Source organism: Paenibacillus sp. MAHUQ-45, assembly GCF_058133325.1.
The window spans coordinates 56,991-114,661 of the sequence record NZ_JBYUPV010000006.1; the positions used below are offsets into that span (position 1 = coordinate 56,991).

A 57,671-nucleotide genomic window follows, 5' to 3' on the forward strand; every position below is an offset into this window, starting at 1 on the left:
ATTTTCGCTGGGAACAAAGTCAGCCTTATGCATGAGGACCCAGCAGGCAACCGATATTTTGTCTCTGGACAACCGATAACAAAAGGCGGCAGCATTACCTCCGCGCTTTATGTGATGAGCTCAACGGAGCAAATGGAGCAGTCACTGTCAGCGGTGCGGAAGCTGCTGCTGCTCTCCGGCATGGGAGCGTTCCTGCTTGCACTCGGGATTACATGGATTGTCGCGCAAGTGCTCTCCCGTCCGCTTCTGCAAATGCAGAAGGCCACACGCAAGATTGCTGTTGGCGAGCTGGAGACGCGGCTGGACATCAGGAGCAAGGATGAGATCGGCAGCCTGGCGGGAGCCATAAATGATCTGGCGGTGGATCTCCAGCGGTACAGGGACACCCGGCAGGAGCTTTTTTCGAATATATCCCATGAACTGCGGACACCAATCACCTATCTGGAGGGCTATACGAAGGTCATCAAGGATGAGTTGTATGAGACGGAGGAAGAAAAAAACCTGTATCTCGATATCATTTTCCAGGAGGCAGTACGACTTCAGCATCTGGTAGATGATGTATTTGACCTCGCCAAGATGGAGGAAGGACAAATTGTTCTGGACTTGCAGTGGCTTGATATATCGGAGCTGTTGGAACAGGTGGTTAGCAAGGTGAGGCTGAAAGCCAGAGATAAGGGACTGGAGTTAACCGTCTCTTACTCGGGGCATGCTGTGCCGGTCCAAGCAGACGGGAAAAGAATGGAGCAGATCATTCTGAATCTGCTGGAGAATGCTGTCCGCTATACAGAGCGGGGCGGGGTGAAGATACAGCTGCTGTATGAGGCTGACAGGGTGACCCTTGTAGTGAAAGATACCGGGATAGGGATTCCGGAGGAAGAACTGCCCTATATCTTCGAGCGCTTTTACAGGGTGGAGAAGTCCCGTTCCCGTGAATATGGGGGTACTGGCTTAGGACTGTCCATTGTGAAGAAGCTGATCGAGCTGCAGAATGGAAAAATTACTGTTACCAGTAAAGCAGGCACAGGGTCCCGTTTTGAAATCCAGCTTCCACTGCGACCAGAGAGCGGGGAGGCACATCGTGAAGAAAAGTGAATGGCTGTTGGCGCTCTTCCTGATGGGCATGGGTATGCTATGTATGACACTGTCGGCAGTCTCCTTCCGTAGTGCCTCACTGTGGCGGCTGGGGAGTTATGTACGGATGTTCCTGCTTTGTGCAGTCATTCCTGGCGTTATTTTGTTTCTGGTCGTTAGATGGATACGCAGCGGGCGTGGGCATTAATCCTCTATTCAAAAAAAGACTTCGAACCCGTTCGAAGTCTTTTTTGCTGCTATATAAGTCTTTATAACTAGGAATGATTTCCTATAAAAGTAACGTTTATTATGGTAAAGTTAGGATTATATATGATTTCCTGTGATGGAATATTATTCAGGATGTAGATTATTAATCATCAAGAAAATGGAGTGAGATAAGGTGAAATTTAGGAAAACTATACAACTGGTTATGGCTATTATCCTGCTGTTCGGAAGTTTGAGTCTTTGGGCCGGTGGTGCTAAGGCTAAGGCGAACGATATTATTTCAGAATTTAGAAAAGGATACGAAATTATCAATATTCTGAAGGATGGGGACGGGCAAACCCGTGAGTTCACGTATACAACGTATAATAAATTAACGGGTGATAATACGGAGATAAGGTTGTACCGCAACCAGGTAGAAATTGATCCTCAAAAGTATACTGTGGATTATGATCGTAATACCTTTACGTTTGATAAAGCCCCAGACGCGGGCGCTGAGCTTCATTTTACCTATAGCATCCATCCGACCTTTGAATGGGAAGAGGGGCTCTCTGGCTCAAACTACATTGGGAATGCTTTAGATGGAGCGGACGGATCAACGAAGGTTTTTAAATTAACCACAAATTATATCCTTAATTCCAATAAGAAAGTTAGCTTATACATAGACAGTACTAAGGTGCCGACCTCGGAATTTACTTTCAATCTAGAAACTCAACGGATTACCCTTTCGGAGAAGCGTACGGCACCTAGTGCCAAGTCCAAGGTTTATTTTTATTTTCCTGTCACATCTATTGCGGGAACCAAGACGTCAAGCGGTGTTGCACAGGCCAATCCTTCGCTACCGCCAAATGGAATTGAATCACCAATTGAAACGGAGGCACCAGTTGTATGGGTTGAACCAGAATTCCATATCCCTAGCGGGGAGAGTTATCCGGGGCAAGTTATTCTGGGGAGTAACGGTAAAATTACTATAAATGTAACAACGGTGGTCATTCAACCAACATATACGACTTATCTTATCGTCAAAAATACGAGTAATGAGCTTGTTAGACAAGTTCGGGTGACTCCAGGAAAAACGACGACGTATACGCTTAACAAGCAGCTAGGTCTTACTACGGGCGGATATTATATTTATCTCAAAACCGTGAATCAATCTGGCGGTTTGGCGACATCGGTGCCGCAGTTTGTACCGATAAATCTTGAGTCGAAGATTCAGGTGTTCGTTGAAGGAAAAATGCAAGCTTATACGCAAGCGCCTGTAAATGTAAACGGAAATGTACTGGTACCTTTTCGGGCGATTTTCGAATCCCTAGGTGCCACGGTAAAATGGGATAGTGCTACTCAGACTGTCACGGCAACTAAAGAAGGAAAGACGATTGTTCTTAAGATCGGATCCACTACCGCATATGTAAATGGAGTACCCGTGACACTTAGTGCAGCTCCGCAGTTAATCAACGGCAGCACGATGGTGCCGATCCGATTCGTGAGCGAGGCGCTTGGCGGATTAGTAGAGTGGAGCAATAGCTCCAGCTCCGTGGTTGTTTTTCAGAATCCACCGTCTATTCCTACAACCGCCGAGAGCGAGAAGCCTGCCCAATCGGCAGCTACTAGTACATCACCAATCTTGCAAAAAATATCTCAAGGCATTACCGCACCTACGGATATTGTGTTCGTTATGGATGTGACAGGCAGCATGGGTGAAGTGATTGATTATGTCAAAGAGACGGTGAAGAAATTCGCTGATTCCGTTCCATCCGGTTCGAATTTCTCCATCGTAGCTTATCGGGACATTAATTATAGAAGCAAATATAAAGATTTGGAGTTCTTCCCGTTCACTAATAATAAGGATGTTCTAAAGACGAACCTTAGCAAGCTGGTAGCGGCTGGCGGAGGGGATGAGAACGAATCGGGACTGGAAGCCATCCATATGGCAACTCAGCAGCTGGCAGGACGTAAGAATGCAAAAAGGATTATTTTTATTACAGATGCCCCTGTGCATGATAAAAGCACTTCAACGGGAAAAACAAGCCTCTCTCTTAGTCAGATTGTAAATGAACTGAAGACGAACAAGATTACCTTAGATGCAATTGCTCCAACGAGCGGATTAGCCTATAAGCAAATTAGTCAGCTTGTAAATGCAGGCAAAGGAAAGAATTATGATATCAAGAAGGCTTCGGTAACCTTGTTGGAAAAATAAAATGAGTTAATGAAATGGGCGCAGGAAAGAGCCGCAGAAATGATCTGCGGCTCTTTTCTTCTATTACGGTCATATGTAGTCACAGGAATGGAAGAACATTGAAAATTTTATATTGAAATCGATTTCAATGATAATTATAATGGATTTAATAACCAATGAAAGCGTGATCATGTGAAAGACAGCAAAATCATAGATGTAGCGCAAAAAGCGAAAGTATCGCCCGCTACAGTATCCAGAGTGCTGAACGGAAGTTCGCTCGTGACGGAGAAGACGCAGAAAAGAGTACTTCAAGCCATCCAGGAATTGAACTACACGCCGAATGCGATGGGAAAACAGCTTCGGTCGCGCAGGACGATGACTCTGGGCGTAGTGGTGAGAGATATCAGGGTTTCCTATAATGCGGAAATTATTAAGGGCATCGAGAATATGGCGAATACTTTGGGATATAAGATCCTGATCTGTGACTCACAGAATGAGAAGGAGAAAGAGATAGAACTGCTGTCCTTATTGCAGAACCGCACAGTGGACGGCTTAATTCTTGTGACACCGCAGCTAAGTGACGAGGAGATAACCTCCCTTGCGGATGATGATTATACGATTGGATTAATTGGCCGCCGACTTGAGCATCCCGATATTCCTTGCTCTTTTACCGATAACAGGAGAATTGGCAGGGAGGTTGTAGAGCATCTGCTGGAAGCCGGACACCGCCGGATTGCGTTTCTCTGCGGGTATGCTGATGCGACGGACAGTATCGAACGGCTGGAGGGCTATAAGGAAGGACTTGCTGAGGCGGGATTGGCTTTCCTGCCTGAATGGGTAGACAATGGGAATTTCTCTGAGGATGCCGGGTATGACGCGTTTAAGCGGCTGTGGGCCAGAGGCGGGGATTTTACAGCTGTTTTCGCTGCCAACGACGAGATGGCGCTTGGCGTATACAAGGCATGTGCTGAGCTGGGAATTTCCATTCCAGAACGCATGGCTGTAGTCGGGGTAGACAATATTCGGATTACGAATTATGTGGAGCCGAGGCTTAGCTCTGTAGAGCAGCCCTTATATGAGATGGGGGCTGTGCTTGCAGAGAAGCTGATCGGGCAGATCAAGAGCGATGAAGGAACTGGGCTGCAGCTTATGCAAATTCGTTCAACACTGGTGATCAAAGGATCTTCGGGACAAGGGGGCTAGGTGGTGCTTAAGATGCTTCGCGGGAAGGACACAAGGTATTACGGAAAATTCTTTTCCGTGATGACGGTGACGATCTTTCTGACAATTTCTATTCTGTCGGGAATTCTGTATTTGAATTTTGAACGGATCGCATTGAATCAATCCTATGAGCAGACAATGGATAGCCTGGACCAGACTACGCAAGAGGTCTCAGTGATGACTTTGACCGCTTCGACCTTTGCGAAGCAGATACACAATGACCAGAATATATCTGCCTTGCTGAATTTCCCTAATGTGAGCGCCATGGAAATCTCCGATGCGGTCAAGCAAATGAACAATTACAGAGAAACCTCGCCCTTTATTGACTCCATTTATATTTATAATGCGGTGGCCCACACCTTCTATGTTAGCTCAGACATGAGTGTCCCTTCAGTCTTCAGTGAGGAAGAATTTTACGACCAGGATATGAAGGACATGCTGAAGCGCATTGGAGACTACGGGACGATGACACCGATTCCCCGCAAGCTGCGGATTGAGGGGCTGACCGGGAATATCGCCGAGAAAGAGCGCGATACGTATACCTTTTTACTGTATGACACGCTCGCCAAGCAGACTCCCCGCAATGCTGTAGTTGTCAATATCAAGGAAACCCAACTACACAAGCATATCGACGGTTCATTGACCAATGACGCCGCGAACACGTTCCTCATCGACAAACATGGCCTGATGGTCTCCAACAGTTGGACTACACCGATGCTGACCGATATGAAAGGCACACCTTATATTGACCGCATCCTGAACAGCGGCGAGCCTTCGGGTTATTTTCCCATGACGGTCGGCGGTATAAAATCGCTAGTGACCTATAGCGAGCCCGATAACCTAGGTTGGCGATACATCCGCATTGTGCCCTATACGTTGATTAGTGAGCGGATCGATAATATGCGCACCAAGACCTTCTATACAGCGGGCCTCATTCTGCTCGCCGGGCTAGCTCTTTCCTTTGTAGTATCAAAGCGTCTATTCGCGGGAATTAACAAGAAGCTATCCCGTCTTGTGAACCTTGAATCGGAACAGCGGGAGAGTCAGCAAGCGATGCGCTCTGAATATATGCGAGGCTTGCTAAATGGGTGTACTCCCAGTGATCCCCTGCGGGTCAAAGAAATGTTCTTGCGCTACGGGATCGGACTGGACCCGGAACACTCCTTGCGTGTGTTCTTGATTACAATAGATGATTATAGAGCTTTGGTAGATCAGTATCAGCCGGAGGACCGCAAGCTGCTGCGCTATGGCATCCTTAATATTGCGCATGAACTGCTGATTGGCGCCGGACTCTCGGCAGCAACTGCTGACCTGGGGGATAATCGTGCAGTGATCATCATTCAGCCGCTGGATGCCGAGGTCGATGATACGGAGACTTACAGGCGTTATGCGGGACTTATCCAAGAGGCCGTGACCCAGTATTTGAAGCTGTCTATCACAATATCGTCGAGCCTTAACGGAAGGGGTACCCAGTCCCTGTATACCTTGTTTGAGCAGGCGGTCGAAGCTTCCTTTAGCCGGGTCTTCAGTGGTTCGGGGAGTTATATCGATGCGGAGACGGTCGAGATGAACAAGACCCGGAGCTATGAATATCCGATTCACAAGGAAAAGCAGCTGATCGATGAATTAATGCTAGGCCGGATTCCAGAGGTTAAACGGCTGTTCGCCGACATCATCGGCGACACTGCCAACTATTCCTACATCTCATACCAACTGGCGATCTCCCATCTGACCTATGCGCTTCAGAATGCGATCCGCACAATACGGCAGCATTCTGCCGCTTCGGAAGAGCTTGCCGTTCCGTCGCTGGATCTCTACAATCACACACGGGTGGATACGATGGCAGAGCTTATGGAGCGGTATATGTCATTGTTCGATTTGCTGGAGAAGCATATGGACGAGAAGCGGAAGAACAGGCAGGATGATCTGCCGGGGCGCATCAAACGGATGATTAACGAACGCTATGGTGATCAGAATCTGTCGCTGGAGATGCTGGCAGATGAAATGGGCATGTCAGCCACTTATATCGGTCGTGTATTTAAGCAGCATACCTTCCAGACCATTCTTAGCTATATCCAGGAAGTGCGAATGAACAAAATCCGCGAGCTGCTGACACATAGCGATGATTGCATTGGCGATATCGCCGAATCAGCCGGTTTTACCAATAATCCGTATTTCTATAAAGCCTTTAAGAAGCACAACGGCGTAACACCAGCCGAATACCGGAGGAATAGCAGACAACAGAAGGAGGAAGAGGGTGGGGAGGGCGCGATTCTCGCATGAACCACTTCAGCAGCGCACTTAAGGAAGGCTCGGGCAGGTACCCGGCCTTCCTTTTTTATAGGGGCCTAAAAGTCTCAAACCCTTGATACGACTGGGGTGTAGCAGAAAAAAAGAGTGAGTTCGGAAAAGAGTAGTGCCCCTTTTTGCCGAAAAGTGAGTTACATCGGGTATGGTTAGTTGCTGCTTCCCCCGCAGTCTAATAGTATTGGCATTGCAGCCGGAGAACAGCACCGGACAGCGCAATATCTGATAAAGAAGGTTGAGGGAGGCTATACAATTATGTCTGGAAAAGGCGGATTGATCCGGGAGCTTAATCGAAACAAAGTATTGTTTCTGATGGTAGCTCCAACATTGCTGTTTTTCATCATCTTCAGTTACATTCCTATGGTTGGTGTGTATTACGCCTTTACGAAATTTGATTTTGACGGGGGACTATTTGGAAGCGAATTCATTGGACTCAAAAATTTCGAGTTTCTGTTCAAGTCAGGCATCCTTTGGGATTTGACGAAGAATACAGTGCTCTACAATCTGGCATTTATTATTCTCGGCAACATCATGCAGATCATCTGTGCGATATTTTTGGCTCAGTTGACCAGCAAGTGGTTCAAGAAGACCGCGCAATCGCTGATGTTTCTTCCATACTTTCTGTCATGGGTGCTCGTTGGGGCGTTCGTGTTCAACCTCTTCTCTGATCTTGGGGTGGTCAACGGCGTACTAACCCGGCTGGGTCTGCAAACCTACGATTTCTACCTTCAGACAGCTCCATGGAAATACATTATCGTGTTCTTCAACATCTGGAAGGGGCTCGGCTATGGCACAGTCATTTACTTGGCGGCGATTATGAGCATCAGTGAGGACTATTATGAAGCGGCCAAAATTGACGGGGCCAACATTTTTCAACAGATTCGGCGGATTACGCTTCCGCTGCTCATGCCGACCTTTATCCTGCTGATTATGTTCAGTCTCGGCGGTATTTTGAAAGGACAGTTTGACCTCTTCTATCAAATTATCGGCAACAACGGCATGCTGTACGAAGCAACGGATATTATCGATACGTATGTCTTCCGGTCTCTGACGATCAACTTCGATATCGGAATGGGGACGGCTGCGGGTCTGTATCAATCCTTCTTCGGTTTCGTTCTCATTATGACGGTGAACTACATTATCAAAAAGACGCACGAAGAATACGCGTTGTTCTAAGGGGGGAAAGACATGGGTACTGAAGTAGAAAAGCTGCCGGGAGTGCGCAGAAGAAAAACCGGCTCCAAGATCAAGCAAGACAAAGCAACAATTGCCTTCAATATTATCGGGTATACGATGCTGGCCCTGATTTCCATCATCTGTCTGGTGCCCTTTTGGTTAATCGTCGCCGGTTCGTTCACGGATGAGCTGGAGATTATCTCGGAAGGCTTCAAACTGTTCCCGAGCACAATCTCATTCGAAGCTTACCGCTCGGTGTTCAGTACACCGGAACAAATCTACCGTGCATACGGGGTGACGATTGGTGTGACAGTAGCGGGTTCGCTGCTGGGATTGTTCCTGACCTCAATGGCGGGTTACGCACTTTCCCGCAAAGATTTTCTCTACCGCAACAGCCTGTCTTTCTTCATTTACTTCACAACTCTGTTCAGCGGTGGATTGATTCCATGGTACATCATGATGACCAAATACCTGGGTCTTAAAGACAGCTACTGGGCGCTGATCCTGCCGCCATTGCTTAGTGCTTGGAACATCATTCTGATGCGAAGCTTCATGAAGTCCATCCCGGAATCCATTGTGGAATCTGCCAAAATCGACGGAGCAGGGGATTTTCTAATTTACCGGAAGCTCATTCTGCCGCTCTCGACGCCGGGCCTTGCGACCATCGGATTATTCCTGGCTCTCGGTTACTGGAACGATTGGTTCAACGCCAACATGTTCATCACAACCGGCGATAAGTATCCGCTGCAATTCCTGTTATACAAAATTCTGTCCAGTGCCGCGGTACTGCAAACGAATAACGGGGCTTATCTGGCCGCTAATGTCGTTCCACCTACCGAAACGCTTAAAATGGCTGTCGCTGTTGTTGTTACAGGGCCGGTCGTCCTGCTCTATCCGTTCGTTCAGCGTTATTTCGTAAAGGGACTTACAGTAGGAGCTGTCAAAGGTTAGAACCGGATTTCCGGCTAACATAGCATGAGGCTTGAACAATAGTGGGTTCAATGAAACTTTAAGGAGGAGTCAAAGATGAGAAAAGTAACAAAGAGATTAACGCTCGTACTTGTCATGTCTTTACTAATCTCGCTGCTCGCAGCCTGCGGGGGCGGTAACAACAACAGTGCGGCGCCGGAAAAAGAGAAAAGCAACGGTAACACCACCGCACCGGCGCAAGGTAATGATGGCCCGGACACGTCGAAGAAGGTCAAGCTGACTTGGTATCTGGTTGGTGATGCTCATAAGGATCAGGACAAAATCGTTGCCGAATGGAACAAAATGTTGGAGAAGGATCTGAACACAACGGTTGACCTTAAGTTTACTACGTGGAACGACTGGTTGACCAAATACAATCTGCTGCTGACCTCTGGCGAGAAGATTGACATGATTTTCGCTTCCAACTGGGCGGATTTCTACAAACTGGCTAAACAGGGTGCATTCAAGGATCTAAAGGATCTGCTGCCGACTTATGCGCCAGTAACCTGGGCTAATGTGCCGAAGCAGGACTGGGATTCAGTTACGGTAAGTGATGGTATCTTTGCTGTACCGAACACCAATCCAGAATATACGCCACTTGGCTATGTGTATCGTGAAGACTGGCGTAAAGAGCTCAATCTGCCTGAGTTTACCGATTTGAATTCCATCGAAGCCTACATGGATGCTGTTAAAACACAGAAGAAAGTGACGCCGATCAACGGAGCCGCTTATGAGAACGTCAATGATCTGTTCAAGTTCTGGACAGATACGCAAATGATTACCGGTGAGATCATTGGTGCAACCTCCTATGCAACACCGCGCGATATTCAGATCATTCCGTTCACGGATCAATATGAAGCTTGGGTTAAGAAAATGAAAGAATGGGAGCAGAAGGGCTTCTGGAACAAGAACTCGCTGTCCTCGAAACAAGAAGCTGGTGACTTCATCAAGACAGGTCAAGGTGCCATCTACTGGCGTAACCCGTCCAGTGCGGGCGGATTTATCAACGAAGTGCAGGCCAAAGGCCTCAAAATGGAAATAGGGTACTTCCCATTCACCCGCTTCCATAACTATGTCATTCCTACACTGCCGATTGCTAATGGTATGGCGATTCCGAAGAGCTCGGATAATGCGGAACGTTCATTGATGGTACTTGATAAGCTGCGCAATGATCCTACGTACTACAACCTGATGACTTATGGTATTGAAGGCACGCACTGGGCAAAAGGTGATGATGACAAGACCATTGTCATTCCGGCACCAGGTGTTGACCTGAACGTTACACCACGCTATGACATCGCAAGCTGGGGCTGGCGTGTAGAAGAGAACATTAAGAAAGAAAAAGGCGGCTGGGATGGTCTCGACAAGCTGAAAGAAGAGTTCAAGCCAATTAGCAAGCCGGATATTCTCGGACAGATTTATCTGGATTACGATCCGGTGAAAACTGAACTGGCCGCTGTTAACCAGGTATTTGAGCAATACGGAAAACCACTGATGCTGGGCTTGACCTCTGATGTGGACGCATCCCTGAAGCTCTATCGTGACAAGCTGAAAGCGGCAGGTGTAGAGAAGCTGCTGGCCTATGTGCAAGGTGAAGCCAATAAGTATTTTGATGAAAAAGGAATCCAATAGAACTGGTGCCACGGTTGGTAGCTGGTAGCGCCTAACGGTGCTGTCACCCCGGCACGTAAGGGAGCGGCGAATTTATTCGCCGCTTTCTTCTTGATCAAGTAAGAGAATAAGGAGAGATGACTGCCATGAACAATGAGCACAAATCGTTAGAATCGGTGGAAGTCTGGATTAGTTCGGAACAGGACCCGGGCAAGGAAAGCTGGTTTAAGGGACCGCAAGAACTTACATATCGTTTGAGTCAGCAAGCTGATTTGAAGTGGGTCGTTCCAAGTCCATCTGAAGATGGAGGGGAGACCACCCTAATTGTGTCGCCGGAACATACCTATCAGAAGATCCTTGGGATCGGAACCTCGCTGGAAGAGACGACCGTTCGTAATCTGTCGCTGATGAGCACGGAGGAGCGGGAAAGCATTCTGAAGCAGCTCAGTCATACGGAGGGTGGTATCGGCTTTAATCTGTTCCGTATTACACTGGGGACCTCTGATTTTACAGCCGAACGATTCTATACCTATGATGATGTGCGGGATGGAGAACAGGACTTTGGGCTGAAGCATTTTTCGATTCAAAAGGATATCGACCTGTCCATCATCGCTACGATTAAGGAACTGCTGGCGCTGGCCCCAGACACGCTGCTGTTCGCTTCACCGTGGAGCCCGCCCGCTTGGATGAAGACAAGCGGGAGCCTGAAACGCGGCCGCCTGAAGGAAGGCCGTGAGTACACGGATGCCTTGGCGAAGTATTATCGCCTGGCCATTCAGGCATATCGGGAGCTCGGCATCCCGATCTATGCCATGACCCTGCAGAACGAGCCGCTGCTAGAAACGGATTATCCGAGCTGCTATATGCCGCCGGAACGGCAGAGGGAGCTGGCGGTGGCGCTGGCGAAGGAATTCGCAGCGCATGGATTGGATACGAAACTGTGGATTTTCGACCATAACTTCGACGAGGTCTGGAATTATGTGACGCCGATTCTAAATGATACTGAAGCAGGCGCCAAGGTTCACGGCATTGCGCTGCATGATTATGAAGGCGATCCCGAGGTGATGAGCGAAATTCATGCCGCTTATCCCGATAAGCCGATCTATCTAACGGAGCGATCGCTGTGGGGGACAAGTGGCGCGGACCGGATGGCCCGCTACTTCCGCAATTATGCCAGTAGCTATAACGCCTGGGTCACGATGCTTAACAGCCGCATTGCCCCTCATCAGTGGCTGGGAACGCCGGGACCCACGATGTTCATTCAGGATGCCAATGAGGCTGATCGCTACTGGAGAACCCCGGAGTATTATCTGCTGGGTCAGTACAGCAGGTTCGTCCGGCGGGGAGCCGTACGAATTGGCAGCAGCTACGGCTCCGTCGACACGGTCACTAATGTGGCATTCCGCAACGAAGACGGCTCGCTTGTGGCTGTGGTTATTAACCAGACGCCATCGGCCCAGCCATTCCGCATTCTGTGTGATGGCCGGCAGTTCACGGCAATTCTTCCTCCGCAATCGGTCGGAACATATCGTTGGTGGGATTAAGGTTAACTCATAATCATAGTTTACAACTTATATCATCAAGCCCTTCGCACCCCTTTGAGGAAGCGAAGGGCTTTTGCGCGGATGGAGAGGGCAAAGCCTGCCCATTGTGTTTGAATCCTTAGAGCGGCTATATTATGCTATATAGATTAAAAAGACATTATGAGGAGAAACATTACGGAGTAGAGGAGCATGCGGATGAAAAGGAGAACGGCAATGATTGTGGGGATGATCCTCATGCTCGTGCTTTTGTCAGGCTGTGCGAAAGGGACTGCTCATGTCACGGTTAATAGAAATGGCAGTGTTGACCTTGCTGTGAATCTGAAGCTGGATTCCCGTACGGCGTCGCTAATCAGCGGCAAAGCTGAACAAATCCTGACAGACAAGCTGGCGGAGTCAGGTATAGAGCTTCAAAAGGTGCAGGATGGCAAAGATGTGGACTATCAATTTATTAAGAACTATTCCTCTGTGGAGGAGTTGAAAGCGCAGCCGAGTGACGGCATGAGCTTAGTGGATTCCAAGATTGTTACGGACCCCAAATGGCTATATACCAAGTATGATCTGGAGGTCCAGCCCAAGCTGAGCGCTTATTCTGAGCAAATTATAGATAGTCTTGGGATGCTGAATATTCCCAAATCGTTTGTGCGGATGTTTATGGAGAGCTTTGCCTTTGATTTTCAATTGACGCTGCCGGTGAATGTCTACGGGCCGAACAATGCGACCTCACAGGATGGCCGGACCTTGACCTGGCATATGTCGCTGGGGAATCCCGAGCCGCTAAAACTGGTGGTGTATGCACCTAATATCAAGAATATCATCATCACTTTAGTAGCGGTTATCGTGATTCTGGTCTTGTTGATTACGTTGTGGCTGCGAAGAAGAAGAGGGCGGGATACGCGAAAATTGGCATAATCCCAGTTGCATATAAACGAGTTCATTTGCTATACTTAGTACCAAGTACTAATACTAGATGCTAAACAATGGGGTGAAGTAATTGACAGATGCGAAGATTACAGCTATCGGGACCTATGTTCCCGCGCAAAGGCTTACTAATGCCGATTTGGAGAAAATGGTAGATACCAATGATGAGTGGATTGTCCAACGAACGGGTATCCGGGAGCGGAGAATTAGCCGCAAGGATGAATTCACCAGTGATTTGTGTGTAGCTGCTGCAGAGGATTTGGCGAAGCGTTACGGAAAAAATCTTACGGATGTAGACATGGTAATTGTAGCTACAAGCACACCTGACTTTCCTTTTCCCTCCGTGGCTGCCTTGATACAGAACCGCCTGGGAATTTCGCAGAGCGCCGGAGCCATCGATCTGAGTGCAGCATGTGCTGGCTTTGTCTACGGATTGCATATGGCTAACGGTCTTGTGGCTTCTGGACTACACCAGAAGGTGCTGGTGCTAGGCGCGGATACTCTCTCTAAAATTACAGATTATAGTGACCGCAGTACGTGTATCTTGTTCGGTGACGGGGCGGGAGCGGTGCTGGTAGAAAGCGGGGCTAGCTCTGCCGGATTCCTGGGCTTCCATATGGGGAGTGACGGTAGCGGTGGGCATCATGTATACCGCACGGGTCTGTCTTCCAAAATTGAAGATATCGAGCTTGTGGATACCAAGCTGCTTGTACAGAATGGGCGGGAGGTCTTCCGCTGGGCGGTTCGGACCGTACCACAAGGTGTGGAGCAATTGCTAGGCAAGGCAGGGACGAGTCTTGAGCAGGTGGACTGGTTTATTCCACACAGCGCTAATCTGCGGATGATCGAGCCGATCTGTGAGCGAATGAATTACCCACTGGAACAGGCGTTGTACAGTCTCGTTCATTTTGGTAACACGTCTGCTGCTTCTATCCCGCTGGCGCTTGATCTGGGCATCCGGGAAGGCAAGGTCCAGAACGGCCAGACCGTCCTCATGTACGGTTTTGGTGCAGGGTTGACGCAGGTAGGACAATTGGTGAAGCTTGAACTGGACGAACAAGTAGCTGAACCTACGCCATTGTAAGGTGATTCTGTTGCAAAAAGCGCAGCGGAGCCCATTCCTCCCCGCTGCGCTAATATAAATAAACAGCCTGCCCCCGCATGTCATCATGCTGGGGCAGGCTGTTTTGGCATTGCCGCCGCCAAATCTCCCGGCTGGCGGCGAAAGAGACGTCATCCTTGATCGTGCAGGCGGCTGCCGCAGGATTCACGGACGACCAGTGCCGGCTCCACAACGAAGGAGCCGCCCTCTGACTGATTGTTGATCAGGTCGTAGAGCATATGGGCGGCGAGAATCCCGAGCCGCTCTTTGTTCTGACGGACGGTTGTTAGCGTTGGTGTCGTATATTTACAGGCTTCGATGTCGTCACAGCCGATAATAGCGATGTCCTCTGGTATGCGCAGACCATGTTCCTTTAGTGCACGAATCGCGCCGAGCGCGAGCAGGTCGGAGGCAGCGAAGATGGCCTTGGGCAAAGGACCGGACTGGATCAATTGCTGCATGGCCGCATATCCGCTAGGCTCGAAGAAATCGTCCCCATGAACGAACCAGTTCTCATTGATGCTCATGCCGAAGCCCTCAATGGCCTTGATATATCCGGCTTCCCGCTGGTTAGAGATATCCGAATTGGCCGTGCTTCCGATAAAACCAAGCTCCCGGTAACCGAGCAGGTAGAAATGCTCAACCACCTTGGAGGAAATCTGATAGTTATCAGATGTCACGTAGCCTGACTTTTTACCCTTCAGCTCCAGATCTACCCCGATACATGGAATGCTGCTCATGTCCAGTTCCTGGATGGCGGGCTCCATTTCTTCTCCTGAAATGATCACACAGCCGTCTACATGAAAATGAACACAGCGGGAAAAGTAATCACCGCCGCTTAAGAATTTCTCATTGGAAAAGAAAATTAAATCATAACCAAGCACACCCATCTGCTTCTTGAAGGCATTAAGCACGGCGAGAAAAAAGGGATGGGTGAAATCGACATTCAGCTCCCCGGCAAAAATAACGCCGATCAGGCTCGACTTTTTGGTAGCCAGCGTCTTGGCAGAGTTGGAAGGAGAGTACCCGGTTTGTTCGATGATCTCCATCACTCTTTGCTTCGTTTTTTCGGAGACGTCGGGGTAATTATTCATAATTTTGGATACCGTTGAGACCGATACGCCGGCCATTTCGGCAATCTTTTTGATATTCAACTGCAATGAAAAGCCACCCTCCGGCTATATAAGTTGAACTAAAGAAAATAACGAAAAGGAGAGAAGGAGTGGAGGGGAAGATTGGAACTGAAGGAGCGATAGCGGTCGCCTGAAGGCTTTCCATAGGAAAGCTAGCATCGAAAGCATAGGCTATCTCCGGATTTCAACCGCTAAAAGCGGTTTAATAGAAGAAATCTGGAGACAACAGCGACCGGAAGTCCAAGCTTCACCGGAGCGACGCCGATCCTTATGTTAGTGTCTTAACTTCAACATATATAGAAATAAAAAAGTCTGAAAAAGGCTGGATTACAGCGCTTTCTTCAGTCACACATTCAAGTAAAATCTGGCATGAAAACAATTATATTTAAGTTTATGCTGAATACGAAGGCAAGTCAAACGTAATGTTTAACCAATGAACAATGTATACTTTTACGGAAAAATGGATCATGCATGTCTACAAAAAAAGAGGTTCCCGCACAGCCATAAAATGACTGACAAGAACCTCTATAATTGTGGCTGTGCTATGTTTCTTTAGGAATCAAATCGAAGATTTTACCACTTTCCAGTGCTTCAATCAGCTTCAGCAGCCAACGGTAATACTTGACCGCCTCTCCGATCTTTTCCTCGTCATTGTCCAGCAGTTTCAGCAGCTCTGCGTCATCGCTGTACTCTGCCTTCATATCCTTGATTTCATTCATGGATTTGGACAGGGCGTTCATGTTGCCCTCAACGGCTTTTCTCCATTTAATAGAGAAGTAATCGCTGAAATTCTGGTGCCAATCCGGAACAACCTCGAATAAATCCTTACGCGTGCCTTTTCCCCATACTTTATCAATCATTTTAAGGTCCAATAGGGTACGGACGCCTGTACTCATGGATGTCTTGCTCATCCCCATGGTTTTGCTAAGCTCGTCCAGCGTTACCGGACCCTGATTAAAGTACATATACCCATATAAATGCCCGATAGACAGGGTGATACCGTATAAGTCCATATTTTTACCGATGGAATCAATGACTCGTTCCCGGGCTTTGCTAATCTTCTCTATTTGCTCGGGCGCAAGCCCTTCTAAATCATTCATGATGTCCCTCCTGAGGAATTGGCTAATAGACTGCAGACCTCTACTGTGTATTGTAATCAAATCGTGGTTAATAAGTAAAGATTTCGTGATAAAAGGAATTTGGCGTAAAACAGAGTATTCTTTGTGTATAGTTTGTAAAGTTAAAACTGTACGCTAAATTTTATCCGAATATGAGCTTTGCGTCTTTTTTCATACGTCCGGTAGACTATTAGGAGTGAACTAACCCGATACAGAAACGGGAGAAGGAGGTCAGCATGCCTATTATAGAGGTGAAACAGCTAACCAAAGTATTCGGTCATGATGCGGGGCGTGCGCTTCCATTATTGGAACAAGGGTGGTCCAAAGAGAAGATCGCTCAGGAAGTCAAGCTGACTGTCGGTGTCAATAAGGCCGAATTCAGTATTGAAGAAGGAGAAATATTCGTCATTATGGGGTTGTCAGGTAGTGGTAAATCAACCCTGGTTCGTCTGCTGAACCGTTTGATTGAGCCTACTGGGGGGCAGGTTCTTTTTAAAGGGAATGATGTAGTTGGGATGAATCCCGAGCAGCTTCGACAGTTCCGGCGCAAAAATATCGGTATGGTATTCCAGAAGTTTGCGTTGTTCCCGCACCGGACGGTGCTCGCGAACACGGAGTACGGGCTGGAGGTGCAGGGCGTAGATAAGAAAAAGCGCACTCAGCTCGCTATGGAGGCCCTGGAACTCGTCGGTCTGAAAGGCTGGGAGCATCATCGCCCGGATCAGCTCAGCGGCGGGATGCAGCAACGGGTTGGTTTAGCCCGCGGGCTGGCTAACGATCCAGATATTCTGCTCATGGATGAGGCGTTCAGCGCTCTTGATCCACTGATTCGCAAGGATATGCAGCAGGAACTACTAGAACTACAGGCCAGAGTGAAGAAGACGATTGTGTTCATCACACATGATCTGGATGAGGCATTGCGGATCGGTGACAGAATCGCGCTGATGAAGGATGGGGTCATTGTGCAGATTGGCACACCAGAAGAGATTCTGATCCAGCCTGCGAATAAATATGTTGAGCGTTTTGTAGAGGATGTGGATCTGTCCAAGGTACTGACCGCTGCGCATGTGATGCGTCAGCCAGAAATGGTCAGACCTGAGCGTGGTCCCCGCGTCGCGCTGCAATTAATGCGTGATAGTGGCGTATCCAGTCTATATGTTGCAGATAAAGAAATGAAGCTCCAAGGCGTCGTAACGGCCGAAGATGCGGCCCAAGCGATCAAAGAGAATAAAACGATACTTGAAGTGCTGCGGCGGGAAATCCCCCGTGTGCACCCCGATACCTTGCTCAATGATTTGTTCGAGCTGATGTCGGAGACACATTTGCCGGTAGCTGTAGTGGATGAATCCGATCGACTCAAAGGAATTGTCATTAAAGGTGCCGTTCTTTCAGCGCTTGCCGGCAACGCAGTTCCGGAAGGAGAGCACGTGTAATGAACATTCCTAAGCTACCACTGGGCCAAGGTGTTGAATGGCTCGAAAAATGGCTAACTACCTATTTCGGTCCAGTGTTTGATGTTATACATGCAATAATCGGCGGCATGGTGAAGGGAATCGAGAATATGCTCACGTTCCTACCAGCGCTTGTTCTTATTGTAATTATTGCTGCACTGGCTTACTGGATTGGCAAATGGAGAATGGCTCTATTTGCGGTCATCGGCCTGCTGCTGATCGATAACCTTGGTTTATGGGGGCCTTCGATGCAGTCGCTGGCTCTTGTCTTAACAGCATCAATTCTAGCTGTAATTATCGGGGTGCCGATTGGTATCCTATGTGCGCAGAGCAATGCGGTGAAAAATACAATTACACCTATTTTGGACTTTATGCAGACGATGCCAGCCTTTGTGTATCTGCTGCCCGCGGTATCCTTTTTCTCGCTGGGTGTGGTTCCGGGTGTGATTGCTTCAATTATCTTTGCGATCCCGCCAACGATTCGCCTGACGAATCTCGGCATTCGGCAAGTCTCGCCTGAACTTGTAGAGGCGGCGGACGCATTTGGATCGACTCCGTCACAGAAGCTGTTCAAGCTGCAATTACCGATCGCGTTGCCGACGATTATGGCGGGGATTAACCAGACGATCATGCTATCTCTGTCGATGGTTGTCATCTCATCGATGATCGGTGCGCAGGGTGTTGGGGCATTGGTCTACCGTGCGGTATCGCAAGCGAAGACCGGAGCGGGCTTTGAAGCGGGAATCGCCATCGTGGTGATTGCTATTCTGCTCGACCGCCTGACCCAGAACGCTTTGAAACCAAAACAAAGATAGGAGTGTTACCTTATAATGAAGAAAAAGAGCTTGGGATTACTGCTGACAGCACTATTAGTCGCGGTTCTCGCCGGATGTTCGGCAGGGAGCAATGATAAAGTAAAGCTGGCTTATGTAGCCTGGGATTCGGAAATTGCCAGTACAAATGTTGTTAAGGAAGTGCTGGAATCGAAGCTCGGGGTTAATGTTGAAATGTTACAAGTGGATGCCGGACCAATGTGGGCCGGAGTGGCAGACGGCAGTGCTGATGCCATGGTTGCTGCCTGGCTGCCAGGTACGCATGCTTCCTATCTTGAAAAATACGGGAATGATATCGAGGATCTCGGCGTAAACTTGAATGGAACGAAGGTTGGGCTTGCCGTGCCGGCCTATATGAACATCCAATCGATTGAGGATTTGAAAAGTGCCGAGGCCGGTGCTGAGCTGGACCATAAGATTATCGGCATAGAGCCGGGTGCGGGAATTATGACCACTACGGAAAAAGCGATTGAATCCTACGGGCTTGGTGATTATACGCTGGTTGAGAGCTCTTCTGCCGCCATGGCGCAGGAACTGCAAAAAGCATATAACAACAAAAAGCCTATCGTCGTGACTGCCTGGACACCGCACTGGATGTTTGCCAATATGGATCTTCGATATCTGGATGATCCGAAGAATGTGTATGGCGGAGATGAACAAATTCATACCATGGTTCGCAAAGGCTTGAAGGATGATATGCCGAAGGTCTATAAGTTCCTCGATCAATTCGAGTGGACACCGGAGGATATGGCGGAGGTTATGGTCCAGATTCAGGGTGGCAAATCTCCTGAAGAGGCGGCTAAGGCTTGGGTAGAAAGTAATCCCGATAAAGTAGCGACCTGGACTGCAGGAATCGAATAATTGTTTTTGCAGATGGTTTAAGGATATGCTATGATAAAAATCAATTAATACAATTTTGTAACCTTTGTACAATGACTGTACCTGACATGTAATCTTTACACCACGTTATATTCAATAAACACCCCGTGAGGGGTGTTTTTCATGGGAATATGAATTGAATTACTAGCATTTTCAAGGGATTGGTCGTACCCAGGATGCAGCCTGTAAGGAGTCAAGAGAGGAGATTACTCCATTGACAGAGACGATAAATTCATGGATAGATTGGCTGCTGCAAACCCTTGGCCTGACCGGGCCTTACATTTTGCTCGTTACGATCCCGCTGACCCTGCTGCAAAGTCTATTTGGTTTTTTCCCTCTTGCCATTCTGATTGTACTGCATGTGTCGGTATTTGATGTGATTGGCGGGATGTTAATCAGTTGGTTGACCTGTAATCTAGGTGGAATCCTGGTGTATTTTCTGTGCAGGCGGTATCTGTTCGACTGGTTTGACCGCAAATGGACAAAGAAACTGAAGCGTTACGATAAGTGGCAGCGCAATCTGGATCGTTACGGCATCTGGACCCTTGTGCTACTGCGTACTATTCCCATTCTTCCAAACAATATCATTAATCTGATGTCGGCAGTCTCACCGCTTTCTACGGCCTCATTCATTTGGGGAACAGTGCTCGGCAACTTATCTTATATCTGGCTGTTCGGAACGCTCAGTTCTACGCTGATTGTGCCCAAGGAGGATTGGGGCGTCTACTTGACTTGGTATTCGGTATTTATAGTGATTCTGATCGTTGTTTTTGTCAGAAGGCATTGGGGTCATCTGCAGGAAGATAAGCGAAGCCGTATGGGCTGAGAACCCAATTGGATGGAGTTGCCGATCGATGCTGAGCTGATTTGAGTCGATCAGAGGATTGGCTTATGGCAAAAATGAAGAAGAACGTTATCCCGCAGACTAGCGGGTGACGTTCTTCTTTTTTGTCCCTCTCCCGAATATCTTATACTAAGCGGCGGCTTGACCGCCGGGTCAGGCGGGAGGGACAAACGCAATGGGCAGAAATAAAAAATGGGGGAGCCGGCGGATCCGAATGCCCGACTTCGGCCGCATGCGGCTGCCCAAATTCAGCTGGGATCGTATCCCGCGTCCGGCGGGAAGAAGTCCGGCCTTCAAGGCACGACCTAGCAAGACGACGATCATCCGGCCGCAGTCTGCACGATTTGAGGCCAAGCGGAGCAGGCGTCCTGTAAAATTATTCAGCCGCGGAGAGCGGCAACCATCCAGTGCAGGCACCCGAGGGAAGTCAGGCAGCAGGCGTAAATTCTGGTTGATCGTCTCATTGCTGCTGCTGCTCGGAGTATTCCAGAGTATCCGGTATGTGGAGCAGCATTTGAAGCCCCCTATCGTGCATCTGGCGCAGATTCGTGTCAAGCAAATCGCCACAGAATCGATCAATAAGGCCATAACTTCTCAAGTAGCCAGCGGAGGCAATGCCGAAGAGCTAATTGATTGGAAGACAGACAAGAACGGGAAAATATCGGGATTCATGCTGAATTATGCCGAACATATGCGAATCACCTCTCAAGCAGCGACAGTTATTCAATCCACCTTGCAGGAGTTGCATAATAAGCGGGAGCGTATTCCGCTCGGGCAGGCGCTAGGCAGTCCACTGATTGCCTCTTTCGGTCCGGATATTCCCATTACGATTGAACCGCAGGGCGCAGTCAAGGTAGAACTGGCTACACGTCAGAAAAATGCCGGAATCAATATGATTCTAGTAGAGGTCTATATCCATATCGTGACTGAGGTGGCCGTTGTCATTCCGTTTGACATGCAGCCACAGGTGGTGGATACAGAGATTCCGGTGTCGTATCTGATGGTCGTAGGGGATGTGCCGATGTATTACTATGACAATCAAGGTCAGCCTGTCGGGCAGAACGGCAGCAGTGCGCCTGGTATTGCCATTCCGGCGCCGCAAATTGCTGGAGAGAAGGGTGACGCTGCCGTTCAGGGCCACGAGAACAGCAGTAGTCTGAATACCGGTAATCCTGCCCCTACGGCTATTCCGGAGATTAGTGGAAGTGGGAATGTTAGTGGGAATGGCAGTGCGCCAGCCAATAACAATAGCGGTGGGAGTAGCGGCGCAACGAATTCGAATTGAGACAGAATGAGCCAATCCGCTGTTGAGATACAGATCGACGGCATTATCATTATGTATGAGATGATGGATAGTATGACGGAGAAAACTTAACATGGTGACTCTAGAAAGCCCAGACCGCCGATTTGGCGGTCTGTTTGGCGTGATGAATGGAAATAAAGGAAAACAGGTGCTGTATAGGATGGACTAGAGAAAGTAACAAAAAGAGAGAAGGGACGAAGGGGGAGATTTGGAACTGCAGGCGCAATAGCGACCGCCTGAAAGCTTCTCATAGAGAAGTCAGCACGGAAGGATAGACTATCAACAGAGCTCAACCGCTAGAAGCGGTATCTTCTGTTTGCGCGGATCGGTCCATCTAGGAGAAAAGCTACATCGGTTTTCCCATCGCAGTCGTTTTAACAGTGAAAAAGAGGGGGACTCCCCAACTAAAGGCATTTTGGTACCTTATTTTTCGTTAATATAGGTAAATGAGGGGAATAGAGGCATTATTGTATCTTATTTTTCGAAAAAGCGTGATGAACGGGATGATCTGGAAGAATTAAGGTGCAATATTGCACTTAATATGCACTAGCCTTTACCTACAGATGATTTAAGGTGCAAAAATGCTCTTAATTACATTGCATTCCAGATAGTGCGCTGTTGCGGACGGATAGTCATTAGCACGCTGAACATAGAAAAGCCACAGACCGCCGATTCGGCGGTCTGTTTGGCGTTATGCATAGAAAATAAAGGAAGGACACAAGCTATATAAGATGAACAAAAGACAGCAACAAAAAGCGAGAAGGAACGAAGGTCGTCGTATAAACATTTTGACCAATCACCCAAGGAAAAGAGGGAGCCTTATGGATAGCTGCTTGTTCATTCACGGCTTCACAGGAGGAGAACATGAGATTGCTCCGTTGTCCACCTATATGGAGCAGCATCATTACCGTTCCCGGACATTCACATTGAAGGGACATGGGGGAACAAGAGCGGATTTGCTAAAAACGAGCCGGCATGACTGGCAGCAAAGCGCTGAAGATGAGCTAAACACGCTGCTGGCGACCAATGAGCGTGTGCATCTGATTGGTTTTTCCACCGGAGCGCTGATCGCTTCTCATCTCTCGGTACGCTACTCGGAGCGGATTCATTCGCTGACCCTGCTATCGACACCTGTGTTTCCGTTGAATCTGGTTGAAATGTTCAAGACACTTGGCGATCCGGCGATGATCAAGCTATACATCAGCAAAATTCGCTCTACACCGCCGAAGGCCACCAGAGAGTTCCAGCGACTAGTTCGCGAGAGCTTCGAGATCTATCCGCATATTGAGACGCCGACCCTGATTGTGCAGGGTAAACGGGATCATTTGGTCAAAACCAGAAGTGCCAGTTATCTGCACCATACGATTCCTTCGGCCCGCAAGCAGATGCTTATCGCTGATAAGAGTGGACACATGCTGTGCCACGACGATGACAAGGACAAGACAATGCGTGAGGTGCTGCAATTTATTCAAAGTACAGGAACCGAAACATAAATGCACTCCTCAATGAACACCATTTGTCCTATTTATTTTTATTTCGCAGCGCTCTGTATTCTTGGTTCTCCCATTGCTTCAGCAATGGATAAGGATCAAACGCCCATTCGGTAATCCCTCTATCCTTGTATATGCCAAAATGCAAATGTGGGGGGAATTTCCCCTGTGTACCTGGACTGCCATAGCCTGAACTGCCGACCCAACCGATCACCTGGCCTGGTTGCACAATATCTCCCTGAGAGAGCTTCTTGTCATATCCGGTCAGATGAGCGTAGTAGTGGTAGCGGTTATCAATATCGCGTATTCCGATCCGCCAGCCTCCGTAGCGATTCCAGCCCTTGGTCTCCACAATGCCGTAGCAAGTGCTGCGTACAGGCGTACCGTGTGGAGTGAACAGGTCAGTACCTTCGTGGATACGCGCTCCGCCCCAACTACGACCTGTGCCCCAGGTGCTGCGGTAGGCATACGTATTTCCTAGCGGCAGTGGAAAAGCGTTCCCGGATAGATCAAGCCGTCCAAAATGCTCGTACAATTTGGCGAATTGGTTAATTCGCTGCGAGGCTCGGCCATTGTGGTAATATTCCCAGACGGCGATACTGAAATCGCTGGGTGACTGTCCATAACGCAGCAGATGGCGGGCCATGCTGTAGAGTACATCTGCATCATTGTCAGGGTTGGCCCGTCCGTCGCCTGAGCCATCAGTGCCGAAGCCGCCGAAGAAGCTGATAGACCGTGGTGAAGTATCCTCCTGATCAGGATTCAGCGGTCCTGCCCATACGGGTGACGGGATGTGAATTCCGGTCAGTTTGGCCGGATTCTGGGGTGTCGTTTTGCTTTTTTTGGCGATGGTATGTTCATATTGATCAATGGCCGCAAAACGGAACCAGGGAATGCCTGTTGCTGCACTGATTTGCTCATATAGTTCTCTACGAGCCGACAGTAATGCGGCTTTACTGGTGGGAACGGCATCCGTTTTGGAACTCACCGATGCTGGGGGGCTTTGTCTTCCCATACTGGCCGCTTGTGCAGCGGGAAGATGAAGTCCGCTCCATAGGATGGTGGCAGCGGACATGCACAAGAATGATTTTTGCACCAGAAGATTGTGAAATTGGGACCGCATAGGACTACCTCCTTTGTCCGGGCATGGTGTCGTTCTTTTTCTATAGATTGAAGCAAATGTGATCGTTTTATCCGTTCTTGCCTAAAGGTACCAGACGTACCAAGCGTGCCTTTTGGGCTGCGGCTAGTTCTGCCTTGGATTTTTCACAAAAACAGGCATTTATTATGGCGCACATGCTATAATATGAGGCAGCAACTTTAACGCGGCAATCGATTATTACACAGGCGAAAGTGGGGGTTATCTACTTTGACTACTAAGGGCGCTAAACAACCCAAGCCGGACTGGATTAAAATCAAGCTAACTACCGGTGATAACTACCAGGATATTAAAAGCATGATGCGTTCTAAAACCTTGCATACCGTATGCGAGGAGGCTCGTTGTCCAAACATTTATGAATGCTGGGCTAATCGAACAGCAACGTTTATGATTTTAGGTGATATCTGTACACGGGCTTGTCGTTTTTGCGCGGTCAATACCGGTATGCCAACAGAGCTGGATTTGCAAGAGCCTGAGCGTGTGGCTGAAGCCGCAGAAAGCATGGGTCTTCGCCACTGTGTTGTGACGAGTGTAGCCAGAGATGATCTGAAGGATGGCGGTGCCCAGATCTTTGCCGAGACGGTTGCAGCGATCCGTAAGCGTCTTCCTCTCTGTAGTGTGGAAGTGTTAATCCCCGACTTCCTGGGTGACCGGGATAGCCTGGAGATTGTAATGAACAGTAAGCCGGATATTCTAAATCACAATATTGAGACCGTAGAGCGGATGTCTGACCGTGTCCGGGCCAAAGCCAAGTATCGCCGCTCCCTGGAGCTGCTTAAGCGGGCCAAGGAGATGCAGCCTGAGATTCCTACCAAATCCAGCATCATGCTGGGTGTTGGGGAGGAGTGGGACGAGATACTGCAGGCGATGGATGATCTCCGTGCCGTGGACTGCGATATTCTCACTCTTGGTCAGTACCTGCAGCCTTCACCGAAGCACCTGAATGTGGAGAAATACTACCCACCTGAGGAATTTGCCCGATTGAAGGAAGAGGGCTTGAAGCGTGGCTTCAGCCACGTCGAATCAGGCCCGCTGGTGCGCAGCTCATATCATGCGCATGAGCAGGTCAAATCCGCCGCTAACGCCCGTGAGGGCCGTGCGGTGACTTTGGGCTAGATCCTGTCCGTGACGAAGTCACGAGGGTTTTCGCTGTTTGGTTCCCGTGACGAAGTCACGAAGGTTTTCGCTGTTTGGTTTCCGTAACTAAGTCACGATGGTTTTCATCTGTAAGGTATTCCCGTGACGTAGTCACGAAGAAGCTTTAAATCTTTTATGTTTCCCGTGACGTGAGTCACGAAAAATGGTGGAGAGCCGAAAGAGCGACAGCGATTTGAAGCTCTCCAATAAACTAAGCGAGGCGAGGCCAACGGCCAGCGGAGCAAGCGAAGTTAGCTAAGGAGCGTTATCGCGATCTTAGCCATTCCCCTTGCTCCCCACGCCAGCGTTGATGGAGTCATGGAGGGAATTTTGGAACTGGAGGAGCGGCAGCGTTCGTCTAAAAGCTTTCCGGAGGAAAGCTGGCTTCGGAAGCAGACGCTGTTGTCCAATTTCAACCGCATAGCGGTTACAATTGAAGAAATTGGACAACAACAACGACCGTAAGTCCAAAATTCCAGCAATGACGGCCGATCAACGCTCTTCCTCATCTTATTGAAAGGCAGGCGACAAAAAGCTTGATCGTTATAGGCGGAAAAGGCTACGAATTAGTGCTGGACCACAAAGACGGATGGAATCCGGAGGCTTTTCGCGGAAGATACAGCGAAGTGCTGGAACGATACGATTACATCGTCGGTGACTGGGGTTACAGCCAATTGCGTCTGAAGGGCTTTTACCGGGACAACCATCCAAAGGTTAACCGGGATACAGCAATTTCAGGCATGGTGGATTACATTAATGAATACTGCAATTTTGGTTGCGCCTATTTTGTGCTGCAAAAATCGAAAGAACAGCCAAAAGAAGGCATGTACAAGGATATTCTGATCAAAGATCCGCAGGTTCAAACCGTGGAGAATGAGCTATCAGAAGAGACGACACAAGAACCGGCTGTCCGCCAAGCGTCAGCCCGCGAGAATACAGGCCGTGAGCATTCCGGAAAATCTAATTCCAATGCTTCTAAAGAAGCAGCGGGAAAAGACAATCAGGTAAAGGATAAACCTGTGCGGGAACACCAAAGCAAGAGTCATCGTGCTAAAGAGGGACAAGGGAAGAAACCGGGCCGGGAACGTGACAGGGATCGTGACTCCCAAGGAAAGCGGGAAGTCCAGCCGTCAAGCGGCCAACCGAACACGCCGAATCCTCAGAGCGCTCCAAAGCCTCAAAACCAGCAAAACCAACAAAACCAACAAAACCAACAAAACCAACAAAACCAACAAAACCAACAAAACCAACAAAGCCCTCAAGGCTCCCAAGTCTCTCAGGAGCCGCAGGGTTAAGCAGGGTTTGGAAAGACCATGCATCTTCTAATATCTTTTATGTAATTAAAAGGGACTGTTCCACTGTAGTAATTCTACAGTAGAACAGTCCCTTTAGTTTGATAACGTTTATTTTACAGATAATTTCAATTTATTCTGAGCAGCATTATAGCTCCACGCCAGGGCAGGGAATTTCTGCTTGAAGGCATTCAGATCAATATAGGTCTCGCCATCTTTGGAGAGGGCAGCCTTGGAGGCAACGGTGAATCCAGAAGCGACGCCTGCAACATTGGTTATGACAACCTTTTTATTCTTTGCGTCCCATGCGATTTCACCCTCAACAAGAGCGGAAAGCACGCGTGCAGATGCGTAGATAGTGTTTCCTTGCTTGATCAAACCGACGTTGCCGGCAAAAGGAACGCCATTGATATCCAGGATATGGTTATCCCCGGAGGCTTCAATAGTGGACAATCCCGCGATTTTTAGTGCGGTGATCAGCTGTGCTGTTTTACCCTGCACTTCAATGGTGGGAGTAAGTCCGATGTGGTTGAAGTCTTCCTTGGTCGGCGTCAAATATTTCTGCGTGGTCAGCTTAAGCATGTCGCCATTGGATATAGGCAGCAGACTCTGAATTCGCGCCTTCCCGAAGGAACGGGTACCAACAACGGTGGCAATCTTGTTATCCCGCAGCGCGCCGGTCAGGGCTTCGGAAGCACTGGCCGTATAAGCGTTAGTTAGAATGACAACCGGTACCCCTATTTTGCTGCCATTCGTAATAGTTACCGGAGTCAGCTTACCGCTCTGGTCGGAGGTGTACATCATAATACCCTTATCCATGAACATGGATGCAATATTGTAGGCCGACTCCATATAGCCACCCACGTTATCACGAAGATCCAGCACCATGGATTTCATGCCTGCCGTACGCATTTTGTTCAACACTTGGGCAAATTCTTCGTCAGCGGTTTGGGTAAAACCGCTCAGGCTGACATAAGCGATTTTGGGACCGATGATCTGTCCAGTAACGGCAGCCGAAGCAATCTCTTCTCGTGTCACGCGAATGGATTTAGAAACCCCGTCACGCTGAATGAGCAGGGTTACTTTGGTTCCTGGCGCTCCGCTTAGTTCATCGCCTTCCGTCTCTTCAACAGGCACGCCATCCACTTTGAGGATAACATCGCCACGTTTAAGACCAGCTTTCTGAGCAGGTGATCCTGCAATTACTTCTTCAATATATAGCTCGGTAGTTGTATATTGCAGTCTGACCCCGATCCCTACAAATTCAAGATCCACCTGATGGGAGAAGTTAGCAGCCTCGTTGGCATCGAAATACTGGCTGTACGGATCATCCAACGTGTTGACCATGCCATCGATGGCACCGCGGATCAAGGTATCCCTGTCCACACCTGAAAGATTGTAGTTCTCCAAATATTGCATAACTTCATTGATGAGGTCCTCATTCGAGGCTGCCTTGGCAGGTTCGGCTGCTGAAGCAACCGGTGTCAACATAAGACTCAGTGCCAGGCAGCCGCTAAGAAGAGCGGTCATAACTTTTCCGGATTTCATAAAAATGCACACGCCCTTTTTATATAATTTTAAAGTTGCTTATTGGAAACCACGTAGCTGGTGTCGATGGTCCATGCTCCATTAGTTGATTTGGAGAGAACGTAGATCGTCCCAGACTGGAAGCTTACCTTCGAGCTTGCTTCTTTTACCTTGCTCTCTACATAGACAGCAGCTTCTCCAGCATTATAGTAGAAGATATTGGAGACACCCGGAGTATAAGTAATATCATAGGCGCCAAAAAATTCTTCGAGATCACCTATGAGGGAATCGTCAATTTCTTCTCCATTTGAGGTCATTGTTGAAAGAACCTTCTTGGCATTTTTCTCATTCATGAATTGGAAATATTGCGTAAGGTTATTCAGAATAGCTACAGAATCGTCTTGAGGCACAGTCGCGGGCTTCAGGCCTTGTTCACGAGTCAAGAGAACAATGCTGTCCTGACTTTCCACCTCGGAGATTTTCCATTTTCCACCTAGTCGAACAAGGGTATACAGGTATTCGTATTTCTGATCAGGGAAGTAGGTCCCACCTATCCGGCGGTTGGTTTCCGTGGTATAGACCGTTGCTTCATCGGCTTTCAAATCGATGATTTCGACACTATCGATAGTAGTGCTCTGATCGTATCTCTTAAATTGTTCCTTAAGGTCTGCGATCGAATCATCGCTGATGGAGTCCGGATCAATCAGGGAGTAGTATTTCTCGGCATTTTTTTCATTGTGGTACTGATTAGCCAGTTTGATCACTTCTGTAATCGTTTTGGCTTCGGCAGCGGGGTCAGAAGATGAGGCCTGAATGTTGACCGTACGAGAGGACGGGTTCCATACAGCTGTGCCGCCTGTTGCTTCAGCTATGAAGCGCAAGGGTATGTATGTGGTTCCTGCCTTGGCTACAGGTGCAAGGGGGAGCTTGGTAGCTGTTCCATTAACCATGGCTACCTTACTGCCAATCTTGAGGCTGATGGACAGATTCTTTCCAGTACCGGTGACGGTTTCAGTCTTAGCGTCCCAGAGTACCTTTAGTCCCAGTTTTTCAAAAACAACCCGGAAAGGAACCAGTATAGAGTTATTCTGCAGATATGGAGCCCCTGAGGTAAAAGGGACCTTGCTGCCATTAATGTAGACTTCAATTGGTTTCTCGGCCGCAAAAGCGGGAATGGCCATAACGAGTGCCAGCAGACCCGCGACCATAATGGACAATAATTTTTTCAACAGATTCTCTCCTTTGATATGGAACACTTTGTAAAATAGGCTCATTATACCACTTGAATTCTCTCTAGTCTATCGAATCATGTTAGCTGTAATCGATAGTTTTGTCAGCATGAAAAAGCCGGAGATATAGTCATCCCCGGCCCTTGTGTGTAGTACAATTATGCGGGCCAAAACTGGGCCGTTCCGGTGTTTGAGCTAGACGAGGAAAGCTTCGCGAACACGGTTCCAGAACGGGAATGGGCGGTAGCGGGCAAAGCTGATCTTTTTGGGAGATACCTGACAGCGCACGGAAATCAGATCATCGACCGGTATATTGACATGGTCCACTGTTAATAGCAGACGTTGCTCTTTGCGTGAAAAGATATCGGTGTGATGATGCTTCGGCAGCAGTAGCGGTGAACCCATCGTGCGGAACACACGGTTGTTAATGGAAGCAATTTCTGATATCTGCATAGCCTCAATTGTAGGATGAACCATAGCACCGCCAAGACTTTTATTATATGCGGTACTGCCGGAAGGAGTGGAGATACAAATTCCGTCCCCTCGGAACATCTCAAACGACACGTCATTAATGTCAATCTGGATGACTACGGTACCATCCACCCCTTTAAGAGTGAACTCATTAAGCGCAATGTGGGAGGTAGACCCGGATTTCTTATGAATTTCCAGTTCCAACAGAGGGTACTGCACAATTCTCGGCTTATTCGGATTTCCTTCTCCCATTCCGCACATATAGTCGACCAGGGTAGGCAACTCCTGCGCCTTCCAGTCAGCATAGAAGCCGAGGTGACCAGTATGCACGCCTACAAACGCCAGATTCGGAATGCGGTCGATAAAGGTGTGGAAAGCATGAAGCATCGTGCCATCGCCGCCAATCGAGACGACAATCTCCGGGGACTCGGCATCCAGCTCCAGGTTTCGCTCCGCCGCCAGCTTGTGAAATTGCTCCGCAAGATTGATGGACAGTTCATCACCGCGGTCCAGAACATAATATCTCAAGATGTACAGGCTCCTTTGTTTAATTCAGTCATACACCGATCATAATCAATCTTGATGCGGAACACAATGTTTGAGGGTGTAAAAGACCAAAGCTGACCGCAGAGCCTAAAGCGGTCAGCCCTTGCGGTGCAGTCGCGCCAAGGATAATACTAGCGCGAGCAAGAGGGCTAAGGCGAGGAGTAGTCCGAGCAGCACAAGGCTTGCGGCGAGGCCGGAGCCCGCAGATGTCAGTGAGGCTGCAGGCGGCCATTCGCTCCAGGCCGCCGCCAGCCTGCCGCCAGCGACGGGCTGCCATAGCAGCAAGGCGAGGCCGGCCGCGAGCACGCCATGCACAAGGCGTGCGATCATGAACGGCAGGTAGCGCAGCCCGGTGCCGTTCAGAATGCTTGCCACCTGGGCATGGACAGACAAGCCACCCCAGGAAAGGATGAAGGCCGCCGCTGCAACTTTGAAATGAAGCGGCACGGTAGATGCTGCTTCCCCGGCGGAACGGACGCCGAGGGTGACCTCGAAGAATCCGCCCACCAGAGCTTGCGAGAGCTCCGGAGGAAAGCCGATCAGGGATAGCAGAGTGCCCACCAGGGTGAAGAGAGTGGACATGATGCCAGCGCGCGACAGTAGCTCCATAAGCACGCTGAAGAATACAACCAGGCCGCCGACGACAATAATAAGTTTTAAAGAGGATTGAATGGCATCCTTCATGATCTCACCCAAGCCCCGGCCATCCCTGCGCTGGGCATCGGCCATCGCCGACAGTGCAGCCCGCAGCCTGCCAGTACCTTGTCCGGTGCGGGGCTGCACAGGCGTAGTGACGGAGAGATCCGGGGTGGATTCGGCACTCCGACCGTGAAGAGACATTAAGAGCCCGACGAGCAACCCGCCACCATAATGAGAAATAGCCAGAATTAGACCCAAAGACGCGTCGTGAAAAAATCCGACAGAAACCGCGCCAAGCAGAAAAATAGGATCGGAAGAGGTGGTGAAGGCCACCAGTCGCTCACCTTCTATCCGGTTAATCAGATTCTGCTCACGCAGCTTTGCGGTTAATTTGGCGCCAACGGGGTATCCTGAGACATATCCCATAGCTGCTACGAAACCGCCGCTTCCCGGTATACGAAACAGCGGACGCATCAGTGGATCAAGCAGAGTGCCGAAGAGATGGACTACACCGAAGCCCAGCATCATCTCGGAGATAACGAAGAAAGGAAACAGCGATGGAAACAGGACATCCCACCAGATGGAGAGTCCTCGTAGTGCAGCAGTAAGTGATGATCCGGGATGCATTAGCATCAGCAGCATACAACCCGCCAGCCCGAAAGCCAGCAGCGGGCCACCTAGTCTTTTCATGATCATGATCTACGCCTCCAGGTCTATTGCTAAGAAGGTATGCAAAAACAGGGACAAACAGCACAGAAAAGAAGGACAAAAGACACAAAAAAATAAAGAAAACGGTTACAAAAAGCTGTGCTTTTCGGTCGAATTTGTGATATTATAAAATTAATAAATACAACACCGCTGTACATCGGATAATTAGGGATGGAGTGATGGTGATGAGCATAGTTGCCGGAGTGCTGGTTTGTGCTTTTGTATATGTAATCCGGGCTTCCCTCGTCCCCCCTGGTGATGAGGACTTTCGGACCTATTGAATATGGAATGATGGCGCTAAACAATCGTTTAGCGTCTTTTTTGTCTCTGTGCAGTGTGCAAGATGTGAAGTCTTAGGACAGATATCATTATATGCTCTTTTTTTGGTATAATGAAAAGGTCGTTACATTATTATGGAAGAAAGCTGGTACCCTTCAATGAATCCAAATGACAGTATATATGTTAGCCTGGGGGGCGCCGAAGGTCTTCACCGCCTGGTGGAGGTCTTCTACAGCAAAGTTCAGGCCCACCCACAGCTTGGTCCGTTGTTCCCCGAGGATATTGCACCTGTCCTGGAGAAGCAGTATCAATTCCTGAGCCAATTCTTTGGCGGCCCTGCGCTCTTCTCCGAGCTTCACGGGCATCCCATGATGAGAGCACGGCATATGCATATTCCGATTACCCCGGAGCGTGCAGAGGAATGGCTGCAGTGTATGAAAGAAGCGCTGGAGGAGGGAGAAGTGGAGGAGCCGCTGCGTTCTTTTGTATTAAGTCGCCTGGCTGGCCCTGCACATCACTTTGTGAACATGCCCCAAGAATAAGAGAAGGCTTTATGGCGAAAGGAATGAGGGCATTTGTCTGAATTAGTACCTTTGTATTCCATTAAGGTTCAGTGCTGCAACTGTGAACACGAGTTTTCAACCTCTCGGGTACGGCCCAGCCTCAAGAAGGCAGTGCGTCGCGATGCGGATTTTTGTTCTTACTACAAGAATGAGAACCCTGATTATTATGTTGTGAGGGTCTGCCCGAAATGCGGATTTGCTTCCACGGAGAATTCTGCGGGCAAGCTCGCCGATTGGCAGCGCAAAGCCTTTAACGATCAAGTCGGAAAACGCTGGAAAACGCGTGACTTCGGTGAGAAGCGAAGCTGGGAAGAAGCGCTGGAGACATATAAGCTCGCGCTGCTGTGCGCCCAGAGCATCAATGACAAGGACCGCATTATAGCAAGTTTGCTGCATCATATTGCCTGGTTGTACCGCTATCAGGGGGACACGGCACAGGAGACGCGCTTTCTGCAGTACTCTCTAGACGCTTATATCAAGGTATTTGAGGGCGATGGTCTCGGCGGAAATGATGCCCGGCTGATGTACCTTATTGGAGAGCTGAACCGACGTACGGGTAATTTCTCTGATGCGGTCAAATGGTTCTCCCGCCTGATAAATGATCAGCGGATTATGGATGCGGCGATGATCCGGGCTGCACGGGAGCAGTGGGCGATTCTGCGTGAGCAGATGCGTGGTGAAGAGATCAACGAGGATGGCCTTCCTTCCGACACAGTAGGACGCTGACAGAACATGAGCTATGCTTCTCCTCTGGCTGGAGACATAGAAGAAGCGCAGAGAGGAGTTCCTCTCTGCGCTTTGCCGTCGACAGGGACGTCTTTAAACGGTCTGTAGACAGTCTGTCCTGCTTTCGCTTAAAAGTTATCTTACAGCACGGTCGAACAACAGATAATCGGCATCGTTGTCTATCACCGTGAGGCTGGTGCTGCAGCAGGGAAAGACCAGAAGGCGCTTCTTGCCGTCACGGATAAGAGGCAGTTCTTTCGGTTTCAGGGGCAGCAGCACATTCTCATGGGTACAGAAGGGGCAGTATTGCACGTACATATCGCCCAATATAATGTCATAAGGCCAGGTGTGGCTGAAAGGAATCATTGCTCATCCTTCCCGGATGAAGGCGATTCCGGCTCGCCTTCGGCCTGCGGTGTGTTCTTCTTGGATAGCTCAGCTATCTTTTGCAGCAAAATATGTTGAGGCATATGCATCAAGTGCTCCAAGGGAACACCAAGCTGTTTGGAAAGTGTTATAGCCGTCTCCGGCGAAATTTGCAGCGGCTTCATTATGACTCCTCCTTAAGTGGTTGCCATGCAGCGCAGGCTTATGGATAGTTCCAATATTGTAATCCACTTTACCACGGCTCTTGGCCAATTACAAAGAAAAGCAAATGTGAGAAAAGGAATGGTGAGTACACATGAAACAACCGTTATCGTTAACCTGGGAACTGGATTCCATCTTTAACGGAGGCTCGGCTTCTCCTGAGTTCGAGAGCTTCCTCCAAAAACTGGAGGGGGATATTGAGACTTTACAGCAGCAAGTGAAGGCTTCCGTCTCCCCGGTTGATGTCAAAGGAACAGAGGTTTTGGACAGTGTGATCGAGCTGTTGCAGAGTTGCACAGGTCGTCTGGTGCAGGCTGCTGAGTTCACAGGCTGCCTTGGCGCTCAGAATCAGCAGGATAAAGGCGCGGTGCGTCTGTCTTCCAAAGTATCAGGGCTGCGTGCACGTTTCGAAGGCATCAGCTCGCAATTTGACAATGTGCTGCGCCAGACTTCTGACGAAGTATGGGAAGCATGGATGGCCCGCCCAGAAATTGCGCCACTGAAGTTCGTACTTAGCGAGAGCCGCAGTCTGGCCCGCGAGAAAATGAGCCCTGAACTGGAAAGCCTGGCCCTGTCATTGGCAGTTGATGGCTACCATGGCTGGAGTGAGCACTATGAGACCATTGTATCCTCCATCAAAATCCCTTTTGAAGATGAAGAAGGCACCCGTGTGCTGTCTGCAGGACAAGCCTTCAACAAGCTGGATGATGCCGATTCGAACGTACGGTCCACGATGTTCGCCAAGTGGGAAGAAGCTTGGGGCGGTGTTGAGGATTACTGTGCGGATACATTGAACCATCTGGCTGGCTTCCGCGTGAACCTTTATAATGGCCGCGGTTGGGACGACATTCTCAAAGAGCCGCTGGGGATCAACCGCATGACCCGCGAGACGCTGGATGTAATGTGGGATGTCATTAACCGCAACAAACCAGCTCTGGTCTCCTATTTGCAGCGCAAAGCGAAGCTGCTTGGTCTGGAGTCTCTATCCTGGGTGGATGTCGAAGCGCCTGTCGGCAACGCTAACGGCAAAATCTCCTACGATCAGGCAGCACAAGACATTATTGCACAATTCCGCAATTTCAGTCCGAAGATGGCGGATTTCGCCGAAGAAGCCTTCGACAAAAACTGGATTGAAGTCGAAGACCGTGCAGGAAAGCGTCCAGGCGGCTTCTGCGTCACATTCCCGGAGAGCAAGGAATCCCGTATCTTTATGACTTACAGCGGTACGGCTTCTAATGTGTCCACGCTGGCACATGAACTGGGACATGCTTATCATTCCTACCTGCTGAAGGATCAACCGGTGTTCAATCAGAATTATGCGATGAACGTGGCGGAGACTGCTTCGACCTTCGCTGAAGCGATCATATCCGATGCACAGGTGAAGGCAGCCGTTAATCCTGAAGAGAAACTGGCTCTTCTGGAGTCCAAGATTCAAAGAAGTGTGGCTTTCTTTATGAACATCCATGCCCGCTTCCTGTTCGAAACCCGCTTCTACGAAAAACGCAAGCAAGGTGTTGTCAGTGCGGAAGAACTGTCCGCCTTGATGGAAGAAGCGCAGAAGGAGGCCTTTAATGGAGTTCTCTCCAGCTACCATCCTCATTTCTGGGCATCCAAGCTGCATTTCTATATTACAGATGTGCCGTTCTATAACTTCCCGTATACCGTAGGATACATGTTCAGCACAGGATTGTACCGTCTTGCTCTGCAGGATGGACCTTCGTTCGCGGACAAATATGATGACTTGCTTCGTGATACCGGTGTGATGACTTTGGAGGATCTGGTGTCGAAACATCTGGGTGTCGATCTGACTCAGCCGGATTTCTGGCAAGGGGCAAGCGATCTGATTATTGCTGATATTGAAGAGTTCCTGCAGATGACAGAGCATTTGGCATAAGATTTATGGCAATATAAAGACAACTGCAGTCATGAGATGCTAAGTTAGTCAACTATAATGCGGTATTAATGCGAAAAGACCCTCAAATGAGGGTCTTTTTTTACTTGTAAATTGTCGAAAATCATCAGTTTTATGCGAACGATAATAATATTCATATGAAAAATACGCATTTATAGTCATTATTGACCAATTATGTTGAATAATGTTGTGTGGGTTACTGTAATTAACCTATAATTGAGTCCTAAGCCTTATATAAGGTGTGCTAGGAAGATAACTGAGGAGGATATTTATGATGAAGACTGAGCAATTATCGCTGGCGCGACAGATCGATCTGGTGTTCAAGGAATTGCATGAAGAACTGTCAGGTTTGTCTTCCGGCACGGTATTTGTGCAAATACGAAATAATGTCATTGGAAAGTTTGGTATTCGCCATCTTCCTCTATCAGGAAGAAAAGGTACCTTCGCTGCTGAAACAGAGGGACTGACACCCGAGCAGCAAGCTTCCTTTCGGTTGATGGCGCTGGAAAGCCTTAAATATAAACGGCGGTGGACCCACGGCGAGATTAGCTATGAATTTGCTGTAAGGCAGGGAATGGTTATCGTGGATGCTACATTGGAGTCTAATTACAATATGGCGAATCTGATGATTCGTTATCCTCGTAATTCGCAAGCCGATGCACAGGATCAATTTCTGGGTTAACAGACACTAGGGTATTCATTGTCACAATACTAAAAAGCCCCCTCACGCTTCTGTTTGGAGAAGCGCAAGGAGGCTGAGAAGCTGTGTAGGATAGGCTGTTCAGCCTAACCAAGTAAGGCGTTTAAGATAAGGGTGCGACTAGTTCGAACGACCGGACAATTGTTGCTCTGCCAGTTGTACGAGACGTTTGGTGATGTATCCTCCCAAAGAACCGGTTTCGCGGGAAGTGTAGTTTCCGTAATAACCGTCTTGAGGAATGGTTACACCCAGCTCTTGAGCTGCTTCATATTTCAATTGTTGCAAAGCAGCGTTCGCTTGAGGAACGACCAGGTTATTGGAACGACTACCACGACCTTGGCTTTGACCTGCTTGACCCATGTTTGTCACCTCCTTCGCCCGTTGTGAAGATAGTATGAGCGCTAGGAGATGAATTCATGCACTCTTTCAAAAGGTTTTAAGGATGGTAATTTTTAGTGCGTGATGTTTGGTTATAAAGATATGTTGTTCTTAATCCACTACAGATTATCAAAAAAGCGATCCTCTCCTGCAGCATGCAGGGGAAGATCGCTTAAGCGGATATAGATATTAGCGATTCGGGTGGATCATTTCAAGTGTGGTTGACAGCTCAATGCTCTGTCCCGGTTCCAGTGTCAACAGGCCGGTGAATTCTGGATCAGGCGATACATTCGGTGCATCGGGTAGCCACGTATATGGTTCGATGCAGAGGAATTGATCAGCCGGTCCTTTTGTATAAAGCACCCAGTGACGGAAGAGATTCTCGTCGGCTGTATAACGTAGTCCGTAGCCATCATCGCGCAGTAATAGAGCTTCTACAGGCTGATTTTTGCCAATTCGCAGAGCTGTGTCAAAGTTAGTTCCCTGAATGTTCTTTCCCTCGTTAAGGTCTTGAAGATCTCCGAGAGGAAGCAGGTTGCCGCTTGGCAGCAATTCTTCATTCAGCTCATAGATGCCCTCTACGGGCAGCTTAAGATTCCAGCGTTCAGGTTCTCCATCAATCATAAACCAGGTGTGATAGCCGAGCCCGAACGGGATACGCTGTTCACCAAGATTAGTTACTTTAAGAAACTGTTTCAGCTTGGCATCCTGCAGCCGAAATGTCATTTCGAATTTGAGTGGCACAGGCAGCTGCTCCATCCAGTGTGGATCGTCCACAGTGTTGAACTCCGTCGTTACGGCGCAGCCATCCTCGTCTTCTTCAATGTCACTAACACACCACGCCTGTGTTCTGTGTAGGCCGTGGATGTGATTGTCACCCGCGGTGTTTTGGTCGAATTGGTAATTTACCCCGTCAAATTGAAATTGTCCTTTGCGAATGCGTCCTGGTGGGATCAAGAGCGGAATGCCAAAATGATATGGCTTTTGCATAAAAAACTCTAGGTCGCTTTCTTCAGGCCGTCGCAGAATTTGCCGTTCTTCCTTGAGATCCTTCAAGGCTATCACGTTATTTCCAAGTCGCGGCAAAAGCGTGACTTCCAGTTCGCGGCTGTGCAAAATATAAGTATCATAACCGCCCCACTGCCCTTTGGTCACCTGTTTCATGAGATATGCTCCTTTATTGTAGCTGTAATCGGAATAGAACGCGGATAACCTTATCATAACAGATTTATGCGGCCCTGGGTTAAGGGAATTGACAAACCTCTCCGCATCGTTCATGATGAACTCATTCAATAATAATGGCAATGTGATGACGGGGACAAGTAGACAGATGATGAACCTTCAGAAAGCCGGTGGATGATGCGAACCGGTGGAATTCTTCTGGTGAATGGACCCCCGAGCGCCGAGTTTGAACAGGAGCATAACATCTCCCAAGTAGTCCGGCCGGTTCTTCCCCGTTAACGGAAGCTTAAGGCTGCTGATGTTTTTTTACAAAGGACATATGCGGCGAATAAGGGTGGCACCACGGTCTCACGTCCCTTGCGGGGTGGGGCCTTTTTTGCGTTCATTACACATTGCATACCACTTCGGAAATACACTACATGGAGGGATTTAGTATGGCTAAAAAAGTATTATCAGGCATTCAGCCCAGCGGTACGTTGACACTCGGCAACTATATTGGAGCAATGAAGAACTTCGTGAAACTGCAGGAAGAGCATGAATGTTATTTCATGGTGGTTGATTTGCACGCTATTACGGTAGCTCAAGATCCTGCGGCACTTCGTGAACAATCGGAGTCGGTAGCTGCACTGTTTATTGCAGCTGGAATTGATCCGGCACGTTCCAATGTGTATCTCCAATCTCATGTTCCGCAGCATGCTGAGCTTGGCTGGATCATGACAACGCTGACCGCAATGGGAGAGCTGGAGCGGATGACACAGTTCAAGGATAAATCCTCCGGCAAAGATTCTGTAGGAGCAGGCCTGTTCGTGTACCCGTCATTGATGGCTGCCGATATCCTCGTTTACAATGCAGACCTAGTACCGGTGGGAGAAGACCAGAAGCAGCATTTGGAGTTAACCCGCGATTTGGCAGGGCGCTTCAACAGCCGTTTTGGGGAGTTCTTCACGATTCCTGAACCGTATATCCCGCAAGTGGGCGCTCGGATTATGTCTCTTGATGATGGAACCAAAAAAATGAGTAAGAGCAATCCCAATGCGGGTAGCTTCATCTCGCTATTGGACCCACCGGATGTCATCCGCAAGAAGATTAGCCGGGCAACTACAGACTCTGGGCGCGAAGTGGTCTTTGATCCACAGAACAAGCCGGAAGTTAGTAACCTGATGAGTATCTATGCGGAATGCTCCGGGATGTCGCTTCAGCAGATTGCCGACCGGTTCGAAGGACAAATGTATGGTGGCTTCAAGAAAGAGCTTGCTGAGGTGGTTGTGGCGACCCTTGAACCGCTGCAGCAACGCTATCACGAAATCCGGAATTCAGGTGCCCTAAGCGATATTCTGGCGGAAAGTGCTGAGCGCGCTCGCGTGGTGGCTGCACAGACGCTGGCTGGTGTGAAGGACCGTATGGGTTTCCTGCCATCTCGATAAGAAAATTGAATCCTTACAGGAAGGTATAACGTTAAGTTTGTGTGGTGCCTTCCTGACGGCGTCTGCGGCGGGCTTTGACGATAAAGCCCCAGCCGATGTTCAGAATGCAGGCCAAGCCAAGAGCCAGTGCCAGCCAGATGTTGTAGCTGATCGTGATAGAGGCGGCGGTCAGGATTAGAATGGACGAGCAGGCGAACCACAGGGAGAGTCCTTTTCCCATAATTGACAACCTCCTTTCAGGCAATAAAGAAAGTGATCCCGGATCATGAACATGGTTCCGGGATTTTTGTGTTAGTACGTTTTTTTACACAAACGGGGTAGCAAGATTAATGTGATGAAAAGTGCAGTACGTTATATTGTAAACGCTTTATGGTGATTGTCCCTTATCCCGGCAAGGGAGTCAAGGGGAAAAGCATGACTCCTTTGCAGGAAAGGCGAGAGGTGAAGGGACAGCAGTAGTGCGAGAAGGGGCTATACTTTCATGGAACCGGGATCATTAGCAAAACGTTCTTCTAGCTTCTCGCTACTGAGCCATCCTACGTACGTATTTAGCGGACGATACTCATTATCCATCACGAGGACTGCCACGAAAGGGAATTGCTTGCGATGTAAATAACGCACATCTCCCCAGCGTACAATATAACCGGAGGGTAGTTCTTCTACCTCAGCAACGGCAAATGAGGTGAAGTACAGGAAGGACTGGATATCTGGATGAGATTTTGAATGCGCTACGGCAGGGTGCTTAGAGCTTACCGCATGCTTGAACCAGTGAAGTCGGCCATTAATCAACTGGCCCACATCATAGCTGCTGTCCGGCTTGGCCTTAACAATATTCCAGCGTCTAGGGGAGATTGTTGGGATAATGTAATAGCGGTCTGCGGGATCATGATTGATATCCTTTGCTTTGATTCTGCGTGAAAGCCGGAAATGGACGAGGGTTCGCCAAAGGTAATAGATCACGATACAAATATATAGAGTAATGAACAAAGGGGCAGGGGGGAGAAGTCCGCTCACCCAGAGCACGAGAGCTGCCGTGTGGCTGCCGAAGATAAAGGGATCAAAGATATGAATGATGTTCCACGCAATCCATTTCTCGGTGAATGGACGTGCGGCCTGGGTACCATAAGTATTGAACAGATCGGAAAAAACATGAACGAATACACCGATAAAACTCCAAAGCGCAATGTGACTCAGACTGAACAGATCACTAAATCCGAATAAGGGCCCAATGACTATCGTGATCAGCGCAGGCCATAGCGCTAAGAAAGGTAGGGAATGGGTGATTCCCCGATGATTGCGTATATACAGTGCATTGCTCTTCAGGCGCAGTACAGTATCGGCATCAGGCGCCTGTGATGCGATTACGACTGATACCATAACAGCCCCGGCAAGCATCGGGTCGGAGGCGACGGCAGGATCAACGAAGGAGAGCCCAGCTAATCCCAGGCCCATAACAATATGTGTAGCAGTATCCATAGTTCAGTTCTCCTTTGCGCGGAAGTTCCTATTCATTACTACCCTAAATCATGTCCAGTTATTAAACTGTAATAAAATAAATATCGTCACGTAATTGTCGAATTCATGAACATCATACCAAATGATTGTCAATTTCTTCAGGGGTTTGTTATGATAAAGTTAACAGCGGAGAACTTATTTCTCTTGCGAGAACGTTAGAAGTTTGTTTTAAAGGAGGATTACTAAGCGTGGATAATCAATGGAGATATCAGGCTCCTTCCGATTCCGCAGCAATGTCTGCCAAGCTGCCGCCAAAAGGTGCGAGCTGGCGTGATTTCATTACTGTGACGAAGCCAGGTATTATCAGATCGAACCTGATTGCAGCCTTTGCTGGTTTTTGGTTGGCGTCTGGATGGCAGGTCCAATACGGAAACTTGATTTTAACTTTGCTTGGCACAATGCTTGTTATGGCTTCGGCCTGTGTATTTAATAACTATTTTGACCGGGACCTGGATATGAAAATGGAACGGACCCGTGACCGCGGATTACCTACGGGTAGACTGAAGCCAAGAACCGTCCTGGTGTACGGAATTGTTCTGGGAATTGTCGGCCTCGCTGTGCTGTTTGCGTTCAGCGGAGTGCTTGCCGGTCTGTTCGGTATACTGGGGGTATTCGTCTATGTTGTCGTATATACCCTATGGCTCAAGCGAACCTCCACTTGGAGCACTTCTGTTGGTGCGATTTCCGGAGCTACACCACCGGTGATCGGTTACGTAGCAGTTACAGGTCAAATCGACCTTGCCGCTGTTTTGCTATTCGCGATGCTGTTCTTGTGGCAGCCCCCTCACTTCTGGGCGCTGGGCATCCGCCGCAAAGAAGAGTATCGGGCTGCGGGCTTTCCGCTGCTGCCTGTGGTAAAAGGCGTTCGGCGCACCAAGTTCCAAATGATTCCTTACGTAGCTCTGCTGCTGCCAATTCCGGTTCTGATGTATGTGTACGGATATGCCGGTATCTTTTACCTGATTATTTCCAGCCTACTGTCCCTGATGTGGCTATATCTGACCCTGAAAGGGTTCAAGGCCAAGGATGACGAGGCCTGGGCCAAACAGAACTTCCTCTTTTCCATCAATTATTTGACGGTCAGCTTGATCGTACTAGTGTTGAATACAACTCACTTGTAATGGAGGGAAGAATGTCCTTGCAAACCTTGAAACGTTATAAATGGACCTGGTTACTTCTTCTGCTGGCGTTGATTATGGCCGCTTATCTGGCCTTTAATTCCCTGGCGCTGGGAAGCAAAGAACTGCCGGTCATCGGGGAAGTGCAGGACTTCTCCCTCGAGAATGTGAATGGAGATACAGTGACGCTTGCGGATACACAAGGAAAGGCCCGGTTGGTCTACTTCTTTTTCACAGATTGTCCCGATGTATGTCCTGTAACGACATTTATGCTCTCTCAGACTCAGAATTTACTGGTTAAGGACGGCAGCTTTGGCAAGGATGTGTCGTTCTTGTCGATTTCCTTCGATCCGAAGCGAGATACACGGGAAGCTATTAAGGATTTTGCCGACCGATTCCATGCCAATTATGACGGCTGGTATTTCCTACGAGGGGATCAGGAGAAGATTCGCAAGCTTGCAGCCGATTCCTTCAAAGTATTGATTGCAGGAGATAACAGGGACAATTTTGCTCATGCCAATCTGATTGGATTGGTGGACAGGGAGAACCGTCTAAGAGCACTTTACGACGCTGGGGATAGCGATAATGTTACCCCTGAATTCCTGGCCGCTGCCGTGAAGGATCTGGCCCGCGAGTAACGGAATCATTATAGATAAACCTAAAAACGCCTTTTTTGCTACTCGCCTTTTCATGGGAAGGGAGAACAAAGAAGGCGTTTTTTACTGTGAACTTTATTCTCAATAGGGCAGGGGCTCGGGATAGATGATAAATTCCTCCAGGCCTGCTTTTTCAAGCTGAGTGATGTTGTACTCGTCCGGCGTACCTTCTACCCCGGCATATCCCCGCCTTGTGTAAATGTGACCAGCATCGGGAAAAGCATCCCGCAGCACACCGCGGATTTTTTTACCGGAACTGTCGTTGTCCATATACAGATAGACTTCACTGTCCCCCACTTGCTGGCGCAGGTTCTCCAGCTTGAGGGTGTTCAGGGTGCCAAAGGTACAGAGAATATCAACTTCGGGCATCAAGATCCGCCGTAATCTGCTGCGATCGTTTTTGCCTTCGACAATGATTGTGATGGACATATTCAGTTCGTCACCTCCGGAGCGATAATCATGGTGCATGCGTATATATTTTACCTAAGCTTCGCCATTTTTAACAGGCTTAAACGCCATGATGTAATCATTCCCCGGGAAATGTCGCAAAAGCAAACAATCACCCGGGCGCGATACCCGGATGATAGAGGATACGACAAAAACGCTTCCTGTGTTGGCATATAGAATATTCCAGCGCGGAGGATGATTACCAAGAGAATCTACAATACCAGAATAATGCCGTGGATATCCAGAGGGCCGGAGGTACATAGCCTGGATCGGGGCCATGACAATACCGCTTACCTCAGACTAATCGCGCTTTCGGATTTTTAATCAGTAGTTACAACTTATTTCATGTAAAAATCCCCCGATCACTGTAAAGACACCTAAATAGGACGTAATGAGAGTCGTTAAATTAGGATTTAGGCTGCGCGTCCGTTCAAACCTGTCTTGTAGGCAGGTGCGAGCTTCGTGTTCTTCGGCGGAAGCAGAAGCAGTGCGGTCATCAGCAGCAGGAAGGCAATAAAATAAGGAGAGACAATGCCCCGCAGTTGACCGGCAGCGACCGGACCTGCGAACGCCCCGAGGGACATGGCGATGGATTGCATAGAGAACGTTCTACCAAGTCGCCCCGGGCCACCCAGGCTAATGAATAATGAGGCCATCGCAGGAAACAGCACACCCTTGGCAGCGCCCATCAGAAAGAGGAGTAGGCCAGGTGGAATATTTCCGAAGGCGGCAAGCCCAAAGAAGCAGATCGCCATGCTAAGTAGTGCTGCGGCAATTCTGCCGGATGGTGTCCACCGATGTAGAAAGAACATACTGAGGGTCACGAGCGCCCCCAGACTTAGAAGCGACAACAGCAGACCTGTGGAGAGAATGTTCTGGCCCCCATTTTGTGAGAGTGGAAGCTCAAAGAACAGCACCCCTTGGGAGCAGGAGACGAAAAATGGCAGCAGATAGTAGCGTCTGGAGGGTTTGACGAAATTGGCGTTGTCCGGCGATGGACTCGATTCTGTCAGCTGGGGGGATTCCAGATCACCTTCTGTAGAAACCAAAGGGACAGCTGTGCGGGTCTGCACATGCTTGGGAACGCTGAAGAAGGCCATGAAGCCTGTCAGAATCAGCAGCCAGCCCAGACTGCTGAACGTGCCGGAGAATCCGGCTTTGGCGACGATAAACGCGCCGGCGGCGGGAGAGACAACGGAGGCGAGGGTATGCACGATGCCATGACCGGACATGTACTTGCCTTGAGTCGTCGAATCCGAAGAGAGCGAGGCCAGCAGTGTCATACAGGCCGGGGACAGGAAGGCCAGCGCGAAGCCGCTCACTGCGCGCACCAGCAGCAGATGCCATGGGAGCTGCGCATGTGCCTGAAGCAGCAGGAGCACACCGGCGGTCAACAGGCTGAATACGATATACCGGCGGCTTCCGTTACGGTCTACAAGCACTCCGGCAAGCAGATTTCCGGGGAGGTGGGTCAGCGAATACATGCCCATCATCCAGCCGATAAAGGCTGGGCCGGCGCCAAGTGATATGGCAAACGGCGTCAGCACGGGATATTGGGCATGCAAATCGAAGAAGGCCAGAAAAAGGAACAAATAGAGCCACAGCGCAGTTTTCACATGTAACACCTCCGGGCCTGTCGCAGCATAGGGAATTGCGGGGCAGGCGTATTCGTATGATTCATCAGCACAACGAAAAGAGCAGCTACTTGTACTTTACGTGGGCCAGGCAGGGCTTATACCGTTTTTTTATAATATCAACTGTCTATGTGACATCTGCGGTGCTGCCACGCTGTGGTACAGCTGGGGAACCATGAATTCTGAGATTACATCATGTATAATAATCAATATTAAAGTAGATTGGGGTGTTGTGAAGTTGATGAATATAGAGGTGTGGTCACAGTTTATTAGAGAGAATTGGCTAGTCATCGTTATTGCGCTTGTACTGCTATTCGCTGTGGTCAATCTGGTCAAGACGGTTCTGAAATGGGCGATTGTCGTTGTGATCGTTGTCGGTTTGTTTATTTACAGCGGGGTTACAATGGATCAGATCGGTAATGCTGTGAACACAGTGGCTGACAGCACACTGAGCACCTTAAAAAGTGAAGCACAGGACGTCATGCTCAAGGAGGCTAAGGACGCCAAGTATACTTCCGGTGGGAATGGCACGTTTACAATCACTACTCCAAACCTTGAAGTGAAAGGGAAAGCTGGGGAGGACAAGGTGGAGGTTACCTTCCGCGGTGTTGGACTGGGTAAATGGAGTATTAATGATACAACAAAAACTTTTATTGATGCAGCACGCAAACAGAATACAGCTGGGAAGTAAAGGGTAACGAATATTTATCAAGAGACCTATGGCTAAAGAAAGGGGGAGCGGACATGCTCAACGGATGGATAAAAAGTGTGGCTGATGCCAACGTAATCTCCATCATCCTGCTGCTTATTGTTGCCTTCTCCCTCTTGCAGGGCTGGGGTAGAGGATTTTCACGTTCAACAGGCAGGCTGTTTGGCCTTTTGGGTGCCGGGATATCGACGCTTGTCGCGCTTCTTCTGGCCATACCGGCGGCGGCTTATTTCTCTCCGCTTGTCGAAGCGTGGGCTTCCGGGGTGGAATTCACAGATGGCGTTCTGACGAGATGGCAGCAGCTTTATTACACGGCCATTTCTGTTCTGGCGGGATCTCCAGTTGTCAGATTTATACTGGTGTTGCTGCTCTGTTACAGCTTGATTCGTCTGCTGCTGGGGCTTATTGTACTTCTACTTCCGTTTCAGCGCAGCGGACGTCGTAGAGGGGACAAGAAGGTGACCGCACTCAGCCGGCTCGGTGGAGCAGGTGTAGGATTATTGATCGGGCTAGCACGGGGGCTTATAGTAGTAGCCGTACTGTTCATCGGCGTTGCACTATCCCCCGACAGCAGCTTCAGTCGTTATGTGGAATCTTCTCCCGTCTACAGCCAGAGTGCTGCCGCTGTCATTGAACCTTTTGCTGGCGATACGGTTCACAGTAAGCTGCCGATTCTGACCCAAGCCGTCGCTGCAGAGATGAATGATATTCTCCGTCGTAAGTACGAGATTATCGATCATGATATCTCCGGCGATATCACTGGAGCGGCTGCCAACATTGTCGGAAAGACGACAGATGAGGAGAAAAAGGCACGATTGCTGTATGACTGGGTAGGATCGCGGGTTGCCTATGATTATGCCAAGGCTGAGAATTACGAGAAGAACCGGATCTGGCATGAACAGACACCACAGGATACGTTCAATACACGACTTGGTGTATGTATTGACTACGCACGGCTTTATGCCGTAATGGCCCGTTCGCAGGGCCTTCAGGTGCGAGTCGTAACTGGCCAGGGGTATGATGGACGCGGCGGATACGGTCCGCACGCCTGGAATGAGGTCTACGTGAGTGACAAGCAGGCGTGGATTCCCCTCGACCCCACCTGGGCGAGTAGCGGGAACTGGTTCAATACTAAGGATTTCTACGATACGCATATCAGAGAGAGCGTGCTGTGACGTAAAGGCGCAGTGCAAACAGATGTGGTACAATAAACTGGACTAACTAGACTACTCATCATAAGAATTAATAGGATTGGCCTGCATTTTGTGCCATATTTTATCTATTGTTAGGAGAGAGGGCTGTGAGTCAGTTTCGTAGACAGAGACCCGGTTCGGAGGATACACCGAATAGAGGATTCACGGGTCTGCGGATCAACCTGTTCTTTTTTGGCACATTTATTATTTTCTGCGTTATCATCGTTCGACTTGCCATTGTGCAATTTGTCGAAGGCCCCACATTGACCGAGGTAGAGTCGGATCGCAATACAAAGAATGTGCCGCTTGCTGCTTTGCGCGGGAACATCTATGCCGCAGGGGGCGAGAGTCTTGCTTACTCTACATCGGTGTATTCCATGTATATTACATTGACCAAAGAGTATACGGCTAAGACCAAGGTCTTTGACAAAATGGTTTTAACGCCGGAAGCCAAGGCAAAGTCGGATGATCTGGTTGCTCGCCTTGTGGCGAATTTCAAGAAATATGGTGATCCCGCCGTTAAGGAGCAGACACCAGAGGATGTTCTTAAAGCGCTCGATTTGAATTTTCGCAAATCACTCGGTTATTTTCCCCGTCGGGTGAAGGCTGGGTTGACGAATAAGGAAGTCGCCTATTTTATGGAGCACAAGGATGACTACCCGGGACTTGAGATTGTTGAAGAAACTACGCGTCACTATGACAAGGATACAGTAGCCGTGCAGACGATTGGTTATATCAAACCGTTCAGTTATTCGCAGGATCGCTCCTTCTACCAAGATATCGCTCAGGCCATGAAGAAGGACACAGACCCGGGTTTGGTCTATAGAGATGATGAGATCGTTGGATTCGACGGTCTGGAGCTGCAATATCAGAAAGAGCTGCGCGGGAAGAACGGTTATCAGGAGATATCAGTCAATCCGCAGAACATGGCGGAGAAGGTGGAAAAGGTTGTTCCGCCAGTTAAGGGCAACGATCTCTGGACAACGATTAACAAAAACGTTCAGCTTAAAACTGAGCAGGCTATAATGGAGCAAATCAATTGGCTTCATACCCATCCAGTCCAAGGCCAGGTTCATCCTGCCGCATTGACCGGTTATGCTGTAGCAATGGAAGTAGACACAGGCAATATCGTCGCCATGGCGAGTATGCCTGACTATGATACGAATGTGTGGACAACAGGTACGCTATCCTCAGCTGCTTGGGAAAAGATGATGTACAATTACCAGAATGGTACGATTAACCCGATTGCATCAGGACTATCCGGACATGAGCTTCGGTCGGTTCTGCTAATGGGCTCGACAATCAAACCGCTGACGGTGCTTATTGGTCTTAAAGAAGGCTTTATCTCCCCAGCGACCAGGTACATCGATACAGGCAGCACTTCGTTCGGGAAAGCAGGTCATGAAGCCACAGTAAGGAATGCCTCAGGACACGTGTATGGAAAGATGGGACCTGCAACTGCGATTGAGTTATCATCCAATGTTTTCATGATCGATATGGTGGGCAAGAAGCTGTATGATAAATATAGAAGTGAAGGCATTAATGTCTGGGATAGATATATGAAGGAGTTTGGACTTGGTGTACTCACAGAGAGCGGTTTGCCTGGTGAACATCGAGGCCAGATTAACTACACCAACATCGAAGCAGCGGGCAGCGTGCAAGCGGCATTGGTGTACGCCTCCTTCGGCCAGCAGGGGAGTTATACGACCCTGCAATTAGCCCAATATGCCTCTACACTAGCCAATGAAGGGCAACGGATCAAACCGCAATTGGTCAGCAAAATAACGGATGCACAGGGTAAAACAGTCACCACGTTCAGTCGCGAAGTTTTGAATGAGGTGACGAACTTTGACAAGTCGTTCTGGCAGGAGATTAAGAAGGGCATGAACAGTAAAGTCAGCGCCTTCGAGGGTTTCCCTTATGATTTTGCCCGCAAGACAGGAACCTCTCAGCAGGAAGCCAAGAAGGAGTTGCGCGATAATGGTGTCTTTATCGCCTTTGCACCGCGTGACAAGCCCAAGCTTGCCGTAGCTGTGGTGATTCCTGAAGGAGGGTTTGGTTCCAACAGTGCTGCGCCGGTGGCCCGCAAAATATTTGACGCCTATGATTGGGAGTACGGGCTAAACGGTATACCGAAGAAGAATCTTCAACCGATTGTCACCACGGCTCCTGAAGGCGGCGCGGCAGAATAATCATCTTAGAGAAAAAGGAGAGGAAAAACTGTGAGCTTTTTCCGTAAGCAGGCCTCGTCACAGGACGAGACCAATAGCAAAAGTTCCCTTGGCCTACGGATCAACGTGTTTTTCTTCAGCACGTTTATTATTTTTTGTGTCATTATTATTCGTCTTGCGGTTCTACAGTTTGTAGAAGGGCCAACCTTGACCGAGGTGGAGACTAACCGGGCAACAAAAAGTGTACCGCTAGCCGCCATGCGCGGTGTGATCTATGCTGCAGGAGGCGAGAAGTTGGCCTATTCCACACCGGTTCAATCGTTATACATTACACTGACCAAAGAATATACGGCCAAGGTCACTGATAAGGAGACCGGCAAGTCGACGTTATCACCTGCCGCTCAGGCCAAGTCGGATGATTTGGCAAACCGTCTTGTCGCGGACTTTGCAAAGTTCGGTGCCAAAGATGTTAAACCCATGACGAAGGAAGATGTGTTGGATTCCTTGGACCTTTACTTCAAGAAGTATTCGGGGTACATGGCCCGGCGGATTAAGTCAGGCCTCACTGACGAAGAAGTAGCTTACTTCATGGAACACAAGGATGAGTATCCTGGGCTTACCGTGGTGGAGGAAAGTAACCGCCATTATGACAAGGACACTGTTGCCGTACAGACCGTTGGATATATCAAGCCTTTCAAATCCTCCAACAGTTTGGCGATTTACCAGAATATCTTGAATCAGATGAAAAACAATCCCACTGCCGGCTTGACCTACAAGGACGATGAATTTGTTGGTTTTGACGGGCTTGAGCTGCAATATCAGCGGGAGCTTCGCGGCCAGAATGGATATCAGGAGATATCCGTCAACCCGCAGAATATGGCTGAGAGAATTGAGCAGGTAGTTCCGCCAGTGAAGGGAAATGACATTTGGACAACGATCAATAAGAATATCCAGATGAAAACCGAACAGGCCATTACCGACCAGCTCAACTGGCTGCACAAGAATCCAGTTCAAGGGAAGCTGCATCCGTCAGCGGTTACTGGTTACGCCGTGGCGATGGAAGTGGATACTGGTAATATCGTGGCCATGGCAAGCATGCCAGATTACGATACCAATGTGTGGACACAAGATAAAATGGACCCTGATGTATGGAAAAAGATTATGGGCAACTATCAGAACGGAACGATTACCCCGTTTTCCTCAGGAAGCTCCGGTCATAATTTTAGTTCTACCGTTTTCTTGGGGTCCACGATTAAGCCACTTACGGTGCTTATTGGTCTCAAGGAAGGTTTCATCACTACACATACCACTTATTCAGATACAGGAAGTACTAAGTTTGGTAAAGCCGGTCATGAAACCACGGTTAGAAATGCCGGGAGTCATGCCTATGGATTCTTTAGATCACCGGCTGATGCCATTGCGAACTCTTCTAACGTCTTTATGATCGATAAGGTAGGTAAGAAACTTTACGAGCAGTACGGAGCCCAGGGTGTGGAAATCTGGGATAGATATATGAAGGAATTTGGACTTGGGGTATCAACCGGCAGCGGTTTGCCGAAAGAGTACAAAGGAATGCTGAATTATTTTAAAGAGGCTGAAGCAGGAAGTGCTCAATCTGCATTAGTCTACGCGTCATTTGGTCAACAAGGTAGCTATACGACGCTGCAATTGGCTCAGTATACATCAACGCTCGCCAATCAAGGTGTGCGTATCAAACCTCAATTAGTCAGCAAAATCACCGATTCCTCCGGTAAGGTAGTGAAGACTTTCGGGCGTGAAGAGCTGGATAAGGTGGATTTCGATCCGTCGTATTGGAGAGAAGTAATCAAGGGAATGAGTAGTAAAGTCAGCAGCTTTGATAATTTCCCGTATGATTTTGCCCGTAAGACAGGGACTTCGCAGCAGGATTCCTATAGTAAAGGTGTTAAAAGTACCATCGATAACGGGGTGTTCATTGCCTTTGCTCCGCGTGAGCATCCGAAGCTGGCGGTAGCCGTTATTATTCCGGAAGGTGGCTTTGGTTCCAACAGTGCCGCACCGGTAGCCCGGAAAATCTTCGATGCGTACGATTGGGAATACGGATTGAACGGAGTGCCTAAGAAGAGCTTGCAATCTTCAGCAAATGGACAAGACAATGCCGCTTCTGAAAATACAACAACGAATACACAGTAACCATAAAATCGCCCTCTTAGATGGGCACAACAAAGAATGGAGGGGTGGCAATGACTGCCAAATACCGCCTGCTTGCCTTGGATATGGATGGAACCCTGCTGAATGATGAACAGATCATTACCCCAAAGACAGTGGAATGGATTCAAAAAGCGGTGGAGGCGGGCGTACATGTCTGCCTATCCACCGGCCGTTCTTTTAACGGTGCCTGGCCTTATGCCAAGCAGCTTGGTCTTAAGACACCGATGGTAACGGTGAACGGCAGCGAAGTGTGGCGTGCGCCGTATGAGCTGTACCGCCGTTCCTTGATGGATCCTAAACTTGTGAGTCAGTTGTATGACATGGCAGAGCGTTATGGGATCTGGTTCTGGGCTTACTCTCTGGAGCAAGTACACAACCGGGAGAACTGGGATGGAAGTACAGAGGACCGGGAATGGTTGAAGTTTGGATACAGCACTGAGGATGATGACATTCGGCACAAGCTGCTATTGGAGCTGCAAGACTTGGGTGGGTTAGAAATCACGAACTCCTCACCACATAACCTGGAGATTAACCCGCTGGGAATTAACAAGGCAACCGGAATTAAGGAAGTCTGCCAGTTGCTCGGCATTGACATGTCCCAAGTCGTTGCCGTAGGAGACAGTCTGAACGATCTTGCTGTAATTCAGCAGGCTGGTCTTGGTGTTGCGATGGGCAATGCTCAGGAGACGGTTCGTCAGGAAGCGGATGCTGTCGTAGCCAGCAATAACGAAGATGGGATTGCTGAGGTTATTCAAAGATTCATTTTGTAAAAGTGAACGACATTGGAGGAGAAGGAATTGACAATCCTGGGTTGGATTCTGATTATCGCTTTATTTGCTGTCGGGTTGGCCGGTGCTGTAGTTCCGATTCTTCCGGGTGCGATTGCGATTTATCTTGCCTTTTTCGTATACGGATGGTTCTTTTCCTTCCACTCCCTTGGCACTTGGTTCTGGATTATTCAGACATTGATTGTGGTGGTGCTTTTTATTGCCGATTATGTAGTGGGAGCTTGGGGTGTCAAAAAATTCGGTGGCTCGCGTGCTTCGGTCATCGGCAGCACCATCGGTTTGATATTCGGCCCGTTCGTCATTCCGGCATTTGGTTTGATTATTGGTCCGTTTCTGGGAGCCTTTATCGGCGAACTGATTGTCGGCTCTTCGGCTGGTAAAGCCACCAAAGTTAGTGTAGGAGCAATAATTGGTTTATTTAGCAGTACGGTAGTCAAAATTGTGCTACAGTTAGCGATGGTCATCCTCTTTTTCATCTGGATCGGCCTGCATTAATTTTACAGTGAAGAAGGCGAAGCAGTTTGTCCAAGAAAGAGTCTTTTGTCAAAGGCACGCTAATTTTGGCTGCAGCGGCACTCGTGGCGCGCGTGCTTGGTATTTTTCAGCGGGTTCCGCTGGAGCATCTGTTTGACGATATCGGGAATGCCGCATTTGTACAGGCCAACAATGTATATTTAATGCTGCTGACGCTGGCAACCGCCGGTATTCCTAGTACACTTAGCAAAATGGTGTCGGAACGGTACGCGCTGAACAGACCGGATGAAGCGCGGCAGGTCTATCGGGCGGCGCTTATTTTTGCTGCGGTGATGGGGGTTATTATGAGCGTGGCGCTGTACTTTGCCGCGCCATGGTTCGCGAATCATGCTAAGGTTCCACAGAGTACCAGGGCTATTCAGGCCATCGCTCCAGCACTTCTGTTGTTCCCGGCTATCGCGATGATGCGTGGTTATCTGCAGGGACGCAATAATATGATGGCTGGCGGCGTCTCGCAGATCGTAGAGCAGATTGCCAGAGTGTTCACCGCAATTCTGCTGGCGTATATCCTGCTCAAGCAGGGGTATGACAATTCGATCATGGCAGCGGGTGCTTCATTCGGGAGTGTGCTGGGAAGTATAGCCGCCTTTGGTGTTATGCTCTACTTCATCATGAAGACCCGGAAGAAGGACCGTCTGGAGAACTTAAATACAGCGCCTAGTGCCAAGCTGCCGATGTTTGGGATTTATAAGGATATCTTTAGCCTGTCCATTCCAATCGTGCTATCATCCATGACCATCCAAGCGGTATATTTCATTGATACGACCTTGATTGTTCCGCTGCTCAGCGGTCAGATCGGTGAGGCTAGCGCCACGCAATTGCTGGGGATTTTGGGGCAAAAAGCACAGAGTATCGCCGGCATTCCACCCGTACTCGCTATTGCGCTCAGCACTTCGCTGATCCCAGTCATCTCGGCAGCCTACGCGCGGCGGGACGATGTTCACCTGAAACGCCAGATTACACTGGCGCTGCGGATTTCCATTCTAACAGGAACACCAATTGTGATGTCATTGGTTGCCGCAGCCTATTCTGTTAATGGGCTTCTGTTCACCAAGATCACAGGAACTGGAATTATTGCTCTCCTTACATTCGGTACGATTTTTCAAATAACGATGACAACCTCGAACTCGATATTGCTGGGGATGGGCAAATCCCGAATCTCCATGTTCTACGTGCTCGGCGGAATTGCCACGAAGCTTATCTTCAGTTTGGTGCTCAGCCGTTTCATGGGTATCTACGGAATTGTTATTGCAACGGCGCTCTGTTTTATCGTGATTACATACTTGAACCTGCGTTTGCTGCGTAAGATCGTATCTTTCGAGATTATGGGCAAGCGCTGGGGAGGTTTTGTGCTTGCGGTTCTGGTTTCTACGGGCATCGGTTATGGCTTGAATGAAGCCGGTATTCTGCTTACACATGTTATGCCTGCACGTCTGGCCTTCTTGCTGACTTGCCTTGTGGTGGGCGGAGCGGTTGTGATTATCTATCTCGTACTGCTCATCGTGCTAGGTGTGATCAGTAAGCAGGAAATTGCCGGGTACCCACGTGCTCTGCAGAAGCTGCTGAATCCACTGATGAAATTACAGCCTGCCCGTGTGCGGGCAAGAGAGTAATGCAATGATTGTCTGATGATTTGACTTCCGCGTCACATTTTGCTTCACTTAAAAGGTACAGGTAACATATTTTTGACTGGAAGGGACTGACCCATAGATGGATAAGATTAGTTCTCCCGCTGAGTTTCAGGTAGCGATTCAATCGCCCCGGCTGACGATAGCCGTATTCAAAGCCGACTGGTGTGTCGACTGCAAGTTCATTGATCCCTTTATGCCTGAAGTAGAGCAAAATTATGAAGGCCGCCTGACGCTTGTAGAGGTGGATGTCGACGCTGTTGGTGATGTAAGCCAGGAGCATAACATTCTCGGTATTCCAAGTTTTGTGGCCTATACAGACGGACGCGAGCTGGTTCGCTTTGTGAGCAAGCTGCGCAAATCCCGTGAGGAAATTGAGAATTTCCTCAATACAGCTCTTGAGGTTTATCAAAGCATTCACAAGTAATGGATGGATATTGAAGACACCGCTTTGCCCGTTGTATGAGCAAAGCGGTGTTTTTTAGTTATCGGACAACAGGAAGGTCATTTCTTTTCTAAAATGCAGAATCAAATGCCGCAAACATCATTTTTTCGGTTATAATGGAAACGCATTACTTCATACTTTTCCAGCAAAAGTCATTCATTTACTTATTTCTTAATGCGGGTGATCACATTTGACGACAAATCAGTTGAAGTGGCTTAGTTACATAACCTGTCTGGTAATGTTTCTGGCTCTGCTGGGCGGGGCGGTAGTAACCAAAACGGGTTCGGGTCTGGAGTGCGGAAATGAATGGCCGTTGTGTCATGGCAAGCTGATTCCTGCCTATACTGTAGGCTCCTTGATCGAATATACCCACCGTTTATTCAGCGGTCTGGCGGGTATGCTGTCGATAGCTTCCATGTTTGCCTTCTGGCGTTATGCGCGTCAGCGGCGCGATTTGTTAGTATATGCCTTGATGACCTTACTCTTCGTAATCATACAAGGCGGAATGGGAGCGCTTGCAGTGCTCAGATCCCAGTCTGCTGCCGTGATGGCGCTGCATATGGGATTTTCACTAATTGCATTTGCCAGTTCCCTAATGTTAGCGCTAGGGTCCAAAAGAAGGCATGAAGAAGGCGACACTCTTCCTGTGTCTGGTAAGCCGGTGAGTATTTCTTTTCGTAATTTGACTTGGTTCACGACCATTTATTCTTACATCGTTGTCTACATAGGGGCGTTCGTCAGCCATACCGATTCCCAAGGGGGCTGCTCCGGCTGGCCACTATGCAATGGGGAGTTTATTCCGGAGTTATCGGGTGGCGTTGGAGTAGTGTTCACGCACCGGATAGCGGCTTTACTGCTGTTTTTGCTGACGGCTTTACTGGGGCATTTGGCATTCTGGAGGCAAAAGGAACACAAAGAGCTGAGAATGCTGGGTGTAGCAGCTGTCCTACTGTGTCTGATGCAGGTGTTCAGCGGGGCGGCGGTCGTGTATACGCTAGGAAATGATAAGCTTTACATCTTTGCTGCTCTTGCTCACATTCTGCTCATTGCCGGACTATTCGGTGTACTGTGTTATATGAGCGTACGGGTATGGCAGCTTAGCAAAGGAAACAGGCGTTAAATCGGTGCAACAAGCTCTTGCTGGAGGAATGTCATGCAGGAGTATTCCCTGATCGAATGTACTCTTAGGCTGAGAGGATGGATAGAGTGGGTTACAGGGAGGGACAATAACTTGGAGACACGGTACTTTACGTCGATGGTTGTAGTAACTGCGGAAAGATCAGGATCTTAATTTAACACTCTTATTTGGAATTGCTCCATCCGAAGCAGGGTAAGGAGGATAACATATGCTGCGGATATTGCTGGGGGAACCACCCCGTGTGAACAGCGGCGTACTCGCCGAGGCTATGGAACATATGGCGGAATTCGCCTCGCTGCTGCGCAAGGAGATGAATAGGCATGAGGACCGTGATCATGAGCACCGGAAGCTGGAGATTTGGACTCGTGGCCTGATTGTCTCCTTGGATGAACTGGAGCAGAGCTGGTTTGCCGCTGCCTTTTACCGGAAATCAGTGAAGGCTGGGTATATGGACGATATGTCGGTGGCTGAGCAGGGCGAATATGCGCGATATGTGTATTTTTATAAAAATGGCTTTATTCGTGTCTTCTCTTTGCTGGACAAGCTCGGTACGGTACTGAACAGTCTTTATGACCTTAATACATCCAGGATTAAAACCCACTTCTCTTATTTCACGGTACTCCGGGAATTTCTTACTCACAAGGAGCATGCAGCACTGGCCGATCAGTTGGAGAACATTAAGAACTCTTATCGGGAGCCACTGCAGAACCTGCGCAAGCGCCGCAACGCTGAAATTCATTACATGAATGCTGAAATGCAGGATGATCTGTGGCAGCGTCATCAGGGTCTTCATGACAAAATACAGCTGGAGGATCTCGACAGTCACCTGGAGGACTTGAAGCAGGGATTGGAAATGGTCTGCAAATCATTAGAGGCTGTATATAAATACAGCATGGATCATTGGCCTAAGAATGCTGGGAAATCCTGATGATGTAAAAATGGAATTCTGCGGAAAATTTTCCTTTGACAAAGAATGCAGAACTAAACTATACTAAATCATGCCTTCTTAGGCGGACATTTTATGACAAACTACAACACTATATCACATATCTTATCGAGAGTGGCGGAGGGATAGGCCCGATGAAGCCCGGCAACCGATTTATGCTTATGCGTGAACCGCATATTCATAAATGCCATGGTGCTAATTCCTACAATGCTGCGTGAATGCGGGCGTTGGCAGATGAGACGGCATTGTCTATAAGCGCACAGGGCCTCTTGCGATCTGCTAACGATCGTCGGAGGCTTTTTTTGTACAATTTACTGATATTATCGTTAAAGGAGGACGGCAGCTTGATAGAGCTAAAGAGTCTAACCAAGGTATATGGAAAAGGCAGTAAGACCGCCACGGCACTCTCGGGGCTAAATCTGTCGATCAAAAAAGGGGAAATCTTCGGAGTCATCGGCCACTCCGGGGCAGGAAAAAGCACGCTGATCCGTTGCATTAACCTGCTTGAGCGTCCGACCGAAGGCGAGGTCTGGGTAGATGGCGTTGAGCTAACACAATTGTCGGAAGGAGAGCTTCAGGAGAAGCGCCGCAAGATCGGAATGATTTTTCAGCACTTCAATCTGCTGTCCTCCGCTACTGTATATGAGAACATCGCCTTTCCGCTACGGCTTACCCGTACACCCAAGAACCTCATTGACCAAAAAGTCAATGAACTGTTGGCCTTGGTAGGG

Annotated in this window: 53 protein-coding genes and 1 riboswitch (2 of these 54 cut by a window edge); of the genes, 38 read left to right on the forward strand and 15 right to left on the reverse strand. The window is 48.9% G+C overall.

The window, feature by feature from the left end:
- The 11 genes from AC3Y23_RS14735 to AC3Y23_RS14785 form a co-directional block, all read left to right on the forward strand.
- On the forward strand, window positions 1-1,092 hold the 3' portion of the coding sequence (locus AC3Y23_RS14735) for a sensor histidine kinase (protein WP_379200111.1). It extends 327 nt beyond the left edge of the window; the window shows 1,092 of its 1,419 coding nt (coding positions 328-1,419); its start codon lies beyond the left edge, outside the window; it ends in the stop codon at window positions 1,090-1,092.
- The gene (locus tag AC3Y23_RS14740; protein WP_379200113.1) at window positions 1,079-1,279 is read left to right on the forward strand and encodes a hypothetical protein; all 201 of its coding nucleotides are present in this window, start codon (window positions 1,079-1,081) and stop codon (window positions 1,277-1,279) included. The genes AC3Y23_RS14735 and AC3Y23_RS14740 overlap by 14 nt, the downstream gene beginning before the upstream one ends.
- Window positions 1,280-1,471: 192 nt before the next feature.
- A complete protein-coding gene (locus AC3Y23_RS14745; RefSeq protein WP_379200115.1) occupies window positions 1,472-3,490 on the forward strand; it encodes a stalk domain-containing protein in 2,019 nt (672 codons plus the stop codon).
- 171 nt (window positions 3,491-3,661) lie between these two features.
- Complete coding sequence (locus tag AC3Y23_RS14750; RefSeq protein ID WP_379200117.1) at window positions 3,662-4,672, forward strand: LacI family DNA-binding transcriptional regulator; 1,011 nt, start codon at window positions 3,662-3,664, stop codon at window positions 4,670-4,672.
- Window positions 4,673-4,684: 12 nt separating this feature from the next.
- Window positions 4,685-6,973, forward strand: a complete 2,289-nt coding sequence (locus tag AC3Y23_RS14755) for a helix-turn-helix domain-containing protein (protein ID WP_379200597.1) — start codon at window positions 4,685-4,687, stop codon at window positions 6,971-6,973.
- A gap of 279 nt (window positions 6,974-7,252) precedes the next feature.
- Window positions 7,253-8,173, forward strand: coding sequence for an ABC transporter permease (locus AC3Y23_RS14760; RefSeq protein ID WP_379200119.1), 921 nt, complete (start codon window positions 7,253-7,255; stop codon window positions 8,171-8,173).
- Window positions 8,174-8,185: 12 nt separating this feature from the next.
- Entirely contained in the window at window positions 8,186-9,124 is a 939-nt protein-coding gene (locus AC3Y23_RS14765; RefSeq protein WP_379200121.1) for a carbohydrate ABC transporter permease, read from the forward strand.
- Window positions 9,125-9,199: 75 nt separating this feature from the next.
- On the forward strand, window positions 9,200-10,774 hold the full coding sequence (locus AC3Y23_RS14770; RefSeq protein ID WP_379200123.1) for an extracellular solute-binding protein: 1,575 nt from the start codon (window positions 9,200-9,202) through the stop codon (window positions 10,772-10,774).
- Between the two features lie 125 nt (window positions 10,775-10,899).
- Entirely contained in the window at window positions 10,900-12,297 is a 1,398-nt protein-coding gene (locus AC3Y23_RS14775; RefSeq protein ID WP_379200125.1) for a glycoside hydrolase family 30 protein, read from the forward strand.
- A gap of 195 nt (window positions 12,298-12,492) precedes the next feature.
- Entirely contained in the window at window positions 12,493-13,206 is a 714-nt protein-coding gene (locus AC3Y23_RS14780; RefSeq protein ID WP_379200127.1) for a hypothetical protein, read from the forward strand.
- An 82-nt stretch (window positions 13,207-13,288) separates the two neighbouring features.
- Window positions 13,289-14,299, forward strand: a complete 1,011-nt coding sequence (locus AC3Y23_RS14785) for a ketoacyl-ACP synthase III (RefSeq protein ID WP_379200129.1) — start codon at window positions 13,289-13,291, stop codon at window positions 14,297-14,299.
- Window positions 14,300-14,448: 149 nt separating this feature from the next.
- Here the strand turns inward: AC3Y23_RS14785 and AC3Y23_RS14790 are convergent, their stop codons facing one another.
- Both AC3Y23_RS14790 and AC3Y23_RS14795 read right to left on the reverse strand, forming a co-directional pair.
- Window positions 14,449-15,471, reverse strand: a complete 1,023-nt coding sequence (locus AC3Y23_RS14790) for a LacI family DNA-binding transcriptional regulator (protein ID WP_379200131.1) — start codon at window positions 15,469-15,471, stop codon at window positions 14,449-14,451.
- A gap of 521 nt (window positions 15,472-15,992) precedes the next feature.
- Window positions 15,993-16,550, reverse strand: coding sequence for a GbsR/MarR family transcriptional regulator (locus tag AC3Y23_RS14795; RefSeq protein WP_066376227.1), 558 nt, complete (start codon window positions 16,548-16,550; stop codon window positions 15,993-15,995).
- Window positions 16,551-16,804: 254 nt separating this feature from the next.
- On the opposite strand from AC3Y23_RS14795, the gene AC3Y23_RS14800 reads away from it, so the two are divergent.
- From AC3Y23_RS14800 to AC3Y23_RS14825, 6 genes are all read left to right on the forward strand, one after another.
- Entirely contained in the window at window positions 16,805-18,001 is a 1,197-nt protein-coding gene (locus AC3Y23_RS14800) for a quaternary amine ABC transporter ATP-binding protein (RefSeq protein WP_379200134.1), read from the forward strand.
- Window positions 18,001-18,834 (forward strand): ABC transporter permease, encoded by an 834-nt coding sequence (locus AC3Y23_RS14805; protein WP_379200136.1) that lies wholly within the window; start codon window positions 18,001-18,003, stop codon window positions 18,832-18,834. Before AC3Y23_RS14800 ends, AC3Y23_RS14805 begins: the two co-directional genes overlap by 1 nt.
- Before the next feature lie 15 nt (window positions 18,835-18,849).
- Window positions 18,850-19,713 carry a glycine betaine ABC transporter substrate-binding protein gene (locus AC3Y23_RS14810; protein WP_379200138.1) on the forward strand — a complete coding sequence of 288 codons (864 nt, stop codon included), beginning with the start codon at window positions 18,850-18,852 and terminating at the stop codon, window positions 19,711-19,713.
- Window positions 19,714-19,945: 232 nt separating this feature from the next.
- Window positions 19,946-20,557, forward strand: a complete 612-nt coding sequence (locus tag AC3Y23_RS14815) for a TVP38/TMEM64 family protein (RefSeq protein WP_379200140.1) — start codon at window positions 19,946-19,948, stop codon at window positions 20,555-20,557.
- Window positions 20,558-20,750: 193 nt separating this feature from the next.
- Window positions 20,751-21,860: a sporulation protein YunB gene (gene yunB, locus AC3Y23_RS14820; RefSeq protein WP_379200142.1), complete on the forward strand. Its 1,110-nt coding sequence runs from the start codon at window positions 20,751-20,753 to the stop codon at window positions 21,858-21,860.
- A gap of 839 nt (window positions 21,861-22,699) precedes the next feature.
- The gene (locus AC3Y23_RS14825) at window positions 22,700-23,371 is read left to right on the forward strand and encodes an alpha/beta hydrolase (protein ID WP_379200144.1); all 672 of its coding nucleotides are present in this window, start codon (window positions 22,700-22,702) and stop codon (window positions 23,369-23,371) included.
- A 28-nt stretch (window positions 23,372-23,399) separates the two neighbouring features.
- Here AC3Y23_RS14825 and AC3Y23_RS14830 read toward each other — a convergent pair whose 3' ends face one another.
- Complete coding sequence (locus AC3Y23_RS14830; protein WP_379200146.1) at window positions 23,400-24,491, reverse strand: M23 family metallopeptidase; 1,092 nt, start codon at window positions 24,489-24,491, stop codon at window positions 23,400-23,402.
- Between the two features lie 246 nt (window positions 24,492-24,737).
- Between AC3Y23_RS14830 and lipA the strand changes: the two genes are divergently transcribed.
- From lipA to AC3Y23_RS14845, 3 genes are all read left to right on the forward strand, one after another.
- On the forward strand, window positions 24,738-25,643 hold the full coding sequence (gene lipA / locus AC3Y23_RS14835; protein WP_379200148.1) for a lipoyl synthase: 906 nt from the start codon (window positions 24,738-24,740) through the stop codon (window positions 25,641-25,643).
- 339 nt (window positions 25,644-25,982) lie between these two features.
- On the forward strand, window positions 25,983-26,129 hold the full coding sequence (locus AC3Y23_RS14840) for a hypothetical protein (RefSeq protein ID WP_379200150.1): 147 nt from the start codon (window positions 25,983-25,985) through the stop codon (window positions 26,127-26,129).
- Window positions 26,130-26,200: 71 nt separating this feature from the next.
- A complete protein-coding gene (locus AC3Y23_RS14845; protein WP_379200152.1) occupies window positions 26,201-26,959 on the forward strand; it encodes a YutD family protein in 759 nt (252 codons plus the stop codon).
- A 108-nt stretch (window positions 26,960-27,067) separates the two neighbouring features.
- On the opposite strand, the gene AC3Y23_RS14850 is transcribed toward AC3Y23_RS14845, so the two are convergent.
- The 4 genes from AC3Y23_RS14850 to ylbJ form a co-directional block, all read right to left on the reverse strand.
- On the reverse strand, window positions 27,068-28,504 hold the full coding sequence (locus tag AC3Y23_RS14850) for a S41 family peptidase (protein ID WP_379200154.1): 1,437 nt from the start codon (window positions 28,502-28,504) through the stop codon (window positions 27,068-27,070).
- 29 nt (window positions 28,505-28,533) lie between these two features.
- Complete coding sequence (locus AC3Y23_RS14855) at window positions 28,534-29,712, reverse strand: stalk domain-containing protein (protein ID WP_379200156.1); 1,179 nt, start codon at window positions 29,710-29,712, stop codon at window positions 28,534-28,536.
- A 195-nt stretch (window positions 29,713-29,907) separates the two neighbouring features.
- Window positions 29,908-30,711 carry an NAD kinase gene (locus AC3Y23_RS14860; RefSeq protein ID WP_379200158.1) on the reverse strand — a complete coding sequence of 268 codons (804 nt, stop codon included), beginning with the start codon at window positions 30,709-30,711 and terminating at the stop codon, window positions 29,908-29,910.
- Between the two features lie 114 nt (window positions 30,712-30,825).
- Window positions 30,826-32,064 carry a sporulation integral membrane protein YlbJ gene (ylbJ, locus tag AC3Y23_RS14865; protein WP_379200160.1) on the reverse strand — a complete coding sequence of 413 codons (1,239 nt, stop codon included), beginning with the start codon at window positions 32,062-32,064 and terminating at the stop codon, window positions 30,826-30,828.
- A gap of 449 nt (window positions 32,065-32,513) precedes the next feature.
- On the opposite strand from ylbJ, the gene AC3Y23_RS14870 reads away from it, so the two are divergent.
- Together AC3Y23_RS14870 and AC3Y23_RS14875 are read left to right on the forward strand one after the other, a co-directional pair.
- Window positions 32,514-32,897, forward strand: a complete 384-nt coding sequence (locus AC3Y23_RS14870) for a globin domain-containing protein (protein ID WP_379200162.1) — start codon at window positions 32,514-32,516, stop codon at window positions 32,895-32,897.
- Between the two features lie 33 nt (window positions 32,898-32,930).
- Window positions 32,931-33,644, forward strand: coding sequence for a DUF2225 domain-containing protein (locus tag AC3Y23_RS14875; RefSeq protein ID WP_379200164.1), 714 nt, complete (start codon window positions 32,931-32,933; stop codon window positions 33,642-33,644).
- A gap of 135 nt (window positions 33,645-33,779) precedes the next feature.
- Here AC3Y23_RS14875 and AC3Y23_RS14880 read toward each other — a convergent pair whose 3' ends face one another.
- Both AC3Y23_RS14880 and AC3Y23_RS14885 read right to left on the reverse strand, forming a co-directional pair.
- Window positions 33,780-34,010, reverse strand: coding sequence for a hypothetical protein (locus tag AC3Y23_RS14880; protein WP_066376312.1), 231 nt, complete (start codon window positions 34,008-34,010; stop codon window positions 33,780-33,782).
- Window positions 34,007-34,195 carry a YycC family protein gene (locus AC3Y23_RS14885; RefSeq protein WP_379200167.1) on the reverse strand — a complete coding sequence of 63 codons (189 nt, stop codon included), beginning with the start codon at window positions 34,193-34,195 and terminating at the stop codon, window positions 34,007-34,009. Before AC3Y23_RS14885 ends, AC3Y23_RS14880 begins: the two co-directional genes overlap by 4 nt.
- 131 nt (window positions 34,196-34,326) lie before the next feature.
- On the opposite strand from AC3Y23_RS14885, the gene AC3Y23_RS14890 reads away from it, so the two are divergent.
- Window positions 34,327-36,126, forward strand: a complete 1,800-nt coding sequence (locus AC3Y23_RS14890) for a M3 family oligoendopeptidase (protein ID WP_379200169.1) — start codon at window positions 34,327-34,329, stop codon at window positions 36,124-36,126.
- Between the two features lie 289 nt (window positions 36,127-36,415).
- Complete coding sequence (locus AC3Y23_RS14895) at window positions 36,416-36,826, forward strand: O-methyltransferase (RefSeq protein WP_379200171.1); 411 nt, start codon at window positions 36,416-36,418, stop codon at window positions 36,824-36,826.
- 138 nt (window positions 36,827-36,964) lie between these two features.
- On the opposite strand, the gene AC3Y23_RS14900 is transcribed toward AC3Y23_RS14895, so the two are convergent.
- Window positions 36,965-37,204 (reverse strand): alpha/beta-type small acid-soluble spore protein, encoded by a 240-nt coding sequence (locus tag AC3Y23_RS14900; RefSeq protein WP_066376333.1) that lies wholly within the window; start codon window positions 37,202-37,204, stop codon window positions 36,965-36,967.
- Between the two features lie 207 nt (window positions 37,205-37,411).
- Window positions 37,412-38,386 carry an aldose 1-epimerase gene (locus AC3Y23_RS14905; protein ID WP_379200174.1) on the reverse strand — a complete coding sequence of 325 codons (975 nt, stop codon included), beginning with the start codon at window positions 38,384-38,386 and terminating at the stop codon, window positions 37,412-37,414.
- 452 nt (window positions 38,387-38,838) lie between these two features.
- On the opposite strand from AC3Y23_RS14905, the gene trpS reads away from it, so the two are divergent.
- On the forward strand, window positions 38,839-39,828 hold the full coding sequence (gene trpS / locus AC3Y23_RS14910; RefSeq protein ID WP_379200176.1) for a tryptophan--tRNA ligase: 990 nt from the start codon (window positions 38,839-38,841) through the stop codon (window positions 39,826-39,828).
- A 31-nt stretch (window positions 39,829-39,859) separates the two neighbouring features.
- Here the strand turns inward: trpS and AC3Y23_RS14915 are convergent, their stop codons facing one another.
- Window positions 39,860-40,048: a hypothetical protein gene (locus AC3Y23_RS14915; protein ID WP_379200178.1), complete on the reverse strand. Its 189-nt coding sequence runs from the start codon at window positions 40,046-40,048 to the stop codon at window positions 39,860-39,862.
- A gap of 251 nt (window positions 40,049-40,299) precedes the next feature.
- The gene (locus tag AC3Y23_RS14920; protein ID WP_379200180.1) at window positions 40,300-41,304 is read right to left on the reverse strand and encodes a metal-dependent hydrolase; all 1,005 of its coding nucleotides are present in this window, start codon (window positions 41,302-41,304) and stop codon (window positions 40,300-40,302) included.
- Between the two features lie 227 nt (window positions 41,305-41,531).
- Between AC3Y23_RS14920 and cyoE the strand changes: the two genes are divergently transcribed.
- Together cyoE and AC3Y23_RS14930 are read left to right on the forward strand one after the other, a co-directional pair.
- Window positions 41,532-42,464 (forward strand): heme o synthase, encoded by a 933-nt coding sequence (gene cyoE, locus AC3Y23_RS14925; RefSeq protein WP_379200182.1) that lies wholly within the window; start codon window positions 41,532-41,534, stop codon window positions 42,462-42,464.
- An 11-nt stretch (window positions 42,465-42,475) separates the two neighbouring features.
- A complete protein-coding gene (locus tag AC3Y23_RS14930) occupies window positions 42,476-43,099 on the forward strand; it encodes an SCO family protein (protein WP_379200184.1) in 624 nt (207 codons plus the stop codon).
- Window positions 43,100-43,198: 99 nt separating this feature from the next.
- On the opposite strand, the gene AC3Y23_RS14935 is transcribed toward AC3Y23_RS14930, so the two are convergent.
- Both AC3Y23_RS14935 and AC3Y23_RS14940 read right to left on the reverse strand, forming a co-directional pair.
- A complete protein-coding gene (locus AC3Y23_RS14935) occupies window positions 43,199-43,546 on the reverse strand; it encodes a DNA primase (protein WP_066376351.1) in 348 nt (115 codons plus the stop codon).
- A gap of 431 nt (window positions 43,547-43,977) precedes the next feature.
- A complete protein-coding gene (locus AC3Y23_RS14940) occupies window positions 43,978-45,180 on the reverse strand; it encodes an MFS transporter (protein ID WP_379200187.1) in 1,203 nt (400 codons plus the stop codon).
- 259 nt (window positions 45,181-45,439) lie between these two features.
- On the opposite strand from AC3Y23_RS14940, the gene AC3Y23_RS14945 reads away from it, so the two are divergent.
- From AC3Y23_RS14945 to AC3Y23_RS14995, 11 genes are all read left to right on the forward strand, one after another.
- A complete protein-coding gene (locus AC3Y23_RS14945) occupies window positions 45,440-45,889 on the forward strand; it encodes a hypothetical protein (protein WP_379200189.1) in 450 nt (149 codons plus the stop codon).
- A 53-nt stretch (window positions 45,890-45,942) separates the two neighbouring features.
- Window positions 45,943-47,082 carry a transglutaminase domain-containing protein gene (locus AC3Y23_RS14950; RefSeq protein WP_379200191.1) on the forward strand — a complete coding sequence of 380 codons (1,140 nt, stop codon included), beginning with the start codon at window positions 45,943-45,945 and terminating at the stop codon, window positions 47,080-47,082.
- A gap of 125 nt (window positions 47,083-47,207) precedes the next feature.
- Window positions 47,208-49,292: a peptidoglycan D,D-transpeptidase FtsI family protein gene (locus tag AC3Y23_RS14955; protein WP_379200193.1), complete on the forward strand. Its 2,085-nt coding sequence runs from the start codon at window positions 47,208-47,210 to the stop codon at window positions 49,290-49,292.
- A gap of 30 nt (window positions 49,293-49,322) precedes the next feature.
- The gene (locus AC3Y23_RS14960) at window positions 49,323-51,443 is read left to right on the forward strand and encodes a peptidoglycan D,D-transpeptidase FtsI family protein (protein WP_379200196.1); all 2,121 of its coding nucleotides are present in this window, start codon (window positions 49,323-49,325) and stop codon (window positions 51,441-51,443) included.
- A gap of 50 nt (window positions 51,444-51,493) precedes the next feature.
- Window positions 51,494-52,231 carry a Cof-type HAD-IIB family hydrolase gene (locus tag AC3Y23_RS14965; RefSeq protein ID WP_379200198.1) on the forward strand — a complete coding sequence of 246 codons (738 nt, stop codon included), beginning with the start codon at window positions 51,494-51,496 and terminating at the stop codon, window positions 52,229-52,231.
- A gap of 27 nt (window positions 52,232-52,258) precedes the next feature.
- Window positions 52,259-52,744: a DUF456 domain-containing protein gene (locus AC3Y23_RS14970; RefSeq protein ID WP_379200200.1), complete on the forward strand. Its 486-nt coding sequence runs from the start codon at window positions 52,259-52,261 to the stop codon at window positions 52,742-52,744.
- Window positions 52,745-52,770: 26 nt separating this feature from the next.
- Complete coding sequence (locus AC3Y23_RS14975; protein WP_379200202.1) at window positions 52,771-54,396, forward strand: putative polysaccharide biosynthesis protein; 1,626 nt, start codon at window positions 52,771-52,773, stop codon at window positions 54,394-54,396.
- A gap of 97 nt (window positions 54,397-54,493) precedes the next feature.
- Window positions 54,494-54,838: a thioredoxin family protein gene (locus AC3Y23_RS14980; RefSeq protein WP_379200204.1), complete on the forward strand. Its 345-nt coding sequence runs from the start codon at window positions 54,494-54,496 to the stop codon at window positions 54,836-54,838.
- Window positions 54,839-55,046: 208 nt separating this feature from the next.
- Window positions 55,047-55,976: a COX15/CtaA family protein gene (locus AC3Y23_RS14985; RefSeq protein WP_379200206.1), complete on the forward strand. Its 930-nt coding sequence runs from the start codon at window positions 55,047-55,049 to the stop codon at window positions 55,974-55,976.
- A gap of 226 nt (window positions 55,977-56,202) precedes the next feature.
- Window positions 56,203-56,922 carry a Cthe_2314 family HEPN domain-containing protein gene (locus tag AC3Y23_RS14990; protein WP_379200208.1) on the forward strand — a complete coding sequence of 240 codons (720 nt, stop codon included), beginning with the start codon at window positions 56,203-56,205 and terminating at the stop codon, window positions 56,920-56,922.
- Window positions 56,923-57,042: 120 nt separating this feature from the next.
- Window positions 57,043-57,181, forward strand: a riboswitch (SAM riboswitch).
- A 103-nt stretch (window positions 57,182-57,284) separates the two neighbouring features.
- On the forward strand, window positions 57,285-57,671 hold the start of the coding sequence (locus AC3Y23_RS14995; protein ID WP_379200210.1) for a methionine ABC transporter ATP-binding protein. 630 nt of this gene lie beyond the right edge of the window; only the first 387 of its 1,017 coding nucleotides appear in the window; the start codon lies at window positions 57,285-57,287; its stop codon lies beyond the right edge, outside the window.

Bases quoted from the DNA above. Each gene is read 5' to 3' on its own strand.
- AC3Y23_RS14825 (WP_379200144.1), top strand. From the start codon at position 22,700: ATGGATAGCTGCTTGTTCATTCACGGCTTCACAGGAGGAGAACATGAG.
- AC3Y23_RS14935 (WP_066376351.1), bottom strand. From the start codon at position 43,546: ATGTCCATCACAATCATTGTCGAAGGCAAAAACGATCGCAGCAGATTA.
- yunB (WP_379200142.1), top strand. From the start codon at position 20,751: ATGGGCAGAAATAAAAAATGGGGGAGCCGGCGGATCCGAATGCCCGAC.
- AC3Y23_RS14915 (WP_379200178.1), bottom strand. From the start codon at position 40,048: ATGGGAAAAGGACTCTCCCTGTGGTTCGCCTGCTCGTCCATTCTAATC.
- AC3Y23_RS14765 (WP_379200121.1), top strand. From the start codon at position 8,186: ATGGGTACTGAAGTAGAAAAGCTGCCGGGAGTGCGCAGAAGAAAAACC.
- AC3Y23_RS14780 (WP_379200127.1), top strand. From the start codon at position 12,493: ATGAAAAGGAGAACGGCAATGATTGTGGGGATGATCCTCATGCTCGTG.
- AC3Y23_RS14850 (WP_379200154.1), bottom strand. From the start codon at position 28,504: ATGAAATCCGGAAAAGTTATGACCGCTCTTCTTAGCGGCTGCCTGGCA.
- AC3Y23_RS14895 (WP_379200171.1), top strand. From the start codon at position 36,416: ATGATGAAGACTGAGCAATTATCGCTGGCGCGACAGATCGATCTGGTG.
- AC3Y23_RS14885 (WP_379200167.1), bottom strand. From the start codon at position 34,195: ATGAAGCCGCTGCAAATTTCGCCGGAGACGGCTATAACACTTTCCAAA.
- trpS (WP_379200176.1), top strand. From the start codon at position 38,839: ATGGCTAAAAAAGTATTATCAGGCATTCAGCCCAGCGGTACGTTGACA.
- AC3Y23_RS14870 (WP_379200162.1), top strand. From the start codon at position 32,514: ATGAATCCAAATGACAGTATATATGTTAGCCTGGGGGGCGCCGAAGGT.
- AC3Y23_RS14775 (WP_379200125.1), top strand. From the start codon at position 10,900: ATGAACAATGAGCACAAATCGTTAGAATCGGTGGAAGTCTGGATTAGT.
- AC3Y23_RS14795 (WP_066376227.1), bottom strand. From the start codon at position 16,550: ATGAATGATTTAGAAGGGCTTGCGCCCGAGCAAATAGAGAAGATTAGC.
- AC3Y23_RS14755 (WP_379200597.1), top strand. From the start codon at position 4,685: ATGCTTCGCGGGAAGGACACAAGGTATTACGGAAAATTCTTTTCCGTG.
- AC3Y23_RS14840 (WP_379200150.1), top strand. From the start codon at position 25,983: ATGGAGGGAATTTTGGAACTGGAGGAGCGGCAGCGTTCGTCTAAAAGC.
- AC3Y23_RS14905 (WP_379200174.1), bottom strand. From the start codon at position 38,386: ATGAAACAGGTGACCAAAGGGCAGTGGGGCGGTTATGATACTTATATT.
- AC3Y23_RS14980 (WP_379200204.1), top strand. From the start codon at position 54,494: ATGGATAAGATTAGTTCTCCCGCTGAGTTTCAGGTAGCGATTCAATCG.
- AC3Y23_RS14950 (WP_379200191.1), top strand. From the start codon at position 45,943: ATGCTCAACGGATGGATAAAAAGTGTGGCTGATGCCAACGTAATCTCC.
- AC3Y23_RS14810 (WP_379200138.1), top strand. From the start codon at position 18,850: ATGAAGAAAAAGAGCTTGGGATTACTGCTGACAGCACTATTAGTCGCG.
- AC3Y23_RS14805 (WP_379200136.1), top strand. From the start codon at position 18,001: ATGAACATTCCTAAGCTACCACTGGGCCAAGGTGTTGAATGGCTCGAA.
- AC3Y23_RS14800 (WP_379200134.1), top strand. From the start codon at position 16,805: ATGCCTATTATAGAGGTGAAACAGCTAACCAAAGTATTCGGTCATGAT.
- AC3Y23_RS14965 (WP_379200198.1), top strand. From the start codon at position 51,494: ATGACTGCCAAATACCGCCTGCTTGCCTTGGATATGGATGGAACCCTG.
- AC3Y23_RS14890 (WP_379200169.1), top strand. From the start codon at position 34,327: ATGAAACAACCGTTATCGTTAACCTGGGAACTGGATTCCATCTTTAAC.
- AC3Y23_RS14770 (WP_379200123.1), top strand. From the start codon at position 9,200: ATGAGAAAAGTAACAAAGAGATTAACGCTCGTACTTGTCATGTCTTTA.
- AC3Y23_RS14920 (WP_379200180.1), bottom strand. From the start codon at position 41,304: ATGGATACTGCTACACATATTGTTATGGGCCTGGGATTAGCTGGGCTC.
- AC3Y23_RS14760 (WP_379200119.1), top strand. From the start codon at position 7,253: ATGTCTGGAAAAGGCGGATTGATCCGGGAGCTTAATCGAAACAAAGTA.
- AC3Y23_RS14930 (WP_379200184.1), top strand. From the start codon at position 42,476: ATGTCCTTGCAAACCTTGAAACGTTATAAATGGACCTGGTTACTTCTT.
- AC3Y23_RS14880 (WP_066376312.1), bottom strand. From the start codon at position 34,010: ATGATTCCTTTCAGCCACACCTGGCCTTATGACATTATATTGGGCGAT.
- ylbJ (WP_379200160.1), bottom strand. From the start codon at position 32,064: ATGATCATGAAAAGACTAGGTGGCCCGCTGCTGGCTTTCGGGCTGGCG.
- AC3Y23_RS14990 (WP_379200208.1), top strand. From the start codon at position 56,203: ATGCTGCGGATATTGCTGGGGGAACCACCCCGTGTGAACAGCGGCGTA.
- AC3Y23_RS14945 (WP_379200189.1), top strand. From the start codon at position 45,440: ATGAATATAGAGGTGTGGTCACAGTTTATTAGAGAGAATTGGCTAGTC.
- AC3Y23_RS14830 (WP_379200146.1), bottom strand. From the start codon at position 24,491: ATGCGGTCCCAATTTCACAATCTTCTGGTGCAAAAATCATTCTTGTGC.
- AC3Y23_RS14900 (WP_066376333.1), bottom strand. From the start codon at position 37,204: ATGGGTCAAGCAGGTCAAAGCCAAGGTCGTGGTAGTCGTTCCAATAAC.